This window comes from Pseudomonas lundensis (assembly GCF_015377145.2).
GTDB classification, from domain to species: domain Bacteria; phylum Pseudomonadota; class Gammaproteobacteria; order Pseudomonadales; family Pseudomonadaceae; genus Aquipseudomonas; species Aquipseudomonas lundensis.
This window is the reverse complement of sequence record NZ_CP062158.2, coordinates 4,002,659-4,060,329: the sequence shown is the minus strand read 5'-3', so window position 1 is coordinate 4,060,329 and position 57,671 is coordinate 4,002,659. Positions and strand designations below refer to the sequence as shown.

General features: G+C 57.2%; 44 protein-coding genes, 2 tRNA genes, 3 rRNA genes and 1 pseudogene (2 of these 50 running past the window's edge). 39 read left to right on the top strand and 11 right to left on the bottom strand.

What is annotated here, in order from left to right:
* From mrcB to IF654_RS19010, 28 genes are all read left to right on the top strand, one after another.
* On the top strand, window positions 1-1,257 hold the 3' portion of the coding sequence (mrcB, locus tag IF654_RS19145) for a penicillin-binding protein 1B (protein WP_047277470.1). It extends 1,071 nt beyond the left edge of the window; the window shows 1,257 of its 2,328 coding nt (coding positions 1,072-2,328); its start codon lies beyond the left edge, outside the window; the stop codon is at window positions 1,255-1,257.
* 16 nt (window positions 1,258-1,273) lie between these two features.
* Complete coding sequence (locus tag IF654_RS19140) at window positions 1,274-2,011, top strand: tetratricopeptide repeat protein (RefSeq protein ID WP_094988248.1); 738 nt, start codon at window positions 1,274-1,276, stop codon at window positions 2,009-2,011.
* Window positions 2,011-2,340 carry a YqcC family protein gene (locus tag IF654_RS19135; RefSeq protein ID WP_047277467.1) on the top strand — a complete coding sequence of 110 codons (330 nt, stop codon included), beginning with the start codon at window positions 2,011-2,013 and terminating at the stop codon, window positions 2,338-2,340. Before IF654_RS19140 ends, IF654_RS19135 begins: the two co-directional genes overlap by 1 nt.
* Window positions 2,341-2,771: 431 nt before the next feature.
* Window positions 2,772-4,496, top strand: coding sequence for an acetolactate synthase 3 large subunit (locus tag IF654_RS19130; RefSeq protein WP_047277676.1), 1,725 nt, complete (start codon window positions 2,772-2,774; stop codon window positions 4,494-4,496).
* 2 nt (window positions 4,497-4,498) lie between these two features.
* A complete protein-coding gene (gene ilvN, locus IF654_RS19125; RefSeq protein ID WP_018609360.1) occupies window positions 4,499-4,990 on the top strand; it encodes an acetolactate synthase small subunit in 492 nt (163 codons plus the stop codon).
* Between the two features lie 48 nt (window positions 4,991-5,038).
* Entirely contained in the window at window positions 5,039-6,055 is a 1,017-nt protein-coding gene (gene ilvC / locus IF654_RS19120) for a ketol-acid reductoisomerase (RefSeq protein WP_047277462.1), read from the top strand.
* A 143-nt stretch (window positions 6,056-6,198) separates the two neighbouring features.
* Entirely contained in the window at window positions 6,199-7,056 is an 858-nt protein-coding gene (pssA, locus tag IF654_RS19115) for a CDP-diacylglycerol--serine O-phosphatidyltransferase (RefSeq protein ID WP_047277460.1), read from the top strand.
* A 63-nt stretch (window positions 7,057-7,119) separates the two neighbouring features.
* A complete protein-coding gene (msrP, locus tag IF654_RS19110) occupies window positions 7,120-8,133 on the top strand; it encodes a protein-methionine-sulfoxide reductase catalytic subunit MsrP (protein WP_047277458.1) in 1,014 nt (337 codons plus the stop codon).
* Window positions 8,133-8,747 carry a protein-methionine-sulfoxide reductase heme-binding subunit MsrQ gene (gene msrQ, locus IF654_RS19105; protein WP_047281237.1) on the top strand — a complete coding sequence of 205 codons (615 nt, stop codon included), beginning with the start codon at window positions 8,133-8,135 and terminating at the stop codon, window positions 8,745-8,747. Before msrP ends, msrQ begins: the two co-directional genes overlap by 1 nt.
* Before the next feature lie 478 nt (window positions 8,748-9,225).
* Window positions 9,226-10,762 (top strand): 16S ribosomal RNA (locus IF654_RS19100).
* 122 nt (window positions 10,763-10,884) lie between these two features.
* Window positions 10,885-10,961, top strand: a tRNA-Ile gene (locus IF654_RS19095).
* Window positions 10,962-10,970: 9 nt separating this feature from the next.
* Window positions 10,971-11,046: transfer RNA gene (locus IF654_RS19090), tRNA-Ala, on the top strand.
* Between the two features lie 235 nt (window positions 11,047-11,281).
* Window positions 11,282-14,173 (top strand): 23S ribosomal RNA (locus IF654_RS19085).
* A 150-nt stretch (window positions 14,174-14,323) separates the two neighbouring features.
* A 5S ribosomal RNA gene (rrf, locus tag IF654_RS19080) occupies window positions 14,324-14,439 on the top strand.
* Together the 16S, 23S and 5S rRNA genes with 2 tRNA genes alongside form the textbook arrangement of a ribosomal RNA operon.
* A gap of 262 nt (window positions 14,440-14,701) precedes the next feature.
* Window positions 14,702-15,361 (top strand): paraquat-inducible protein A, encoded by a 660-nt coding sequence (locus tag IF654_RS19075; RefSeq protein ID WP_047273281.1) that lies wholly within the window; start codon window positions 14,702-14,704, stop codon window positions 15,359-15,361.
* Window positions 15,348-15,971, top strand: a complete 624-nt coding sequence (locus IF654_RS19070; RefSeq protein WP_047273282.1) for a paraquat-inducible protein A — start codon at window positions 15,348-15,350, stop codon at window positions 15,969-15,971. Before IF654_RS19075 ends, IF654_RS19070 begins: the two co-directional genes overlap by 14 nt.
* A complete protein-coding gene (locus IF654_RS19065) occupies window positions 15,964-18,267 on the top strand; it encodes a PqiB family protein (protein WP_048375521.1) in 2,304 nt (767 codons plus the stop codon). The genes IF654_RS19070 and IF654_RS19065 overlap by 8 nt, the downstream gene beginning before the upstream one ends.
* A 408-nt stretch (window positions 18,268-18,675) precedes the next feature.
* Entirely contained in the window at window positions 18,676-19,206 is a 531-nt protein-coding gene (locus IF654_RS19060; RefSeq protein ID WP_047273284.1) for a fimbrial protein, read from the top strand.
* 53 nt (window positions 19,207-19,259) lie between these two features.
* Window positions 19,260-19,823: a fimbrial protein gene (locus tag IF654_RS19055; protein ID WP_052892137.1), complete on the top strand. Its 564-nt coding sequence runs from the start codon at window positions 19,260-19,262 to the stop codon at window positions 19,821-19,823.
* Window positions 19,824-22,382, top strand: coding sequence for an outer membrane usher protein (locus IF654_RS19050; RefSeq protein ID WP_094988396.1), 2,559 nt, complete (start codon window positions 19,824-19,826; stop codon window positions 22,380-22,382).
* Between the two features lie 17 nt (window positions 22,383-22,399).
* Entirely contained in the window at window positions 22,400-23,140 is a 741-nt protein-coding gene (locus tag IF654_RS19045; protein ID WP_230683818.1) for a fimbria/pilus periplasmic chaperone, read from the top strand.
* Between the two features lie 21 nt (window positions 23,141-23,161).
* The gene (locus tag IF654_RS19040; RefSeq protein WP_047273286.1) at window positions 23,162-23,737 is read left to right on the top strand and encodes a fimbrial protein; all 576 of its coding nucleotides are present in this window, start codon (window positions 23,162-23,164) and stop codon (window positions 23,735-23,737) included.
* Window positions 23,730-24,242, top strand: coding sequence for a fimbrial protein (locus tag IF654_RS19035; protein ID WP_371057809.1), 513 nt, complete (start codon window positions 23,730-23,732; stop codon window positions 24,240-24,242). The genes IF654_RS19040 and IF654_RS19035 overlap by 8 nt, the downstream gene beginning before the upstream one ends.
* A 13-nt stretch (window positions 24,243-24,255) precedes the next feature.
* On the top strand, window positions 24,256-24,735 hold the full coding sequence (locus tag IF654_RS19030; RefSeq protein WP_047273288.1) for a fimbrial protein: 480 nt from the start codon (window positions 24,256-24,258) through the stop codon (window positions 24,733-24,735).
* An 11-nt stretch (window positions 24,736-24,746) separates the two neighbouring features.
* Window positions 24,747-25,301 (top strand): fimbrial protein, encoded by a 555-nt coding sequence (locus IF654_RS19025; protein WP_230683733.1) that lies wholly within the window; start codon window positions 24,747-24,749, stop codon window positions 25,299-25,301.
* 113 nt (window positions 25,302-25,414) lie between these two features.
* On the top strand, window positions 25,415-26,185 hold the full coding sequence (locus IF654_RS19020) for an MrpH family fimbial adhesin (RefSeq protein ID WP_143518679.1): 771 nt from the start codon (window positions 25,415-25,417) through the stop codon (window positions 26,183-26,185).
* A gap of 318 nt (window positions 26,186-26,503) precedes the next feature.
* Complete coding sequence (locus IF654_RS19015) at window positions 26,504-27,427, top strand: MrpH family fimbial adhesin (protein ID WP_095022840.1); 924 nt, start codon at window positions 26,504-26,506, stop codon at window positions 27,425-27,427.
* A 184-nt stretch (window positions 27,428-27,611) separates the two neighbouring features.
* Window positions 27,612-28,559, top strand: coding sequence for a fimbrial protein (locus IF654_RS19010; RefSeq protein ID WP_179291974.1), 948 nt, complete (start codon window positions 27,612-27,614; stop codon window positions 28,557-28,559).
* 8 nt (window positions 28,560-28,567) lie between these two features.
* On the opposite strand, the gene IF654_RS19005 is transcribed toward IF654_RS19010, so the two are convergent.
* From IF654_RS19005 to mksB, 5 genes are all read right to left on the bottom strand, one after another.
* Entirely contained in the window at window positions 28,568-32,104 is a 3,537-nt protein-coding gene (locus IF654_RS19005) for an ATP-binding protein (RefSeq protein ID WP_230683732.1), read from the bottom strand.
* A gap of 89 nt (window positions 32,105-32,193) precedes the next feature.
* Entirely contained in the window at window positions 32,194-32,823 is a 630-nt protein-coding gene (locus IF654_RS19000; protein ID WP_047273290.1) for a response regulator transcription factor, read from the bottom strand.
* Between the two features lie 425 nt (window positions 32,824-33,248).
* Entirely contained in the window at window positions 33,249-36,089 is a 2,841-nt protein-coding gene (gene mksF, locus IF654_RS18995) for an Mks condensin complex protein MksF (RefSeq protein WP_047273291.1), read from the bottom strand.
* Window positions 36,086-36,748 (bottom strand): Mks condensin complex protein MksE, encoded by a 663-nt coding sequence (mksE, locus tag IF654_RS18990; protein ID WP_047273292.1) that lies wholly within the window; start codon window positions 36,746-36,748, stop codon window positions 36,086-36,088. Before mksE ends, mksF begins: the two co-directional genes overlap by 4 nt.
* Complete coding sequence (gene mksB, locus IF654_RS18985; RefSeq protein ID WP_048375528.1) at window positions 36,738-38,018, bottom strand: Mks condensin complex protein MksB; 1,281 nt, start codon at window positions 38,016-38,018, stop codon at window positions 36,738-36,740. The genes mksE and mksB overlap by 11 nt, the downstream gene beginning before the upstream one ends.
* Window positions 38,019-38,186: 168 nt before the next feature.
* On the opposite strand from mksB, the gene IF654_RS18980 reads away from it, so the two are divergent.
* Window positions 38,187-38,963: an energy transducer TonB gene (locus IF654_RS18980; RefSeq protein WP_194862148.1), complete on the top strand. Its 777-nt coding sequence runs from the start codon at window positions 38,187-38,189 to the stop codon at window positions 38,961-38,963.
* On the top strand, window positions 38,956-39,408 hold the full coding sequence (gene rimI, locus IF654_RS18975) for a ribosomal protein S18-alanine N-acetyltransferase (RefSeq protein ID WP_047281800.1): 453 nt from the start codon (window positions 38,956-38,958) through the stop codon (window positions 39,406-39,408). Before IF654_RS18980 ends, rimI begins: the two co-directional genes overlap by 8 nt.
* 119 nt (window positions 39,409-39,527) lie before the next feature.
* On the opposite strand, the gene IF654_RS18970 is transcribed toward rimI, so the two are convergent.
* Window positions 39,528-39,941, bottom strand: coding sequence for a hypothetical protein (locus IF654_RS18970; RefSeq protein ID WP_048375531.1), 414 nt, complete (start codon window positions 39,939-39,941; stop codon window positions 39,528-39,530).
* Window positions 39,942-40,240: 299 nt separating this feature from the next.
* Between IF654_RS18970 and can the strand changes: the two genes are divergently transcribed.
* Window positions 40,241-40,885 (top strand): carbonate dehydratase, encoded by a 645-nt coding sequence (can, locus tag IF654_RS18965; protein WP_047273297.1) that lies wholly within the window; start codon window positions 40,241-40,243, stop codon window positions 40,883-40,885.
* A gap of 53 nt (window positions 40,886-40,938) precedes the next feature.
* Here can and IF654_RS18960 read toward each other — a convergent pair whose 3' ends face one another.
* Window positions 40,939-42,357 carry a short-chain fatty acid transporter gene (locus IF654_RS18960; RefSeq protein ID WP_047282063.1) on the bottom strand — a complete coding sequence of 473 codons (1,419 nt, stop codon included), beginning with the start codon at window positions 42,355-42,357 and terminating at the stop codon, window positions 40,939-40,941.
* Between the two features lie 212 nt (window positions 42,358-42,569).
* Here IF654_RS18960 and IF654_RS18955 point away from each other — a divergent pair, with 212 nt between their 5' ends.
* Window positions 42,570-42,734 carry a metallothionein gene (locus tag IF654_RS18955; RefSeq protein WP_080960279.1) on the top strand — a complete coding sequence of 55 codons (165 nt, stop codon included), beginning with the start codon at window positions 42,570-42,572 and terminating at the stop codon, window positions 42,732-42,734.
* A 55-nt stretch (window positions 42,735-42,789) separates the two neighbouring features.
* Here IF654_RS18955 and IF654_RS18950 read toward each other — a convergent pair whose 3' ends face one another.
* Window positions 42,790-43,020 (bottom strand): DUF6555 family protein, encoded by a 231-nt coding sequence (locus IF654_RS18950; RefSeq protein WP_047273299.1) that lies wholly within the window; start codon window positions 43,018-43,020, stop codon window positions 42,790-42,792.
* 221 nt (window positions 43,021-43,241) lie between these two features.
* Between IF654_RS18950 and IF654_RS23345 the strand changes: the two are divergent.
* The 7 genes and pseudogenes from IF654_RS23345 to IF654_RS18920 form a co-directional block, all read left to right on the top strand.
* Window positions 43,242-44,018, top strand: a pseudogene (locus IF654_RS23345) (PAS domain-containing protein); the annotation flags it as partial.
* A gap of 108 nt (window positions 44,019-44,126) precedes the next feature.
* The gene (locus tag IF654_RS23340; RefSeq protein WP_371057820.1) at window positions 44,127-44,558 is read left to right on the top strand and encodes a methyl-accepting chemotaxis protein; all 432 of its coding nucleotides are present in this window, start codon (window positions 44,127-44,129) and stop codon (window positions 44,556-44,558) included.
* A 97-nt stretch (window positions 44,559-44,655) separates the two neighbouring features.
* The gene (locus IF654_RS18940) at window positions 44,656-45,540 is read left to right on the top strand and encodes a Dyp-type peroxidase (RefSeq protein ID WP_047273301.1); all 885 of its coding nucleotides are present in this window, start codon (window positions 44,656-44,658) and stop codon (window positions 45,538-45,540) included.
* Between the two features lie 92 nt (window positions 45,541-45,632).
* Window positions 45,633-48,464, top strand: coding sequence for a response regulator (locus tag IF654_RS18935; RefSeq protein ID WP_047281802.1), 2,832 nt, complete (start codon window positions 45,633-45,635; stop codon window positions 48,462-48,464).
* Entirely contained in the window at window positions 48,454-49,644 is a 1,191-nt protein-coding gene (gene pvrR / locus IF654_RS18930; RefSeq protein ID WP_047281803.1) for a response regulator cyclic di-GMP phosphodiesterase PvrR, read from the top strand. Before IF654_RS18935 ends, pvrR begins: the two co-directional genes overlap by 11 nt.
* A gap of 120 nt (window positions 49,645-49,764) precedes the next feature.
* Complete coding sequence (locus tag IF654_RS18925) at window positions 49,765-52,980, top strand: hybrid sensor histidine kinase/response regulator (protein ID WP_194862149.1); 3,216 nt, start codon at window positions 49,765-49,767, stop codon at window positions 52,978-52,980.
* A 69-nt stretch (window positions 52,981-53,049) separates the two neighbouring features.
* Complete coding sequence (locus IF654_RS18920; RefSeq protein WP_047273305.1) at window positions 53,050-53,697, top strand: response regulator; 648 nt, start codon at window positions 53,050-53,052, stop codon at window positions 53,695-53,697.
* 12 nt (window positions 53,698-53,709) lie between these two features.
* Here the strand turns inward: IF654_RS18920 and IF654_RS18915 are convergent, their stop codons facing one another.
* The 3 genes in view from IF654_RS18915 to IF654_RS18905 are tightly spaced (at most 27 nt apart) and all read right to left on the bottom strand, a layout consistent with a single transcriptional unit that may run on beyond the window.
* Window positions 53,710-54,471, bottom strand: a complete 762-nt coding sequence (locus IF654_RS18915; protein WP_052892911.1) for a fimbrial biogenesis chaperone — start codon at window positions 54,469-54,471, stop codon at window positions 53,710-53,712.
* Window positions 54,472-54,473: 2 nt separating this feature from the next.
* Window positions 54,474-55,787, bottom strand: a complete 1,314-nt coding sequence (locus IF654_RS18910) for a fimbrial protein (protein WP_047273306.1) — start codon at window positions 55,785-55,787, stop codon at window positions 54,474-54,476.
* A 27-nt stretch (window positions 55,788-55,814) separates the two neighbouring features.
* A protein-coding gene (locus IF654_RS18905; protein WP_194862892.1) for a fimbria/pilus outer membrane usher protein crosses the window boundary here: on the bottom strand, window positions 55,815-57,671 show its 3' portion. 726 nt of this gene lie beyond the right edge of the window; the window shows 1,857 of its 2,583 coding nt (coding positions 727-2,583); its start codon lies beyond the right edge, outside the window; its stop codon occupies window positions 55,815-55,817.

The following is a 57,671-nucleotide window of genomic DNA, read 5'->3' as shown; positions in this document are numbered from 1 at the left end:
ACCAAACGCGGAAGCCTCGCAGACAGTTCGTTCCCGGGTTTCCTGGATTTGGTCAAACGTCAGTTGCGTGAAGACTATCGCGACGAAGACTTGACTGAAGAAGGTCTGCGGATTTTCACCAGTTTTGATCCGATCTTGCAGATGAAGTCCGAGGCCGCTGTCGGAGAAACCTTCAAACGGTTGGCCGGGCGCAAGGGTTCCGATGAGGTTGAGGCCGCGATGGTGGTGACCAACCCCGAAACAGGTGAAGTGCAGGCGCTGATTGGCAGCCGCCTGCCGGGTTATGCCGGCTTTAACCGGGCACTGGATGCGGTGCGGCCGATTGGCTCGCTGATCAAACCAGCGGTTTATCTGACCGCACTTGAACGTCCGAGCCAGTACACATTGACCAGTTGGTTGTCGGACGAGCCGTTATCGATCAAAGGCGCCGATGGTCAGATCTGGAAGCCTCAGAACTATGACCGCCGTTCCCACGGTACGGTGTTCCTGTATCAGTCGATGATGAATTCCTACAACTTGGGCACTGTGCGACTGGGGCAGGAAGTGGGCGTTCCCAATGTGCTCAAGACCCTGGCGCGGCTTGGGGTGGAGCGTGAGTTCCCGGCGTTCCCTTCCATGTTGCTGGGCGCCGGTGCCTTGAGCCCGATGGAAGTGGCGACGATGTACCAAACCTTGGCCAACGGTGGTTTCAATACCCCGATGCGCGGGATTCGCAGTGTGCTGACGGCCGAAGGTGAGCCGCTCAAGCGCTACCCGTTCCAGATCCAGCAGCGCTTTGATCCGGGGTCCATCTACCTGATTCAAAACGCCATGCAGCACGTCATGCGTGAGGGGACAGGGCGTTCGGTTTACAACGTATTGCCCAAGAGTCTGGCGTTGGCCGGCAAGACCGGTACCAGTAACGATTCACGTGACAGCTGGTTTGCCGGGTTCAGCCAGGATCTGCTGGCTGTCGTTTGGCTGGGGCGTGATGACAACGGTAAAACACCGTTCACCGGTGCAACGGGCGCCTTGCAGGTATGGACCAGCTTTATGAACAAAGCCGACCCTCTGCCGCTGGACATGCCGGAACCGGATAACATTGTGCAAGCCTGGATTGACCCCCATACCGGCCAGGGTTCCGATGCGAACTGCCCTGGGGCTGTGCAGATGCCGTATATTCGCGGCAGTGAGCCGCCCGCCGGAGCCAGTTGTGCAGCCGAAACGCCTGCAACCGGTGAAGCGGTGATGGATTGGGTCAAGGGCTGGTTGAATTAAGCAAAGAGGAATTGACGTGAATAAGTGGTGGGTTCCGGCTGTTACAGCCCTGGCTTTGCTCAATGGTTGCGCCAGTGTTCAACAGGGTTCTATCCCTGTGGTAGATGCGGGCGTTCCTGTATCCAATAACGAGCGTGTTTCTGCTCAGCGTACGGCGAGTCATTATCCGCAGGCGACTGCACCGCGTGCCGCGCAGATTCAGGCGATCCCTCAGGATTCCGGCGTCGTGGTGATGATTCCCGGTGGTGCGTCGGCGGTGTCCACGCCGATCAGCACCGAGCCGTTTACGCCGGGGCCAATCACACCGGGCCCGGCGGCGGCGCCTATCAGCACTGGCGACTACACACCTGGCGCTGCGTACCGTGCACCGACCCCGGTGACGCCCAGCGGTATTCCGTCCAGCAGTGGTGGGCTGGCAGCTGATGAGCAATTGGATGGCCCGGTGCTGGCTTTGCTGACCACCGCTCAGCAACAGCAAGCAACCGGTGATTTGAATGGCGCGTCGTCGAGCCTCGAACGCGCGCAGCGTGTAGCGCCCCGTGAGCCGCAAGTGCTTTATCGTCTGGCGCAGGTGCGGATGGCACAAGGGGATGCTGCGCAAGCGGAGCAGTTCGCACGTCGCGGCCTGACATTCGCTGGCGGCCGTCCGGATCTTCAAGCCAGCCTGTGGGGTTTGATCGCTCAGGCGCGTGAGAAACAGGGTGATGCAGCCGGCGCTGCATTGGCACGTCAAAAAGCCAAGGTGAGTCTGTAATGGATGTACGCTTCCCGGCCATTGCCGAACAGTTGTTGCTGATTGAGCGCGAATTGCGCGTACAGGGCTGGTGGGACGAGGTATCGCCCACCGCTGAGGCGTTGAGCAGTGTTGAGCCCTTTTCAGTGGATACGCTGGACTTCCATCAGTGGCTGCAATGGATCTTTCTGGTGAGAATGAAACAAATCCTCGAACAGGATCTGCCGCTGCCCAATGCTTCGGGCATTCTTGAAATGGCTGAAATGGTGTATGCCGACAAGCCGTCAGAGAGTCTTGGCCTGCGTAATGCGCTGAAAAAGTTCGACCAACTGATCGTCGACGCTCGTTAATTGCCTGGCTGCCGGTTTTTCCGGCAGTCGTGCGCATATTTCTACCGCTTTGCGCCATTCAGGCGAGTTTTATCCCTCATCAAGCCCGTTTCTTCTATGTTCAGATGCGCGTAGTTGGAAAAAAGCGCAATTATTGCTTGACTTGGGTGGGGTGAATGAGAAGAATCGAAAGTCCGCTGTAGAGGGACTGCCAGAAGCAGACTCTCTCAGCAGATCATGAGGCGCACACCCGCGCCGACCTGTTACACCCGCAACGCGTTACCTCGCGCTGGGTGGGAAAACCCCGCAATACTTGGGGAGCTCCCAATACTTGCTCAGTCAGTGCTGACGTAGTCGGCGACCACCGTCGCTCATGCTCTGCTGAAAAGTAAACCTATTAAGACCCGTTCGTTTTTTGCGATCGGTATTCTGGCGTTTTAGAGGTGAACAACGTGGAGCTTTTATCTGGCGGTGAGATGCTCGTCCGCTTTTTGCGCGACGAAGGTGTCAAACATATCTACGGGTACCCTGGTGGTGCTCTCCTGCATGTCTACGACGCACTGTTCAAAGAACCGGAAGTGTCCCACATCCTGGTTCGTCACGAACAAGCTGCTACCCATATGGCTGACGGCTATGCCCGTGCCACCGGTAAAGCCGGTGTCGTTCTGGTCACGTCCGGCCCGGGTGCTACCAATGCCATTACGGGTATTGCGACCGCCTACATGGACTCCATTCCGATGGTCATCATCTCCGGTCAGGTGCCTAGCACCATGGTCGGGACCGATGCTTTCCAGGAGACCGACATGATCGGTATCTCCCGGCCCATCGTGAAGCACAGTTTCATGATCAAGCATGCTTCGGAGATCCCGGAGGTCATGAAAAAGGCGTTTTACCTGGCACAGTCCGGTCGCCCGGGGCCTGTGGTGGTTGATGTTCCCAAGGACATGACCAATCCGGCTGAGAAGTTCGAATACGTTTTCCCGAAAAAAGCCAAGCTGCGTTCCTACAGCCCGGCGGTTCGCGGTCACTCCGGCCAGATCCGCAAAGCGGTGGAAATGCTGTTGGCGGCCAAGCGTCCGGTTATTTACGCAGGTGGCGGCGTTATTTTGGGCGGCGGTTCTGCTCCGTTGACCGAACTGGCGAAAATGCTCAACGTGCCGGTCACTAATACGTTGATGGGCTTGGGGGCCTACCCTGGCACAGATCGTCAGTTCATCGGCATGCTGGGTATGCATGGCAGCTTTACGGCCAACATGACCATGCATAACGCCGACGTGATTCTGGCAGTCGGTGCGCGTTTTGATGATCGCGTGATCAATGGTCCGTCCAAGTTCTGCCCCAATGCCAAGATCATTCATGTGGATATCGACCCTGCGTCTATTTCCAAGACCATCAAGGCGGATGTGCCGATCGTAGGTCCGGTCGAAAGCGTCATGACCGAAATGGTCTCGATCCTCAAGGATATTGGCGAAAAACCCGATGCTGAAGCGGTCGCTGCGTGGTGGAAGCAGATTGATGAGTGGCGCGGTGATCGCGGTTTGTTCCCGTACGACAAGGGCGATGGCAGCAAGATCAAGCCTCAAGCCGTCATTGAGATGCTTTGCGAAGTGACCAAGGGTGACGCCTATGTGACGTCCGATGTGGGTCAGCATCAGATGTTTGCGGCTCAGTACTACCGTTTTAACAAGCCTAATCGCTGGATCAACTCAGGCGGCCTGGGCACGATGGGCTTTGGCTTCCCGGCGGCCATGGGTGTGAAATTGAGCTTCCCGGATGCTGATGTCGCCTGTGTGACAGGCGAGGGCAGCATTCAGATGAACATTCAGGAATTGTCGACGTGTTTGCAGTACGACTTGCCCGTAAAAATCATCAGCCTCAATAACGGCGTACTGGGAATGGTGCGTCAATGGCAGGACATGAACTACGGCAGCCGTCATTCGCATTCCTACATGGAGTCGCTGCCTGACTTCGTGAAGCTGGCTGAGGCTTATGGTCATGTAGGCATTCGGATTACGGATCTGAAAGACCTGAAGCCAAAAATGGAAGAAGCGTTCGCCATGAAAGACCGCTTGGTGTTCCTGGATATCCAGGTCGATACCAGCGAGCACGTTTACCCGATGCAGATCAAAGATGGCTCCATGCGAGACATGTGGCTGAGCAAGACGGAGCGTACTTAATCATGCGGCACATTATTTCTTTGCTTCTTGAAAACGAACCGGGTGCATTGTCTCGTGTTGTAGGGCTTTTTTCGCAACGTAACTACAACATTGAAAGCCTGACGGTAGCGCCAACTGAAGACCCGACCTTGTCGCGTCTGACGCTGACGACCGTAGGGCACGATGAAATCATCGAGCAAATCACCAAGAACCTGAACAAGCTGATTGAAGTGGTCAAGCTGGTCGATCTGTCTGAAAGTGCTCACATTGAGCGCGAGCTGATGCTGGTCAAGGTCAAGGCAACGGGGGCCCAGCGCGCAGAGATCAAGCGAACCACGGACATTTTTCGTGGCCAGATCGTTGATGTCAGTGCCAGTGTGTATACCGTGCAGTTGACCGGTACCAGTGACAAACTCGACAGCTTCATTCAGTCAATTGGAACGGCCTCGATCCTGGAAACAGTTCGCAGTGGCGTCACCGGGATTGCCCGTGGCGACAAAGTACTCAGCATCTAAAACTAATAAGTGCTAATGGCCTCAATGGCCTGGATATAAGGGAAAATCATGAAAGTTTATTACGACAAAGACTGCGACCTTTCGATCATCCAGGGCAAAAAAGTAGCCATCATTGGTTACGGCTCCCAGGGTCACGCTCAAGCCTGCAACCTGAAAGATTCAGGTGTAGACGTGACTGTCGGTCTGCGTAAAGGTTCGGCCACTGTCGCCAAAGCTGAAGCACACGGCCTGAAAGTCACTGACGTTGCTAGCGCGGTGGCCGCGGCTGACGTGGTCATGATTCTGACCCCGGACGAGTTCCAGTCGTCGCTGTACAAAAACGAAATCGAGCCGAATATCAAGAAAGGCGCCACCCTGGCTTTCTCCCACGGTTTCGCGATTCACTACAATCAGGTTGTTCCGCGTGCCGACCTCGACGTGATCATGATTGCGCCGAAAGCACCAGGCCACACTGTGCGCTCCGAGTTCGTGAAAGGCGGCGGCATTCCTGATTTGATCGCTATCTACCAAGATGCTTCGGGCAACGCCAAAAACGTTGCGCTGTCTTACGCTTCGGGTGTTGGTGGCGGTCGTACCGGCATCATCGAAACCACGTTCAAGGACGAAACCGAAACCGATCTGTTCGGTGAGCAGGCTGTTCTGTGTGGCGGTACTGTCGAGCTGGTTAAAGCAGGCTTTGAAACACTGGTTGAAGCGGGCTACGCGCCAGAAATGGCTTACTTTGAGTGCTTGCACGAACTGAAGTTGATTGTTGACCTCATGTACGAAGGCGGTATCGCGAACATGAACTACTCGATCTCCAACAACGCTGAGTACGGCGAGTACGTGACAGGTCCGGAAGTCATCAACGCCGAATCCCGTCAGGCAATGCGTAATGCATTGAAGCGTATCCAGGACGGCGAATACGCCAAGATGTTCATCAGCGAAGGTGCCACCGGCTACCCATCGATGACCGCCAAGCGTCGCAACAACGCGGCACACGGTATCGAAGTGATTGGTGAGCAACTGCGCTCGATGATGCCTTGGATCGGTGCGAACAAGATTGTCGATAAAGCCAAGAACTAAGTTTGTAGCGTGAAGAAAAACGCGGCCTCGGCCGCGTTTTTTCGTTTAGAGGGTGGCTTCTGGTATAAAGCATCACTGTTTGCGTGTCCGTGTTGGCCGTGAACCTTTATCGAAACTTTCCATATCGTTGCAAGGTAATGTCCATGAGCGAACGTCCCGAAGAGCCAAAACAGGCCTCTGACGCCGATAGTCTGCTGCCTATCGATGAGCATGTCGAAGAAGGACATGACGCCGAAGGCCGTAAAGTCCGGCATCGTGGTATCTATCTGCTACCCAACCTTTTCACGACGGCGAACCTGTTCGCGGGTTTCTATTCGATTATTAACTCGATGAGCGCGCAAAGTGCCATGAGTGCAGGTGATGCGGCAGGTGCAAGCAAGTACTTTGCCTTTGCCGCGATCGCAATTTTTGTGGCCATGGTGCTCGACGGTCTTGATGGCCGGGTTGCCCGCATGACCAATACGCAAAGTGCTTTTGGCGCCGAATACGACTCTTTGTCTGACATGGTTGCCTTTGGGGTCGCCCCCGCACTGCTCGCGTTTGGCTGGGCGCTGGGGGATATGGGCAAAGTAGGCTGGATGGTCGCTTTCATTTACGTGGCTGGCGCGGCATTGCGTCTGGCGCGTTTTAATACTCAGGTGGGTACGGCTGATAAGCGGTACTTCATTGGGCTGGCGAGTCCGGCTGCTGCGGGTGTTGTGGCCGGGATCGTGTGGGCATTCAGCGATTACGGCATTCAGGGTTCCAAAATGTCGTTCCTGGTGGCCTTGCTTGTAGCTGCTGCAGGCATGTTGATGGTCAGCAATATCAAGTACAACAGCTTTAAAGAGCTGGACTTGAAGGGGCGTGTACCTTTTGTCGCCATTCTGGCAGTGGTACTGGTCTTTGCAGTGGTTTTCAGTGATCCGCCGCGCATTCTGCTGCTGGTCTTCCTTGCCTATGCGGCGTCCGGCCCCATTCAGTATTTATTGCATCTGCGCCGGAACAAAAGCGCCGAGTGATGTAATTTCTCCCATACTCCGTAGTCTATTGGGGCATCAGCCTTTCAATGCTACGGAGTTGCCATGCTCATCAAGCTCCCCTCCACGTCAGACAGTAAAGAGTCTGACGTCACGCCTGAATCCTTCTATTTATCGCGGCGAACATTGCTGGGAAGCTCGCTAGCCGGGCTTGCCGTGAGTGCATTTCCTCGTATTGGGCGTGCGCAAGACGCCGGGATGTACCCTGATGTGGAGGCGGGCACGCCACCCGCATGGTTTGCCGAAAAGCTGCCCAAAACCAAATGGCAGGCGGTGAATGTACAGGGAGAGTCAATCACGCCCTTCAACGATGCGACTCACTACAACAATTTTTATGAGTTCGGGACCGCTAAAGGTGATCCGGCGCAATATGCAGGTGCATTGAAGACTGAGCCATGGACGGTGGTTGTCGATGGTGAGGTCGGTAAACCGGGCCGATATGCGCTGGAAGACTTCATGAAGCCCTATCAATTAGAAGAGCGGATCTATCGGCTTCGCTGTGTGGAAGCATGGTCAATGGTCATTCCTTGGCTGGGCTTCCCGCTTTCAGCATTGCTTAAGCAGGTGGAGCCCACCTCGAAAGCAAAATTCATTCGCTTTGAGACGTTGCAGGATCCTAAGGTCATGCCCGGGCAGCGTTCCGGGTTCGCTTTGATTGAGTGGCCTTATGTGGAGGGGCTGCGGTTGGATGAGGCGATGAATCCATTGGCAATTCTGGCAGTAGGGATGTACGGGCGGGAATTACCGAATCAAAACGGTGCGCCATTGCGGCTAGTGGTGCCTTGGAAATATGGCTTTAAAAGCGTGAAGTCCATTGTGCGCATCAGCCTTGTTGAAGATCAGCCCAAGACAACCTGGCAGAGTATCGCGGCCGATGAATATGGCTTTTACGCCAATGTTAATCCGCAAGTGGACCATCCGCGCTGGAGTCAGGCGCGTGAGCGTCGTCTGCCAAGTGGCCTGTTCAGTCCGAATGTACGCGAGACGCAGATGTTCAACGGTTACGGCAACGAGGTGGCTTCTTTATATAGTGGGCTGGATCTGCGGAAAAACTATTGATGCGATTTCCTTATTGGCGCTCGTTTGTTTTTGTATGGGTGATTATTTGGCCGCTGCTGTGGGTATTCCAAGCGTGGAGTTCAGTGCTGGGACCTGATCCTGGCAAAGTGCTGGTTGATCGCTTGGGGTTAGGCACCCTGATCTTGTTGCTGATAACGCTTTGCATGACGCCTCTGCAAAAAATGACAGGATGGGCTGGCTGGGTTGCTGTGCGACGTCAAATCGGTCTGTGGTGTTTTGCTTACGTAATACTGCATCTGTTGGCTTACCTGGCTTTTGTGTTGGGTTTCGATTGGTCTCAGTTGGGGGTGGAGCTGCGCAAGCGTCCCTACATTATTGTGGGCAGCCTTGGTTTCTTGCTGTTGTTCGTACTTGCGGTGACATCCAACCGTTACAGCCAGCGTCGTCTGGGCGCACGATGGAAAAAATTGCATCGCCTTATCTATGTGATTTTGGGGTTAGGACTACTGCACATGCTCTGGATCGTTCGTGCAGACCTTAAAGAGTGGGCGGTTTACGCGGCGATTGGGGCGATGTTGATGGTGCTGCGTGTACCGGTTGTGATGCGGCGTATACCCCGTCTATATAAGAAGAAAACGGTTTCTGCCTCATGAGTCAAAATTAGGGCTTGACTCAGAATTTCAGCGGCCTATAATTCGCCCCACTTCCGGCGCAGTCGAAACGGAAAACTCCTTGAGTTTCAATGAGTTAGACGGCTTTGACGATGCCAGCTTCAAATCATCGAAGCAGGAAATGAGGCGTTGACAGCAGCGTGTAACGCTGTAGAATTCGCCTCCCGCTGACGAGAGATCGAAAGCGCAAGTGGTTGATGTTACAGAGGAAGCTTTGAAAACATCTTAAAATAACCGCTTGACAGCAACAGAGGCTGCTGTAGAATGCGCGCCTCGGTTGAGCGAAAGCTTAACCAACCGCTCTTTAACAACTGAATCAAGCAATTCGTGTGGGTGCTTGTGGAGTCAGACTGATAGTCAAAAAGATTATCAGCATCACAAGTTACTCCGCGAGAAATCAAAGATGTAACCAACGATTGCTGAGCCAAGTTTAGGGTTTTCTCAAAACCCAAAGATGTTTGAACTGAAGAGTTTGATCATGGCTCAGATTGAACGCTGGCGGCAGGCCTAACACATGCAAGTCGAGCGGTAGAGAGGTGCTTGCACCTCTTGAGAGCGGCGGACGGGTGAGTAATACCTAGGAATCTGCCTGGTAGTGGGGGATAACGTTCGGAAACGGACGCTAATACCGCATACGTCCTACGGGAGAAAGCAGGGGACCTTCGGGCCTTGCGCTATCAGATGAGCCTAGGTCGGATTAGCTAGTTGGTGAGGTAATGGCTCACCAAGGCTACGATCCGTAACTGGTCTGAGAGGATGATCAGTCACACTGGAACTGAGACACGGTCCAGACTCCTACGGGAGGCAGCAGTGGGGAATATTGGACAATGGGCGAAAGCCTGATCCAGCCATGCCGCGTGTGTGAAGAAGGTCTTCGGATTGTAAAGCACTTTAAGTTGGGAGGAAGGGCATTAACCTAATACGTTAGTGCTTTGACGTTACCGACAGAATAAGCACCGGCTAACTCTGTGCCAGCAGCCGCGGTAATACAGAGGGTGCAAGCGTTAATCGGAATTACTGGGCGTAAAGCGCGCGTAGGTGGTTTGTTAAGTTGAATGTGAAATCCCCGGGCTCAACCTGGGAACTGCATCCAAAACTGGCAAGCTAGAGTATGGTAGAGGGTAGTGGAATTTCCTGTGTAGCGGTGAAATGCGTAGATATAGGAAGGAACACCAGTGGCGAAGGCGACTACCTGGACTGATACTGACACTGAGGTGCGAAAGCGTGGGGAGCAAACAGGATTAGATACCCTGGTAGTCCACGCCGTAAACGATGTCAACTAGCCGTTGGGAACCTTGAGTTCTTAGTGGCGCAGCTAACGCATTAAGTTGACCGCCTGGGGAGTACGGCCGCAAGGTTAAAACTCAAATGAATTGACGGGGGCCCGCACAAGCGGTGGAGCATGTGGTTTAATTCGAAGCAACGCGAAGAACCTTACCAGGCCTTGACATCCAATGAACTTTCCAGAGATGGATTGGTGCCTTCGGGAACATTGAGACAGGTGCTGCATGGCTGTCGTCAGCTCGTGTCGTGAGATGTTGGGTTAAGTCCCGTAACGAGCGCAACCCTTGTCCTTAGTTACCAGCACGTAATGGTGGGCACTCTAAGGAGACTGCCGGTGACAAACCGGAGGAAGGTGGGGATGACGTCAAGTCATCATGGCCCTTACGGCCTGGGCTACACACGTGCTACAATGGTCGGTACAAAGGGTTGCCAAGCCGCGAGGTGGAGCTAATCCCATAAAACCGATCGTAGTCCGGATCGCAGTCTGCAACTCGACTGCGTGAAGTCGGAATCGCTAGTAATCGTGAATCAGAATGTCACGGTGAATACGTTCCCGGGCCTTGTACACACCGCCCGTCACACCATGGGAGTGGGTTGCACCAGAAGTAGCTAGTCTAACCTTCGGGAGGACGGTTACCACGGTGTGATTCATGACTGGGGTGAAGTCGTAACAAGGTAGCCGTAGGGGAACCTGCGGCTGGATCACCTCCTTAATCGACGACATCAGCTGCTCCATAAGTTCCCACACGAATTGCTTGATTCATTGAAGAAGACGATAGAAGCAGCTTTAAGCTCCAAGCTGATAGCTCACGCTAACAGTTACAAGCTCGAAATTGGGTCTGTAGCTCAGTTGGTTAGAGCGCACCCCTGATAAGGGTGAGGTCGGCAGTTCGAATCTGCCCAGACCCACCAATTTTGTATGGGGCCATAGCTCAGCTGGGAGAGCGCCTGCCTTGCACGCAGGAGGTCAGCGGTTCGATCCCGCTTGGCTCCACCATAAACTTGCTTCTGCATCGTAAAGCTTAGAAATGAGCATTCCATCAGATGATGGTGAATGTTGATTTCTGATCTTTTGATTAGATCGTTCTTTAAAAATTTGGGTATGTAATAGAAAGATAGACTGAATGACACTTTCACTGGTGTTTATTCAGGCTAAGGTAAAATTTGTGAGTAATTGCAAGTTTTCGGCGAATGTCGTCTTCATAGTATAACCAGATTGCTTGGGGTTATATGGTCAAGTGAAGAAGCGCATACGGTGGATGCCTTGGCAGTCAGAGGCGATGAAAGACGTGGTAGCCTGCGAAAAGCTTCGGGGAGTCGGCAAACAGACTTTGATCCGGAGATGTCTGAATGGGGGAACCCAACCATCATAAGATGGTTATCTTGTACTGAATACATAGGTACAAGAAGCGAACCAGGGGAACTGAAACATCTAAGTACCCTGAGGAAAAGAAATCAACCGAGATTCCCTTAGTAGTGGCGAGCGAACGGGGACCAGCCCTTAAGCTGTATTGATGTTAGCGGAACGCTCTGGAAAGTGCGGCCATAGTGGGTGATAGCCCTGTACGCGAAAACATCTTTGCAGTGAAATCGAGTAGGACGGAGCACGAGAAACTTTGTCTGAATATGGGGGGACCATCCTCCAAGGCTAAATACTACTGACTGACCGATAGTGAACTAGTACCGTGAGGGAAAGGCGAAAAGAACCCCGGAGAGGGGAGTGAAATAGATCCTGAAACCGTATGCGTACAAGCAGTGGGAGCCCACTTTGTTGGGTGACTGCGTACCTTTTGTATAATGGGTCAGCGACTTATTTTCAGTGGCAAGCTTAACCGAATAGGGGAGGCGTAGCGAAAGCGAGTCTTAATAGGGCGTCTAGTCGCTGGGAATAGACCCGAAACCGGGCGATCTATCCATGGGCAGGTTGAAGGTTGGGTAACACTAACTGGAGGACCGAACCGACTACCGTTGAAAAGTTAGCGGATGACCTGTGGATCGGAGTGAAAGGCTAATCAAGCTCGGAGATAGCTGGTTCTCCTCGAAAGCTATTTAGGTAGCGCCTCATGTATCACTGTAGGGGGTAGAGCACTGTTTCGGCTAGGGGGTCATCCCGACTTACCAAACCGATGCAAACTCCGAATACCTACAAGTGCCGAGCATGGGAGACACACGGCGGGTGCTAACGTCCGTCGTGAAAAGGGAAACAACCCAGACCGTCAGCTAAGGTCCCAAAGTTATGGTTAAGTGGGAAACGATGTGGGAAGGCTTAGACAGCTAGGAGGTTGGCTTAGAAGCAGCCACCCTTTAAAGAAAGCGTAATAGCTCACTAGTCGAGTCGGCCTGCGCGGAAGATTTAACGGGGCTCAAACCATACACCGAAGCTACGGGTATCACGTAAGTGATGCGGTAGAGGAGCGTTCTGTAAGCCTGTGAAGGCGAGTTGAGAAGCTTGCTGGAGGTATCAGAAGTGCGAATGCTGACATGAGTAACGATAATGGGTGTGAAAAACACCCACGCCGAAAGACCAAGGTTTCCTGCGCAACGTTAATCGACGCAGGGTTAGTCGGTCCCTAAGGCGAGGCTGAAAAGCGTAGTCGATGGAAAACAGGTTAATATTCCTGTACTTCTGGTTATTGCGATGGAGGGACGGAGAAGGCTAGGCCAGCTTGGCGTTGGTTGTCCAAGTTTAAGGTGGTAGGCTGGAATCTTAGGTAAATCCGGGATTCTAAGGCCGAGAGCTGATGACGAGTGTTCTTTTAGAACACGAAGTGGTTGATGCCATGCTTCCAAGAAAAGCTTCTAAGCTTCAGGTAACCAGGAACCGTACCCCAAACCGACACAGGTGGTTGGGTAGAGAATACCAAGGCGCTTGAGAGAACTCGGGTGAAGGAACTAGGCAAAATGGCACCGTAACTTCGGGAGAAGGTGCGCCGGTGAGGGTCAAGCATTTACTGCGTAAGCCCATGCCGGTCGAAGATACCAGGCCGCTGCGACTGTTTATTAAAAACACAGCACTCTGCAAACACGAAAGTGGACGTATAGGGTGTGACGCCTGCCCGGTGCCGGAAGGTTAATTGATGGGGTTAGCTAACGCGAAGCTCTTGATCGAAGCCCCGGTAAACGGCGGCCGTAACTATAACGGTCCTAAGGTAGCGAAATTCCTTGTCGGGTAAGTTCCGACCTGCACGAATGGCGTAACGATGGCGGCGCTGTCTCCACCCGAGACTCAGTGAAATTGAAATCGCTGTGAAGATGCAGTGTATCCGCGGCTAGACGGAAAGACCCCGTGAACCTTTACTATAGCTTTGCACTGGACTTTGAATTTGCTTGTGTAGGATAGGTGGGAGGCTTTGAAGCGTGGACGCCAGTTCGCGTGGAGCCATCCTTGAAATACCACCCTGGCAACTTTGAGGTTCTAACTCAGGTCCGTTATCCGGATCGAGGACAGTGTATGGTGGGTAGTTTGACTGGGGCGGTCTCCTCCTAAAGAGTAACGGAGGAGTACGAAGGTGCGCTCAGACCGGTCGGAAATCGGTCGTAGAGTATAAAGGCAAAAGCGCGCTTGACTGCGAGACAGACACGTCGAGCAGGTACGAAAGTAGGTCTTAGTGATCCGGTGGTTCTGTATGGAAGGGCCATCGCTCAACGGATAAAAGGTACTCCGGGGATAACAGGCTGATACCGCCCAAGAGTTCATATCGACGGCGGTGTTTGGCACCTCGATGTCGGCTCATCACATCCTGGGGCTGAAGCCGGTCCCAAGGGTATGGCTGTTCGCCATTTAAAGTGGTACGCGAGCTGGGTTTAGAACGTCGTGAGACAGTTCGGTCCCTATCTGCCGTGGACGTTTGAGATTTGAGAGGGGCTGCTCCTAGTACGAGAGGACCGGAGTGGACGAACCTCTGGTGTTCCGGTTGTCACGCCAGTGGCATTGCCGGGTAGCTATGTTCGGGAAAGATAACCGCTGAAAGCATCTAAGCGGGAAACTTGCCTCAAGATGAGATCTCACTGGAACCTTGAGTTCCCTAAAGGGCCGTCGAAGACTACGACGTTGATAGGTTGGGTGTGTAAGCGCTGTGAGGCGTTGAGCTAACCAATACTAATTGCCCGTGAGGCTTGACCATATAACACCCAAGCAATTTGCGTCGAAAGGCCAGATTGCGGTGTGTGAAGACGATACAAACCGAAAGTTTGCACCTCACAAAACACCACTCTATTACATACCCATTCGCTGGAACGTTGACCGTAAGGTAAACGCACCGGCTACAGAATTTCTTGACGACCATAGAGCATTGGAACCACCTGATCCCATCCCGAACTCAGCAGTGAAACGATGCATCGCCGATGGTAGTGTGGGGTTTCCCCATGTGAGAGTAGGTCATCGTCAAGATTAAATTCCAAAATCCCTGTCTGCTCACGCAGACGGGGATTTTGTTTTTGTGCCTGAAAAAGAGCCTTCAGGTTATCTCTGCTGTACTCCCTCATCCCCAATCCTGCACGCTTCCCGGCTTCCCGGCTTCCCGGCTTCCCGGCTTCCCGGCTTCCCGGCTAGTTTCGTCCCCCTCCACCTAAAGTCCTACAAATAGGCAGCGTCATTTCGTAGTTCGCACACTAGAATAGGCGCATTCATTTTCAAGCCAGAGACTCCTTATATGCCAGATCCGGTTGACGCCCGCAGGGTGTCAGATTTACCGCTGGACGAGTTAGTGGCCTGCCATGAGTGCGATCTGTTGATGCGTAAGCCGCATCTCGCCCTCGGTGAAAAAGCTCAATGCCCGCGCTGTGGTTATGAGCTCTACGCCCATCGCCATAACGTCGTAGAACGCAGCCTTGCACTCGTTATCGCCGCATTGCTGTTGTACGTCCCCGCGAACTTTTTGCCCATCATGCAACTCAATCTGTTGGGCCAAGCGACTCAAGACACTGTCTGGAGCGGTGTGGTCGGCCTGTTCGACACAGGCATGCAAGGCATCGCCGTGGTTGTGTTCTTATGCAGCATGGGGATTCCGTTGCTCAAGCTGCTGTGCCAACTGGCAGTCTTACTCAGCATTCGCTTGAATATCGGTCGCTCCTACGGATTGCTGATCTACAGGATTTATCACCACTTGAAAGACTGGGGCATGCTCGAGGTGTACCTGATGGGCGTGTTGGTGGCCATTGTGAAGTTGGCTGACATGGCAGAGTTAAGCCTGGGCCTGGGCTTGACGTGCTTTGTGAGTCTTTTGCTGGTACAGGTCTGGTTGGAGGTTGTCATGTCACCTCATCAGATCTGGCAGGCCCTTTCAGGGGAGGACACTCATGCGTGCGATTGATGCGGGCATTTTGATATGCGCCGAGTGCCACGAGTTGAATCGGCAAGACGCGCAAGCTGACGAGCAAACCTGTACCCGTTGCGGGGCATGGGTGCATGCACGTCGCCCAGACAGCCTGATGCGCACCTGGGCGTTACTGCTGACGTCCGCCATTCTGTACATCCCCGCCAACCTGTTGCCCATCATGACCGTCAGTTCGCTCGGTCAGGGATCTCCGAGCACCATCATGTCCGGCGTCATAGAGTTGGTGCAGCACGGCATGATCCCGATTGCCGCTGTGGTCTTTATCGCCAGTATTCTGGTGCCAACGTTCAAACTGGTGGGCATTGCCTTGCTGCTGTTCTCGGTGCAGCGCCGCCAGCCTTTATCGGCCCGCCAACGCATCATCATGTACCGGTTTATCGAATTCATTGGCCGTTGGTCGATGCTGGATATTTTCGTCATCGCCATCCTGGTGGCGGTGGTCAACTTTGGGCGAATAGCCAGCGTCGAGGCCAATCTCGGCGCTGTGGCCTTTGCCAGTGTGGTGATATTAACAATGCTTGCTGCTGTTACTTTTGATCCCCGACTGATTTGGGATAACACGGAGTCGGACGACGACCATGAGTGATTTACCTACCGCAAAAACCCGCCCGGCTTCTAACTGGTCGGCCATCTGGATTCTTCCCCTGATCGCGCTGGTTATCGGCGGCTGGTTGGGATGGCGTGCCTACAGTGAAACCGGCATCAACATCCAGGTGCGATTCGAAAGCGGGGAAGGGATCGTCGCCAATAAGACCGAAGTGGTCTACAAAGGCATGCCTGTGGGTAAGGTAAAAACCTTGGCGCTCGATGAGGATGGTCCTAGCAAAGGGGTGATTGCCACCGTTGAGATGGACAAGGATGTTGAGCGTTACCTGAGAACCAATACCCGTTTCTGGCTGGTCAAACCCAGCGTCACATTGGCTGGTATTACGGGCCTTGAAACCCTGGTATCGGGTAACTACATCGCTGTCAGCCCCGCCGATGGCGAGCCCACACGCAAGTTCAAGGCCCTGTCGCAAGAACCGCCTCTGTCGGATGCCAAGCCGGGTCTGCACTTGACCCTTAAAGCCGAACGACTCGGGTCGCTGAACCGGGGCAGCCCAGTGTTCTACAAGCAGATTCAGGTCGGCCAGGTCAAAAGCTACGTGCTGTCTGAAGACCAGAGCACCGTGGAGGTCAAGGTTTACATTGAACCGACCTACGCCAATCTGGTACGCAAACACACGCGTTTTTGGAACGCCAGTGGCATCAGCATTGACGCCAACTTGTCCGGGCTGAAGCTGCGCAGCGAATCGCTGGCCAGCATCGTCGCCGGCGGGATTGCCTTCGCCACCCCTGAAAACCGCCAGGACAGCCCGCCAACGGATCCCAACCTGCCGTTCCGTTTGTATGAAGACTTCGACGCCGCTCAGGCCGGTATCAAGGTCAAAGTTAAACTCAGTGACTTTGAAGGCCTGCAAGCTGGCCGCACGCCCGTTATGTACAAAGGTATCCAGGTGGGCAGCCTGAAAGGCCTGAAGGTCGACCCAGATCTCACTAGCGCAAGCGCAGAACTGGCCCTGGATCCGCTGGCCGAAGACTATTTGGTCGAAGGCACTCAGTTCTGGGTCGTCAAACCTTCGATTTCGCTGGCCGGTATCACCGGGCTTGAAGCCTTGGTCAAAGGTAACTACATCGCGATTCGGCCGGGCGACAAAGGCAGCAAGCCGGAGCGTGAGTTTGTTGCACGTCCCAAAGCGCCGCCCCTTGACCTGCGCTCACCGGGCCTGCACATGGTGCTGTTCACCGATAACCTCGGCTCACTCGATGTAGGCAGCCCGATCCTCTACAAGCAAGTCAAAGTCGGTTCGGTGCAAAGCTACCAGTTCTCGCGCACGAAAAAGCAGCTGATCATTGGCGTGCACATCGAGAAGGAATATGAAGGCCTGGTCAACGGCTCCACCCGTTTTTGGAACGCCAGCGGGGTCACCTTGACAGGGGGCTTTACCGGCGGCATTCAGGTTAAAAGTGAGTCCCTGCAAAGCTTGATGGCAGGTGGCATTGCCTTCGAAACCCCTAAAGCCGCGGCCCCCCTGCAGAAACGTATCCCGCGTTTCCGCCTGTTCAAAGATCGCGACGCGGCCATGGAGCAAGGTGTGCCGGTCACCATCAAAGTCGCGCGGGCAGACGGCTTGAGCAGCGGCTCGCCCATTCGTTTCAAAGGCCTCACCGTGGGTAAAATTGAAAGTGTCGACCTGAGTGATGACTTGCAGTCAGTCCTGCTTCAGGCCCGCATTACTGAAGTGCCCGAGCGCATTGCACGGGTGGGGACCCAATTCTGGGTGGTCAAACCCGAGTTGGGCCTCATGAAAACCGCCAACCTCGAAACCCTGGTGACAGGCCAATACCTTGAGGTGCAACCCGCGCCGAAAGACCGTGGCCCGCAAAGTCATTTCGTCGCCCTCGATCAGGCGCCTGACGCCACCGTGCCTGAAGCCGGGTTGCGCCTGGTGTTGAGTGCCGCACGTCGAGGCTCCCTCAAAGAAGGCGTGCCCGTCACCTACCGGGAAGTCACCGTGGGCAAAGTCACGGGCTATGAGCTGGGCAACACGGCAGACCGCGTGCTGGTTCATATCCTGATTGAGCCCCGTTATGCACCGTTGGTGCGCAGCGGCAGCCGGTTCTGGAACAGCAGTGGGTTCGGTGTCGACTTCGGGCTGTTCAAAGGGGCAACGATTCGTACGGAATCGCTCGAAACCCTCGTACAGGGTGGTATCGCGTTTGCCACACCGGACGGTGACAAAATGGGCAACCAGGCCCGCCCGCAACAGACTTTCCCGCTCTTCGACAAATTTGAAGAGGAATGGCTGCAGTGGGCCCCCAAAATACCGCTCGCAAAGTGACCTTATAAGCTCGCCGTTTAACTAGGCACCCTCCAAAAGGCCGCGATCATTCGATGATCGCGGCCTTTTTGCATTGTGCGTTTCCTGCTGTCTGCTGCTTCCTCTACCTATTTGAAATTGTTCAGAGAATTCCTACGTCAGATTTAAGTACGGTGCGGTAACTTCATATCAGTTTTCACCGACGGGGGTTTTAACTTGGGAATGTAAAGAAACGGAGTTCTTGTGTTTTTCCTTTGTTTTAGAAGTGCGGTAAAACTCGCAGGTCTGGGTGAGCAACTTCACGGTTGTTTAATCTGAAGTGCGTTATATTTTTGCCCGGTATTAATAAGTAAGGAGACTACGGGTAAAAGGCCGGCCTTTCAATAAGAGCTGTTTCGGTTCTTTTATTAATTAAATGGGAATACACGAATGAAGTACGTACTTAAATCTGCTTTGGCTTCTATGGTCTTGCTGGCGGGCTCGGCCTCCATTGCACAAGCAGCAGGCGCGGGGTCGGGCACTGTCACGTTCGAGGGGGCGATCATTGAAGCGGCGTGCTCTATCAAGCCAGAAAGCGTTGATCAGACCGTCAGCCTGGGTCAGGTCGCCAGATCGCAGTTGGCAGATGGCGGTTACGCTGATCCAGAACCCTTCTACATCAAGCTTGTAGGCTGTGACACCAGCACCCTTAAGACCGTGACCACCACCTTTACCGGTGCCGAGTCAGCTGCTGTTCCTGGCGCGCTGGGGATTGTCGGTACAGCCAGTGGCGCAGGCATCATGATGCGCGACGGTACCGGTACGCAAATCGTGCTCGGTACAGCGACCAAGCCACAAGCCCTGCAGGATGGAGACAACCAATTGTCCTTCGGCGCTTACTTGCAAGGCAGCACCGCAACGGATGCTGTCAAACCTGGCAAGTTCACAGCCGTTACTAACTTCTCATTGGCTTACCAATAAGTACTTGCCCTGCCACCGCAAGGTGGCAGGGCTAAGTTAATGGGATCAACAACGTGAAAGCACTTTCACCGGCAGCTCTTGCAACGTCACTTGTTCTTTTAACGCTGTCTGTTAATACGGTGCTCGCCGCAGGACAAGGCAGCGGTATTGTCAGGTTGGGTGGAGAAATCATTGATACGGCCTGCACCCTGGATACCGGCAGTGCCTTTCAAGTTATAGAAATGGACCCGGCACCTGTAGGGCGACTTATTCGTGAAGGTGAAGGCGATCCGCATCCGTTTACCTTGCGCTTGGTGGGCTGCTCGCTGACCCGCTACGACCCCGATCACATCGGTGAGCGGCTGCCCGACTGGCAGCATGTCAGGGTGACTTTTGAAGGCGAGCCCGATCGAGAAGGGCGTTCGTTTGCGGCGACAGGGACCTCGCAAGGGGTTGCGCTGCACATCATCGATGCGCAGGGCCGCGAAAGTTTGCCAGGCGTGCCGATGCCGCTGGTTCCATTCTCTGCCACCAAAGATCAGGTGCTTCATTACACCCTTCGCTTGGTCGGCAATGACCAACCCATGTCTGTGGGTAGCCACAGCGCGGCGGTGCGTTTCAGGCTGGAGTATTACTGAATGAATGGGTTGTATGCCCTGCTGAGTCCTTCAGCAGTCAAGGCATTGTTGCGCCCGGGTTTTGTGGGCGGCCTGATGTCGATAACAAGCGCAGCGTTGGCTGCGGAGATTCAATTCAATACCGATATTCTGGACTTGAACGATCGCACCAATATCGACTTGTCCCAGTTTTCCCGCAGTGGCTTCATCTTGCCGGGTGTGTACCCGATGACTGTGCAAGTGAACGCGCAACACCTGCCCGAGCAACGCGTGGAGTTTTTACCGCCCGACGATGACCTCAAAGGCAGCGCAGCATGCCTGACGCCCGAGTTGCTGGATCAGTTTGGCCTCAAAGAAGAAAAACTGGCCCAACTCACGTGGTGGAAAACGGCCAAGTGCCTGGACCTCAGCAGCTTGCCCGGCCTGGAAGTCAGTGGCGACCTGAGCACCTCAACCTTGCATGTCTCATTGCCTCAGGCGTATTTGCAATACACCGCCCAAAACTGGGATCCGCCCTCGCGCTGGGATGAAGGCGTGCCCGGTCTGTTGGTGGATTACAACCTCACCGCGCAGTCCATTCATCAGGACGACAGCGACTCGCGCATGGGGTTGAGCGGTAACGGCACCGTGGGAGCCAATGCGGGCCCATGGCGGCTGCGTGCCGACTGGCAGGGAAGGGTCGATAACGACAGCACCCGGCGCACTCAGAATCTGGAATGGAGCCGCTTTTATGCCTACCGGGCATTGCCTGCACTCCAGGCGCGCCTGACGGTGGGTGAAAACTACCTTTATTCGGATGTGTTCGACAGTTTCCGTTTTACCGGCGTGGCCTTGACGTCCGATGACAGTCAACTGCCTCCCAATTTGCGGGGGTACGCCCCGGAAGTGGTCGGTGTGGCTAAAACCAACGCCAAAGTCATCATCAGCCAGCAAGGCCGCGTGCTGTATGAAACGCTGGTAGCGGCCGGGCCGTTTCGCATTCAGGACTTGAACGATGCCGTCACGGGCACACTCGATGTGCGGGTCGAGGAGCAGGACGGGTCGGTGCACACCTTCAAGGTGGACTCTGCCAGCATTCCCTACCTGACGCGTCCCGGCACCGTGCGCTACAAGTTGGCCAGCGGGCGGCCGTCTGCGCTGCACGGCGGCAACGAAGGCGACTTCTTTGGCACAGGGGAGTTTTCATGGGGGATCAGTAACGGTTGGTCACTGTATGGCGGCGCACTGGGCGACAACAGCTACCGGGCTCTTTCACTGGGGCTCGGCCGTGATTTATTGGCGTTTGGGGCCGTGTCGCTGGATGCCACCCGTGCCAGCACCCAATTGCAGGATGAAACGCTGTCGGGTGCGTCCTATCGCCTGAGTTACTCCAAAAGCTTTGCCGAATACGACAGCCAGATCACGTTTGCCGGCTACCGCTTTTCCGAAAAGAACTACATGAGCATGAGCGAATACCTGGACGCGCGTCATTACGGTGGCCCGGTCGGTGGCAGCAAGTCGCTGTACACCGCGACGTTCAACAAGCAGTTCCGGGACGCGGGCGTATCGGTATTTCTCAACTACAGCAATCAGTCCTATTGGGACCGCCCTGACCAGAAACGCTGGAACCTGTCACTGGCGCGCTATTTCAATGTGGGCGCGATCAAAAATGTCAGTTTCTCGCTGAACATGTTTCGTACCCAAGAGCGCGATCAGCCCAGCAGTGACGGGGTTTACCTCTCACTCAGCCTGCCGTTGGGGCGCACGGGGTCGCTGTCCACAAGTGCCAACCGGTCACAAAACAAAAACAGTTATTCGGCGCGCTTCAGTGATCGCCTGAATGACCGTACCCACTATCAGCTCTCGGCCAGTAACACGTCGGTCGGTGGGTATTTGAGCCATACGGGTGATCTTTCCGATGTCGATCTCACCGTCGGTCTTGAGGAAGATAACTACACCAGCTTCAGCCTTTCCGCACGGGGCGGAGCGACAGTCACTGCCAACGGTGGAGCGCTGCATCGTAGCAGCAGCATGGGCGGCACACGCTTGATGGTGGACACCCAAGGCGTGCCAGGCGTACCGGTTCGCGGTTACGGCAGCCCGACGCGCACCAATGCCTACGGTAAAGCCGTGATAGCGGACATCAGCAGTTACTACCGAACCGGTGCCAGCGTTGACCTGGAAAACCTGCCCAAGAATGTCGAAGCCACGCAGTCCGTGACCCAACTCACCCTGACCGAAGGGGCGATCGGCTACCGCTCGCTGGATGTAATCGCCGGCGAGAAAGCCATGGCCGTACTGCGCATGCCCGATGGCAAGGCGCCGCCTTTCGGCGCCACGGTGAAGAACGCCCGCCAACAAGACACCGGCATTGTGAATGACGGCGGCAGCGTCTACCTGAGCGGCATTCAGCCGGGCGATCAGATGATCGTCAGTTGGGGAGCGGACGAGCAATGCACGCTCACGCTTCCGGCATCTCTTCCAACGGACGGCCTGAGTTCTGAACTGAAGTTGCTCTGCCAGACCGGCACCGCCAAGAACGCTGTTGCGCCTCCCCCTACCGTGGGCACCCCTGACGACATGGAGAAGAAAAACTCATGAGTAACCCAACACGCTGTATGCCGCTGGCTCTGGCCGTTCTGACCGGGTGTTTGACGCTCCCGGCGCAGGCCGCCATCGGCCTTGACCGAACCCGGGTGATTTTTGACGGGGCCAAAGATGCGGTGAGCATGAACATTGCCAATAACAACACCGAGCTGCCCTATCTGGCGCAGGGTTGGATCGAAGATGAACAGGGCAACAAGATCACGTCGCCCCTGACAGTACTGCCGCCTGTGCAGCGTCTGGAGCCGGGCAAGCACAGTCAGGTCAAAGTGCAGGCGTTGCCGGGGGCCAAGTTGCTCGCTCAGGACCGGGAAACGGTTTACTACTTCAACCTGCGAGAGATTCCACCGCGCAGCGATAAAGCCAATACGTTGCAAATAGCGTTACAGACGCGCATCAAACTGTTTTATCGCCCCGCGGCCATCATTCCGAGCCAGCAAGAACTGGCCAACCCCTGGCAGGAAAAACTGACCCTGACTCGCCAAGGCAACCAGTATCAGGTCAATAACCCGACGCCTTACTACGTCACCCTGGTGGATGCGCGCAGCAGTAAAGAGGGTAAAACCGCTGAAAACTTTGAACCGATCATGGTGCCGCCCAAGGGTTCATTGACGCTGGGGCCAAGTGCCACTGCGCTTGGCGCGACCCCCTATCTGACCTACATCAATGACTATGGCGGTCGCCCCACACTGGCGTTTTCCTGTAATGGCAATAATTGCGCGGTCGACCTCAAAGCGTCGCCGGGCAATGAATAACCGCAGCGACAGGAGACCCTCATGAGACCTTGTTCAATCATGGCCTGGGTGAGCCTGGCGCTGAGCGCACAGGTTCAGGCCGTCGATGAAGAACCCGCGATGACCTTCGACGGCATGTTGGACATTCGGGGGTCTTTGCACCATGCCCCCTGCATTCTGGAAATGTCATCGGCCTATCAAACCGTGGATTTGGGAAACGTCCCGCGCAGCTACCTGCAACGCCCTGGAGACATGGCGCCGCCCGTTGCGTTTCAGCTGCGTTTTATGGAGTGTCGCCGCATTGCCGGGGGGCTGCCCGATGCCCGCACCTCCACATTGGTCTGGAGCCCCTATGAGCCGGTGCTGTCCGTGGCATTTGTCGCGCCCGCCGACCCGGACAATCCAACACTCGTGCAGGTAAACGGCGTCACGGGCATGGGGTTACGCCTGACCGATGAACGCGGCCGCGACGTGCGCTTGGGCGCTTGGGGCGCGCCGTTGTTCCTGACCCATGGCAGCGATGTCGTGACCTGGCATGTACAACCCACTCGAACCTCCGCCCCCTTGACCAATGGCGCCTTCAAGGCTGTGGCCGATTTCAGGCTCAACTATGACTAATCGACCCCTGATGCCTAACGCCGCATCCGCCTGTGCATTGTTAATGTGCAGCGCACTGTTATTGACCTGTGGGCAAGCGGTGAGGGCGGACGTCAATGTGACCATTCGAGGCACCATCGTGGCCCCGCCGTCCTGTGTGATCAACGGCGGTAGCACGTTGACCGTGCCGTTTGGCGACAACTTGCTCACCACCCGGATCGACGGCATCGAGTATCGCCGCGCGGTGCCGTACACCGTGACCTGCACGGGCAGCCCTTCAAATGCCATGACGCTGACACTCACCGGTTCAGGCGCCGCATTTGATGCGCAGTCCTTGGCGTCCAACAACCCGGATCTGGCGATCAGGCTGTACATCAATGGCGCGTCCTGGCCGCTCAATACAAGTGTGAAATTTACCTACCCGACCCTGCCCGTGATGGAAGCAGTGCCTGTCAAAAAGACCAACAGCACGCTTAAGGGCGGGGCGTTTTCTGCGGTGGCAACCTTGGTGGTCGCGCAGCAATGAGAAGGAATGTGTGATGAGAATCTGCAAACAACTTTCACTCTTGGTGGTCTGCGCCGCCGGGTTTAACGCCGGTGCCTCAGCCAACCTCGCCTTCACCGGCACCTTGGTTGAGCCTCCGCTGTGCACCATCAATAACGGGAACACCCTGACCATCGACTTCAAGGATGTAGGCGTCAATAAAGTCGATGGCATCAATTATCGGCAACCGGTGAACTACACCATCACCTGTGCGGGCAGCACACTGCCCTGGGAAATGATTTTGACCGTCAAAGGGACCGCCACCTCATTTGAACCCTCAGCGGTGCAAACCAGCGTGACAGACCTTGGTGTGCAACTTCTGCAAAATGGCCAGCCCTTTACACTCAACACGCCCATGGTCATCAATCCTGCTTCACCGCCCGCACTGGAAGCCGTGCCGGTCAAACGCCCCGGCACGACATTGAGCGCAGGCGGCTTCAGCGCAGCGGCCACGTTGCTGGCTGAATACCAGTGAGGGGAAGAAGCATGATGTTTGTACGCCCGGCCAGCGGTTGGCGGCTGGTTGCTGCTGCATGGGTATGGGGGCTGTCTATGATGATGGCCGATAAAACGCCCGCGGCGGATAACCTGAACTTCGTTGGCAATCTGGTGGCACAAGCGTGTTCGATTCGGCCCGGAGACGAGGCGATTGAACTGTTGTTCGATGACCAGTCCAGCCACTACCTCTATATCAATACCCGTACCCAAAGCGTGCCGTTTTACATTCACCTTGTCGGCTGTGATACCAGCATTGCCAACACCGTCACCGCCCTTTTTAGCGGGGTTGAAAACACTGAATTACCCGGCCTGCTGGCGCTTGCAACAGGCAGCCGTGCGCGCGGCATTGCAATCGGGCTTGAAAGCGCTGCAGGCCAGTTGTTGCCGTTAAATGTGACCAGCGATCCGTTTGTGTTGGCCGATGGCGATAACGTCATGAGCTTTCAGGCGTATGTGCGCGGCGAGCCCAAAGCGATAGCCAACCACACGATCCGGGCAGGGCGCTACAGCGCTGTTTCAACCTTTATGCTGGTTTACCCTTAACTTTCTAATCACGCATGCTGTTGGTTCAAATGAAGATAAATAACGTCACGATCCGGTGTTTGGGGGCTGTGTGCTTGCTGGGCATAACACCGTTCTCGAATGCCTGGAACTTGGTGAGCAAAGCCAATTCCGATCCGCATCCTATTGCATGGGATTTCATCAGCATTTCAGGCTCCGCCAGCGTCTTTGATAATGGCGTGCCCAATCAATATGTGGGCAATGTGAACTGTGGCTCAGGTTATTCGCAGTGCAGGTTTGGGCCAATGATCCTCAGTTTGCCGGGTTCTTACTTTCCTTTAGGCTGTGAACCTGTGTCGGGGGGTGGGCCGGCTTGTTATAACAATGCTGACACCGGTGTCATCGTAAAAAATGGCATACCTTGGGACGAGGCAATCAGTGCGTGGAGCAAGCGTTTTGGTTCGACAGTGTCTCGACCAAATGCTTACGCCTACTACACGTTTTCAAAGTCGCTCTGCACGCTGTGGGGCAATTATTCAACGGCGTATATAAATGTCACGACCGGCTCAATGAGTTGTGGCGGTATCCCCTCACTTCCTAATCAGTGCACGGTCAGCGGTGGTGCCGTGGATTTGAATCATGGGCTTTTAAATACAGGCGAAATTACAGGTAAAAACGTAGAAGTTGCCCGACAAGTTAGCTGCACGCGGCGCACCTCGATTAAATACACGGTTTCGCTCGGTAATCCGGTTGATTTGGGGAATGGCATCAGCAGTTTAATTACCGTCAACGGGGTTGCGGCGGGGCAGTCCATTACGCTGCCTGGGGGATCATCTTCACTGCGGATTGCTTCAACACTGACGGATAAAGGGGCTATCCCCGGTGCGTTTTCCAAAACGGTCGTCTTGATTCAAAGTTTTTTGTAAAGCTGTCATGGCGGGGTTGTCGCACACTCTTTATTTGAAAGCGGGTTGATCTGTTTACTGACGTCAGCAACGTTTATGCCTTGCTCACTGCTTATGTATGAAGTTTCAGACAGATTTATCGGAAGTTTATGCGGCGGGTTGAAAGTGTAGTGCAGGGGTGAGTAAAAATACTTACCGTAATGGTTGGCGCGAGTATCGTGTGCTTCTATAGTCTAAAAAGTGCGCTGCGTGGCAATGGTTCGGCACCGACGAGCTATTGTATTCAGGCATTTTAAATACAGAAGCCTAAGCAGTTGTTTAGCTTATTAATAAGGTCGAGTGGTCTTCACTGCTTTAAAAGAAGCACTGTCTGGATCTTTGGCGCACGACAAACAGAGCGTGTTCAACCAGATGAAACTGAACATTTTTTTAGCGTTTTTGTTAGGCCTGAATGCGCCTTCAATCGGCGCGTGGAACCTTGTCAGCAAGGTCAACGCTGACGCTCGTGGCCTGCCAGGCGCCGAAACCCTTGTCTCGGTAGCATCCGGTACCGCGAGTGCCTATCCGACAGCAGGCAACCCGTATCCGGGAAACGTTATATGCCTGAATGCCACGACGTGTCAGTTCGGGCCAATTTCTGCCAGCAGGCTTTACAACAGTCAGCGAACAATGACGGTGATGGGCTGCACCTCGTATTACAACTGCGGCGGGCAGATTACCGACACCAATGTGACGGTAAACACAGGCATGACCTGGGAAGAGGCAATTAAAGCGTGGGTCGACAAGCATGGAACGAGTGTCACCCGAACTCACGCCTATGCCTACTCAACCGCGACGGGATGGACGACGCAAATTTGCGCCGCTTGGGGCACCTATGGCGCCGCCTATTTCATGATGCCCGGGACAGATTCTTGTGCCACGCCACCCATACCGCCCAATCAGTGCGATGTTCTGGGCGCCAGCGTGGATCTGAATCACGGCGTGTTGAAAGTTGGAGAAATCACCGGCTCTACAGCCCAGGCGACACGACAGGTGACGTGTACGCAATCAGCGAATGTGCGCTATCTCGTGTCTGAAGGCAATCCAGTTGCTGTAGGGCTGGGCGTCAGTACAACGTTGACGGTAAACGGCGTGAAAGCAGGTGACATGATAAAGCTGCCAGCGGGCACTTCGAGCCTGAGCATTGCCTCAACGCTGACGGACAACGGCGCACAAGCCGGTGAGTTTTCAAAAACAGTGGTGTTGATTCAAAGTTTTATGTGAGCGGGTTCCGTCGCTCCCTTAGGGCGCGTCACATAATCTGGCGCAATGCTGGATGCTTTCAAAGAAGGGCGCTTATCAAGGTCAGACGTATATCGCTGCTCATAATCTTGATGGGGTCTTTCACGCGGTATTTACGATTTATCTACAGCGGTTCACCTTGGGTGAGCGGCCAGCAGGAGCAACGATGAAATATATAATCGGCGTATGTTTGACGTTTTTCATGCAAACACTCTTGGCCTCGGATTGTCGAGTCGACGGCGGCCGGTGGATATGGATACCGACCCACAAAGTCGTCGACGTGCGCGTGCCCGTTAAAATCACTCCCGGTTCAAGGCGCATTCTGTTGGATGGTTATACTCTGGAGTGCATCTTTTCTTATGACAGTGGTCTTCCCGCTTCGGCCAGGGATTATTGGCATACCACCTTGAATGGCGTTGAGCCGGGCCCAAAACTAATGGGCCATACATTAGGACTTAATATTCATAACGTCGACTACGATGCCCCCGTCCGGCCGGGGATTCATATTGCGACCATGTATAACAATCATGTGCCCGCCAATATGCGCACGTATATGTACATTCTCAACCGGGGCGACCCCTCTAATCCCATTAATATTCGATATAACGATCTCATCGGAACCATACTCTTGAGACAAACCAATAATACGGGTAAGCCTCCGGTGCCGGTGGTGCGCATTAATTTGATTGCGAACAACAGCCTGATCATTGAGCCCTCAACGTGTACGATCAATGGCAATCGGGCAATTGATGTGAACTTCAATCAAGTGGACCCCGCCGCCATCGGTGAAAGTTCTGCCAGCACATCGGTCACCAGAGTCGTGCGTTTAAATTACTCTTGCCCCAACCCAGGCATAACAATGCCCATCACCATCACCTTCAAAGGGGCTTCATCGGCTTTCAATTCCGGGCTGCTGCACATGAGCAACCCGAATCTGGCGACGGGCTTGTTACGGGGCGGCGTGCAAATAGGGCCCAATCAAGCTTTCCGAACCAACCTCTACAACAGTTCAGGCGCGGACGATGTGACCTTCGCCCTGGTGCGTAAAAGTGCCACCACCCCGGCCAGCGGGAACTTCACCGGCAGCGCCACACTGGTGATGGGGTTGCCCTGACAGGCGCCTCAAACCCGATACACCTCGATCACTTCCAGCACCTGGGCCATGGCCTCGTATTGTTCATCCACCCGTTGGGCCAACTGGCTCCATTCAGGGCTGAGGCAGGCCTTTTCCAGCTGCTCGCAGCAGTGGGCCAGGTGGGTGGCCTTGATCATGCGGGCGCCACTTTTAACTTTGTGCGCAATTTCGCTCATGCCCGGCAGATCGTTTTTGGTGAACGCATTCAATAGCCCGCCCATGTCGTCTTCCAGGCTGTCGATCAAAGGCTCAAGCAAGTTTTTCAGGGCGTTGGCATCTCCGCCGGTCAAATGCTCCAGCGCTTCAAGATCAATGAGCGGTGTACCCCCCGCATCATCCTGCTCGTTCTGCACATTGATGGGCGCCCGCTCAGCGCTGGCCAGACGGGCCTCCAGGCTGTGCAAGCTGATGGGTTTGAACAGGCAGTCATTCATACCCGCCGCCAGACAACGTTCGGCTTCTCCAATCTGGGCGTTGGCGGTGAAGCCGACAATCAAGATGGGAGCGTTATTGGCTGCCGCTTCTTCGGCCCGGATGGAACGGGTCATCTCGTAACCATCCATGACGGGCATGGCGCAGTCGGTCATGATCATGTCGAAATGACGGCTGCGCCAGATTTTCAAGGCTTGCGCGCCGTCTTCGGCTTCTACCGCCGAGTGGCCTAAATACCCCAGTTGTTGGGTCAGTAACTTGCGGTTGGGCGGGTAGTCATCGACCACCAAGACGTTGAGCGGCCGCGCATTGCTTGACGGCAAGCGCGGGGCTGGCGCGACAGGTGTTTGCGACAGCAGCGTCACAATGTCGAACTGCATCGTGATGCACGTGCCTTTGCCCACGGTGCTGTTGAGCGACAAGGTGCCGCCCATCAAGTCGCAAAGTTGACGGCTGATCATCAGCCCGAGCCCCGACCCGCCCGGTTTTTGCGCGCGGGTGTTGACTTGGGAAAAGGGGCTGAACAGGCGTTTTTGATCGCTGATGGAAATGCCGATGCCGGTGTCTTCAACTTGCACATTGAGTCGCAGCCGCTCGCCGTCCTCCGATCCTCTGGCCCGTACGCTCAGGCGCACCTGACCGGCATCGGTGAACTTGATGGCGTTGCTCAGCAGGTTGGACAGAATCTGTCGGAAACGCAGCGGATCAATCAATACGTCGAGGTTGATTTTGGGGTCCAGCTCGGCACTCATCTGTATCCCTTTTTGTTGCGCCATGCCCTCAAACACGCGCACGGTGGATTGCACCAGCGTCATCAACTGCGTGCGTTGCTGGTTGAGCGACATTCGTCCGGATTCGATTTGAGCGATGTCCAGAATGTCTCCGATCAGCTCAAGCAAGCCGTGTGCGGCTTCGGAAGCCACATTGATGGACGCTTTGTCCGCCACGCCTTGTTCGGCTTTTTTCATGGCCAGCTCCAGCATGCCGATCACGGCGTTCATTGGTGTGCGGATCTCGTGGCTCATGGTGGTCAGAAAATCGCTTTTGGCCAGGTTCGCCTGGTCGGCATGGTTCTTCGCTTCTTTGAGTTGTTCGACCAATTGCTGGCGCTCACTGATGTCGATCCAACCGCCGATGATGCCCATGACCGCACCATCGCTGCCGCGGTAGGGCAACACCCAGTGATAAATGGTCAGCACCTTACCGTCGGGCAGGGTCAGCGAATGATCACGCAGCACCGGGCGCCCCTCTTGCATCACCTCCAGGTAGTCGGTGTGGTAAACCCGGCGCTGGTCTTCGGGGTTGAAGGTGGACTCCAGCAGGTTTTTGCCGATCACGGCTTCGCGGCTCACGCCGAAGGCTTGCAGATACACCTCATTGCAAATCAGCAAGCGTCCCTCGCGGTCGCGCACATAGATCGGGTGCGGGGTGCCGTCGATTAAGGTGCGCATGAACGCCAGTTGGTCATTGAGGGCACGCTCGGCCTGATCGCGTTTTTGCACCAACCCCCGCAAGTAGGCAATCCACACCACCCCCACAGTCAGCACGCCCAACAGCATCAGCGTCACTTTGATCACCGTCGAGCGATTGCGTACCCAGTAACGATTGTCCAGCACCACAGCGCTTTGCCAGCGGTTGGTCAGGGTGTCCATTTCCTCGGGGGAGATACTGGTCAGTGCTTTGCCCAGAATCGAGTACAGCTCCTGCGCGTCGGGGTGGATGGCCAATGCGAACTGGGCAGGGGCGACCCCGACGGTGCTGCGGATGCGCAGGCGTCCGCTGTACTGCTGCTTGATCAAATAACGGGCACTGATCAATGAGTTGATGGCACCGTCCACCTCACCTTTGGCGGCCATGGCCAGCGCGTGCGCCGAGTTGGGCGCGGACACCAGATTGACCTTGGGATAATTTTGCTCAAGGTAGGTCTGCATCAGGCTATCGGTCACCAGCGCCACGCGTTTGCCTTGCAGCTCATCGAGGGTGGCAGGGCTCCCGGGTTTCAATGGCGTGACCAATACAAACGGCGTGGTGAGATAGGGTTTGGTAAAGCGCAGCACATCTTGCCGGTTGCTACTGGGGGTAAATGCCGGTGTCAGATCGGCTTCACCCCGGCTGATCAGTTCGGTCAACTGGCTGACGGAAGGGCTGCGCACCAGATCAAACTTGAGCCCGGTGCGCACACTGATTTTGGCCAGCAAGTCCGCCGCCAGGCCGCTGAACATGCCATGTTCGTCATAAAAATTAAACGGCAGAAAATCCTCTGTAACGGCGACTTTCAGGCGCGGGTTTTGGTCAATCCAGCGTTGTTCGGCGGGGGAAAAGTGCAGCGGCCCGCGGCCCTCGAATTTCATGCCGCTGACGCCCCAGCGGCTCAGAATCGCGTACTGCTCATCGCTGGGGATGCGCGCCATGGCCGCATTGATCAGCCGCAGCAAACGCGGGTTGGGGTGATGCACGGCAAACGAAAAGGGATGGCCTTCAAGGCTGGAGAAATCCTTGAGGTACACGTTGTTCAAGTAGTTTTTGTTGATCAGGTAATTGGTACTGATCGCGTCCCCCAGATACAGGTCGGCCTGACCAAACGCCACGGCGCCGATGGCGCTGAGGGTTGAGGCGTATAACTGCACGTCGGCTTGCGGGTAAGCGGCTTTGACCTCCTCAACCGGCTGGTAGTGATACAGCATGGCCAGCCGCAGGCCATTGGGCAGCGCTTTGGTCCTCGGGTCATCGCCCATCCGGGTGACCAATACTGGCGTGTCCAGCGCATACGAGGAAGAAAAGACCAGTTGTGGATCAGCCATTTCATACCCGTTGGCGGTCCCCAGCAGGTCGATTTCACCCCGTTTCAACGCCGAGATCACGTCGCCCCGGGACGCGTAGCGACGCACCTTGAACGGGACTTGCAGCAAGTGGCTGAGCAGGCCGGCATAGTCCGCTGTCACCCCTTCAAAGTAATCACTGCCGGTGGAGATATCGAAGGGGGCGTAGTCCGGGGCGGAAGTGCCCAGCGTCAGTGCCGCTTTACCGGTTAACCATTGCCGGTCGCCTTCGCTCAGGTCCAGTGGCAGGACGTCGATGTGCGAGCGGGCCAATAACTGCAAATCAACAGGATCGGCCTGGCAGACAGACGTTATGCACAGCGACAAACAGAAGAAAGCATATCGCCGGGCTGACACGGTTTTCATTCGACCAAGTTATTGCGCTTGGCAAACTCGGCCAGGTACACCACCGATTTAATGTTGAGTTTGTTCAGGACGCGGGTCTTATACGTACTGACCGTTTTTTCGCTCAACAACATGGTTTCAGAGATTTTTTTATTCGAGTAACCCGACACTAAATATTGAAGTGTGCGCAGCTCACGGTCAGACAGTTTTTTTATAAGTTGTAGGTCGCTGGGTTTGTCATTGTCAGCAGTTGCGACATTGGCATCGGGGTCATTTAAATAAATACGGCCACTCATCACATGATTGATGGCCTGGGTCAGCGCATCGACATCTTCTGTTTTTTCAATGAAGCCGATGGCCCCCGCGCGTATACACCGATCTGCGAAAAACGCAGAGCCCTTGGACGTCAGAACCAATACTTTGATGGGCAAGCCGAGAATATTTAATCGCTTCAACACTTCGAGCCCATCGAGCTTGGGCATCGACAGATCAAGCACGATCAAGTGCGGTACATGAGAGCGCGCCAGGTCTAATGCTGTTGCACCATTGTCGGTTTCAGCAGCGATCTGGAAGTTGGCTTTTTCAAGTACCAATCTGACTATTCTTCGAATAAAGGGATGGTCGTCTACGATAAGGGCTTTACGCATGATTTCTCCTACAACTTCTCAAGAGTTCCTTGTAGGCTTTTGTCTTCAATGCTCACAAGTTGTGAAAGCAAAGCGCTTTTTAATGTTGCAAAGTTTAAACGTTATTTCAAATCATAAACATAGTTAATATTCGTGAGATGCCATTTTGAGCGTGCGCTGGCCTGTGGGTGAATGCGTTGGCACGCGAGTTTCCAGTTGTTGTTTTTCCTTTGTGTTTCAGAGAGTTCTTAATGATTTTTTAGAGTTTGCCGTTTGATTGCGCTGTAGTTGGTAGGAATTTTCTGAAATTTAAAATATATTTTTTATTTGCCTCAAGACTGATCTAAAAGACGGTTTAAGGGCGCTAGGTTTGCGCCCGATTACTACGGGCGGGCATAAAAAAACCGCGATCGGTGATCGCGGTTTTCAGGGGTTAACGCTTGGGGTCAGGCTTCGTCCAGCTCGGGCAATGCCGTGTCAATCGCCTTGGCAGGCTGTACTTCGTCATGGCGGCGAATGTACTTCCAGTCGTCCTCATCGATATAAATACCGTTAGGCCCGCTGCCGCCCTCAAGGTCGATGGCCACATGCGCACAGACCTGCGGTTTCACGCTCGCCAGAATCGGTACAAACCCCAACTGCAAGCTGGTTTCGAGCAGCGCGGTCTGGTTCTTTTCATCGATGTCCGCCGCCTCATCCAGGTAGTACGGCAAACGGATGCGCCCGGCCTGCTCGCGGTCCATCAAGTGCAGCAACAAATACATGTTGGTCAGCGCCTTGATGGTCATGGTGGTGCCGTTGGACGCAGCGCCGTCAATGTCGGTATGGATCACCGGCTGGCCGTTGACCTTGGTGATCTCGAACGCCAGTTCGAACAAGTCCTTGAGGCCCAACTGGTTATGGTTGGCGGCCACGAGGCGAGCCAGATACTCCTTGGCTTCCTCGTTTTTTGTGTCCTGTTCGGCGCTTTGGCTGAGGTCGAATACCGAAAGGGTTTCGCCTTCTTCGTACTGGCCAGCGCTGTGGATAATTTGATCGATGTGCTTGAGGGCTTCCTTGTTGGGGGCCAGCACGATGCGGAAACTTTGCAGGTTGGACACCTGACGCTTGTTGATCTCGCGGTTGAACAGCGCCAGTTGATGCTCAAGGCTGTCGTAGTCACTGCGAATGTTGCGCAACGTGCGGGCGATATCGGTCACCGCCGCACGACGCGCTTTGCCCAGGGTCAGGGCTTCTTCGGTACGGTGCGCGTAAGCGTTAATCAACAGTTGCAGGCGGCGCTCCATGTCGTCTTCGCTGTCGAACTTGGCCACGCCCTTCAAGCGCACTTGAGCATAAAGGGCTTCGATCTGGCCATCACAGCGCAGCAGGCCTTGCCACGTGTCCTGGTAGTCGTTGAGCAGCGGCAGCAGGTTGTCCATGGAGTCGTCGACCGGGTCCATGAACGGCGTACCGAACGGCAGGTCGGCGGGCAATAATTGACGGCGGCGCAGGCTGTCATCCAGCGTGCGCTGTTTGGCTTCCATGTCGCCCAGTTGACGGGCGACCAGTTGCAGCTTGGCCGACAGCTGTTGAACGCGCTCGGTGAACGCATCGCTGGAGCGCTTCAACTCGTCCTGGGCGGCTTCTGCCTGAGCCAGTTGTTCCAGTTTCTCGCCTTCCTCGGCACTCAGCGTCTGGCTGCGGCGGAAGTCTTCCAGCGCTTTTTGCGCGTCCAGTACCTGTTGGTAAAGCGACTCGGCTTCACTCTTGCTCGCCGCCCGATCAGACGTCACGGCTTGCTGGGTTTTGAGCTGCTTGAGTTCTTTGTCCAGACGCTCTTTTTGATCGCGTAACGCGGCCCGGTCTGCCAAGGCCTGCAAGGCAGGTGGCTCGATGTGGCTGAGGTCAATCGACAACCCCGGTGCTTCAAAGCGCTCGCCTTTGAAGCCGTCGAGGATCATCTCCAGTGATTTGACCCACGCGTCGCTGTCGTCCAGTGCAATCCCGTGTTCGCCCAGCGGCAGGCTGAACAGGGCGCTGTTGAACAGGCGCATCAGGCGCTCAACATCCTGTTGCGAAAACTCTTCGCGCAGGCGTGCGTAGCTGTTGTTGTCGGCGTGATCGAGTTGCTGCTTGACCGACTTCAGGCGTTTTTCCAGATCCCGGACCCGTTCGTCCAGGTCCTCGGCGCTGAACTGCCGCGATTGCGCCAGGGCACCGGCCAGTTCGTCGTGGGCGTCCTTGGCGGCGAGCAACTGCTGCTCCAGCACCTTCACATCGTCCACCAGGGCAAACCGGTGCTTGAGCACGGACAGCTCGCCCAACCAGCGCTGGATGCCGGAGATTTCACGCTCCAGGCGCATCAATTCCTGAGTGCTGCTGCGCTGATCGTTTTGCAGCGCGTCTTGCTCGTGACGGTAGTGCTCGGACTGGGCCAGCAGCTCTTCTTTGCGGGCCCCCGAATAGTCCTGCCACGTACCGAGCAATGAGTCGAGCAGGGGAGACAGGCGGTGCAACTTGCCGCGCAGCAGATCGCGCTGGCGCACCCCGGCCGCCAGCGACTCAACCAATGGCCCGGCACCGACCAGGGCGTTGTAGTCCTGCTCCATGCGGCGTACGTCGCGGAAGGCCTCTTCACAAGCGGCAATGTAATCCACACTGCCCGAGCGCAGGCTGTGCTCGAAGGCATCGAGGAACAGCTGCTTGAGTTTGGCGGCGGTGATTTCGCGCATGTGCAGCAGGTTGATAAACAGCGCGCGGAAGGTCTTCAGGCTTTGCTCGCTGGTGGAGCGCAGCGGGATCAGTGTGAGGTCGAGCGGGATGGACGTGTGGCCGCCCACCAGCAGGCGCCGCAGTTCATCGGGTTTGAGTTCGTAGGCTTTAAGGCCGTTGCGCTCAAGGTTGTTGAACAGCTCTTTTTGCCGCAGGCAGGTGTCGTCTTTTTGGTAATGCGCCAGGTCCAGTTGACCGGCGTAGGCAAAAAACTGGTGCCCGAAACCGCCGCCCGGGCCACGGCCGACCACGCCAATCACGTGCGGGCCATGGGGCAGCGACACTTCGACGAGGATGTAGCTGGTGTCGGAGGCAAAGTAAAAACGCCGCGATTGTTCGAGGCTGTACTTGCCGAAGCTCATGTCCGACATGCGCGCCAGAATCGGGAACTGCAAGGCGTTGATCGAGGCCGATTTGCCCAGGTTGTTGGCCCCGTACACCGACAGCGGGTGTTCCAGCGGGAACAGCCCGAGGCTGTAACCGGCAGTGTTCAACAAGGCAAAACGGCGTATTCCGTAGCGTTCCTGGCTCATGCATCCATCTCCTGTTGCTCGGCGGCAATGGCACGCGCCAGTGCGGCTTCTTCGTCTTCTTCCTCGACCTCGGGGTCGTCACCGGCCAGTACGGGCGTCGGCAGCGGCAAGATGCTGTGCAGGCTGGCGGCCAGATCGCGGTCTTGTTGCACCGACAGGCACACATCCAGAAAACGGTGCATCGGCGGCAGAAAGCGGTAAATGCCGTTTTCTTCACCGGCAAAGCCGAGCTGGGTCATGCGGCGCATGATCTTCTCTTCCAGCTCGTCCTGAGTGGTGACCTCGGCCTGTACGAACAGGTCGCGGTATTTTTCCAGCAGCGCGGGCAGTTCGTCGCGGCCCAGGCTGCCGCCATCGAGCACGGCAATCGGGTCGCGGCCCTGATCGGCCAGGTGCTCGACAATGATGAACGTGAACAGCGCCAGACGCTGTGCGGTCTTGTTCACCTGGGCGGTGGCCGTGTCGGGGACGAAGTAATAAAAACCGCGGGTGTCACACACCAACTCAAAGCCCAGCGCCTTGAACAGCGCGCGGTATTGATCCTGGAAATTCGACAACTGCGCGTACAGCTCGGGGTCGCGCCGGCTGACGTGATAGCCCTTGAACAGTTCGCGAAAAATCGGTGCCAGTTGGGACAGTTCAGACAGATCAAGATGCATGGAGAGGGCTCGCAGTAGGCTCGGTTGCGTCTTCGCTACGTGACAGCAGGGCGAAAGAGCGCAAGCTGACCACGTGTTCGTGGGTGTGATACTCGCGGCGTTCGAGACGCTCGCGCACGAAGCGTTTTTCCCGCGACAGGCGCGAGAACCAGTACAGCAATTCGTCGGTGTCGCCGTCGGGCTCTTGTGCCAGCAACCAGTTCATCAAGTCCGGCATGGGCAGTGCATCGCTGCAGCGGTCGAGCATTTCTTTGACCGTGCGCGGCGCCTTCGGGGCTTCGCCGCCTTTTTGGGTTTTGTGCGCCTTGGGGAACCGCGCAGGTTTTGGCTCGAAGCGCGCCAGCGCATACACGTACGCTTCCACTTGGCTGGCGCTGCCCAGAAAGGTGCTTTGCGGGCGGGTGAACATCGGCATCGCCGCTTGTGGCACGGCGTCCAGCCCTTTACGGCGGATCGCGGCCAGCGCCAGCGCCGCGCCGCGGGTCACGGCATTGTGGCGGCGGGCTTCTTCGCGCAACGGCAACAACAGCTCGCGCGCATGGCGCAGGGTGAGTTGAGCGCTGGTTTGCATTTCGAGGATCCGCGCGTGGGTACGCAGCAGCATGTCGTCGTCGACCAGGTGGCCGAGGCGCTGCTGTTCGCTGAGCATGCGCAGCAGCACGTTTTCAACCTTGCGCACACCTTGCTCGAAGGCGCCGTCGGCGTTGACCAATTGAATCATCGGCTCGACGTATTCATCCCACGTCGCCAGCACTTCGGCATACCGCTGGCGCAACGGGATTTGCCGGTCGCTGGTCTTGGCACGTTCTGCCACGGCCACCAGCGCCTGCTCATCGTTGGCCAGTTTTTTCAGCACATCGCGCACGCGCATGTCCAGCAGACGCAGTTGACGCGCCAGATCGTTGCCGTCGCGGATGTCGAACGCATCCTGGATATACCCCGCCAGACGCTCAAGGTGGCGCAGGTAGGCTTCGATTTCCAGGCACAGGCCGAGGCGGTGTTCGCGCCGCAAATAGGCCAGGAAGTCATGGATTTGCGCATTCAGCTCGAAGCGGTTCGGGCTTTTGGCGACCGGCACCAGAATGTCGAGCCGGATCCAGCTGTCGAGCACGTGGGTGATGTCTTGAGGGGTGCTGTCCAACTGATGCGCCGCCAATTGCAGGCGCAGTTCGCTGAGGCTCAACGTGCCTTGGTCGAAGTGTTCGCACAAGGGCTCAAGGAGTGCCCAGTGCTCGGCGAGGGCACGTAAAACGCGCTTGGGTTCGATCATGGGAAGGCCGGTCGATTGGCAATGAAAGGCGGCGATTGTACTGCGCACATCTTCCCTTGGCGATCTGCCGCCCGAGCGCCTGCCCACCGTTTAGCGATCAACTGCGGGCGGGAAGGGCAGAAGGGCGGTAGAATCCCCGTTCTTTTGTTATCCACAGATGGCCGACCCTTGTTGAACGAGTCCCGCCGCCGCGCTTATTTGACTGCCATGCAGGTGGTCACCTGGTTACCGCGCACCGAATTGCCGTTCGCCGCCCCGTCGCGGCCTGAACTGCTGGTGGTCCCCGAGCCGCCCGCAGCGCCGGTCATGGCGCCGCCTGTTGCCCAGGTGGCGGCGGTGCCGAGCAAGCCTGCCGAACGCCCGAAGATCGAAGTGCCACGCCCGTCCGTCACCCCGCGTGCAGCGAGCAAACCGGTCGCCGAAGCCGACACTGCGCCCGTGGTGGCCAAAGTAGTGCCCTTGCCGGCGCCGCGTTTTGCGTTGCAATTGCTGCGCGCCGGTCGCTGCCTGGTGCTGGTGGAGTTACCCACAGGCGGCGCGTTCCAGAGCCGCGATCCGGCTTACCTGTTGCTCAAAGACATGCTGCGCGCTGCCGGACTGCCGGACAGCCCGCAAATCATTGGCGAGCCGATTCGCTGGCCGTTGCTGCGCCGGGGCAATGTCGATCAGGGCCCGGAGGCCGCACGGGAATTTGTGCAGGGTTTTTTGATGGCGCGCCTTGAAGACATCGAGTGTGCGTGTTTATGGCTGATCGGGCTGCCTGCCGTGCGTTTTGCGGGCCAAGCCAATGCCGAAGCCTATCACCGCGATCTGGACATTGAAGGGCTGGGCTGCGTCTGGGCGCTGCCGGGTCTTGAATTATTAATGGATGAGCCACACCGCAAAGCGGATGTGTGGCAAGCCATGCGCCGGCTGATGGCGCGCTGGAAACCAATCAATGAGTGACGCTGTAACTTTTCGCCCGATGACCGAGGCGGACCTCGATGCCGTGTTGAAAATTGAATACGCCGCCTTCAGCCACCCCTGGACGCGCGGGATATTCCTCGACGGGCTGGGCAAGTACCACATCTGGTTGATGTTTGAAGGCGAGCAGCAAGTGGGGCACGGTGTGGTGCAAATCATTCTCGATGAAGCGCACCTGCTCAATATCACGGTCAAACCCGAAAGCCAGGGCCGCGGCCTTGGGCTTAAATTGCTGGAGCACTTGATGTCCATTGCTTACCAGCATGACGCCCGCGAGTGTTTCCTTGAGCTGCGCGACAGCAACACCGCCGCGTTCAAGTTGTACGAGCGTTATGGCTTTAACGAAATCGGCCGCCGCCGCGACTATTACCCGGCCGTGGGCGGGCGCGAAGATGCCGTGGTCATGGCGTGTACGCTGGTTGACTGACGGCATCCCCCTGGCAACAACCCGTTCCATAAAGGCACCCGTACAAGACCCGGCGTCAACCGCCTGTTCACGGGAGCAATGCCCCCTCTCCCTTGGGGAGAGGGTCAGCCGAGGGGCGTTTAATCCTTGCGGCCCACCGGATCAATATCCGCCAGCTCAGCTTCATCCAGGCCACGACCTGCGCCGATCTCGTCTTCATTGACGACGCTCAAATCCCAGTCTGCCGCGCCACCCTCTTCTTCAAGGGCTTCGTAGGCATCCCGGGCACCGTCTTCAGGTATTAGCATGTCGGCGTCCAGATCGTCCGGGCTGGAATCACGCCCCGGCAGCGCCGCGCCACTGATTTCGCGGTTGCGCGGTCGATGCTCGCCCACATGGCGCGTGTACTCTTCATCGGTCACCAGATCGTCCAGTGATTCATGTGTGTCCACAGGGTCGTCAAAGTCGAGCGGTTCCACCGAGCCCATGCGGTCTTCGGTGTCGTCGATGTCCAATGGTTCTTCTGCCCCGAACGGGCGACGTGAATCGGTCATGGTAAATCCTCATACTGTGGGGCCTTGCCAGGGGCTGTTCGCGTTGCATTGCATGCCGCGTTGCTGGGTCACAGATAGCCGGGCAAGGTTCAGAGCGGCGTTGCTAGACGCTGATTGGGAACACCCAAACCCCGTGGGTTTTCATCGCGGCTACTATGAAACGGCAACAGACCCTAGGGTGGACTGTAGTCAAGCGTGAAGATTCCACCCGATTGATCGCCGGATTTGGCATTTGCCCACGTGACGTCGACCGCCGGTCGGCTGTCAAAGCTGAGCATCAACTCTTGAGGCCTTACCGCATGAACGAACTACAAGACCTGATTGATAACAACGCGCGCTGGGCCGATGCGATCAAGCAGGAAGATCCCGAATTTTTCGCCAAGCTGGCCCGCCAGCAAACGCCGGAATACCTATGGATTGGTTGTTCGGATGCCCGTGTACCGGCCAATGAGATCGTCGGCATGTTGCCCGGCGATCTGTTTGTGCACCGCAACGTGGCCAATGTTGTGCTGCACACCGATTTGAACTGTTTGTCGGTGATTCAGTACGCCGTGGATGTATTGAAGGTCAAACACATTCTGGTCACTGGCCACTACGGCTGTGGCGGCGTGCGTGCTTCGATGAAGGACCAGCAATTGGGGCTGATCGACGGCTGGCTGCGCTCGATCCGCGACCTGTATTACGAAAATCGCGACGTGCTGGCGCTGTTGCCCACCGAAGAAGAACGCGTAGATCGTTTGTGCGAACTCAACGTCATCCAGCAGGTGGCCAACGTGGGTCACACCAACATTGTGCAAAATGCCTGGCACCGCGGGCAGAGCCTGTCGGTTCACGGGTGCATCTACGGGATCAAGGATGGTCGCTGGAAGAGCCTGAACACGACCATCAGTGGGCTTGACCAATTGCCGCCGCAGTACCGGTTGCGGCCGGTCAATCCCGTTTAACGATCGCGGTTCATCCTGCCCCTCTCCCACAGGGAGAAGGGCAGGGCGAGGGGTTAGGGCATCACCGGCGCCACATAAGTCAGCGTCGTGCCCAACGCCCACAGCAAAAACAGCACCAGTGGCGTGTGCACCAGCAATTGCACGAACGAGAAACCGATCAGGTCCCGTGCTTTCAAGCCCAGTACACCTAGCAGCGGCAGCATGTAAAACGGGTTGATCAGGTTCGGCAAGGCTTCAGCCGCGTTGTAAATCTGTACCGCCCACCCCAAGTGGTACTCCAGATCATTGGCGACTTGCATCACGTAAGGCGCTTCGATAATCCATTTGCCACCCCCCGACGGGATGAAGAACCCCAGCACCGCCGAGTACACGCCCATCAACACGGCGTAGGTATCGTGGGACGCAATCTGCACAAAGAACGTGGAGATGTGATGCGCCAGGGTTTCGCCGTTTGTGCCCTTGACCACGGTCATCAGGGCCGCAATCGAGCCGTACAGCGGAAACTGGATCAGCACCCCGGTCGTGGTCGGCACGGCGCTGGCCACGGCATTCAGAAAACTGCGCGGGCGCCAGTGCAGCAATGCACCGAGCATCAGAAACAAAAAGTTGTAGGTGTTGAGGCCTGAAATGGCGCTGATTGCCGGTTTGGTCGAGAACTCGTGGAACAACCAGCCCGCCGCCAGCAACACCAGCAAAAGGGTCAGCACCGGACTGTATTCCAGCCACTCGCCGGGTCGTGTGCGCGCCGGCAGTTTGGGGAGGCTGAAGGCCGGATCAACGCCGCAGGCCGCCGCATCCCGGGCCGATTCCGGCCCCGGCGCCGTGGCGTAGGCAACGATCAGCGACACCACCACCAGCGCTGCCAGCAACACACCGGATTGCCACAGAAAGATGGTTTCAGTGAACGGGATCACCCCGGTGATTGCCAGAATCGAAGGCGGCAGGCTGGCGGGGTTGGCCTGCAACTGCGCGGCCGAGGATGACAGCCCCAGCGCCCACACCGCCCCCAATCCCAGATAGGCGGCTGCACCGGCGGCGCGATAGTCCATGCGCAGGTTCGTGCGGCGGGCCAGCGCCCGCACCAGCAACCCGCCGAACACCAGCGACAACCCCCAGTTGAGCAACGACGCCACCATCGAAATCAGGGCGACCCAGCACACCGCCTGTCGGCCGTTTTTCGGGACGTGTGCCAGTTTGTCGATGAGTTTGACCGCAGGCGGTGAGCTGGCCACCACGTAGCCGCCAATCACCACGAAGCACATTTGCAGGGTGAAGGGGATCAGGCTCCAGAAGCCGTCACCGAACGCCTTCGCGGCATCCGTGGGTTTGGCACCCATCGCCAGGGTGGCCAGTGCCACGGTGATCACGGCGACGGCGGCAAACACCCATGAGTCAGGGAACCAGCGCTCCGCCCAATTGGAGCAGCGCAGGGCAAAGCGGGCATAACGGCTGGATTCAATCTCAGCGGCCATGGGAAATACCTCGTTGTTCTTATGATTATGGTGACGCCTGCGCGCAGCCTTGCAGAGCGTCAAGGCATCAGCGGCGGCGGGCCAATACAGTAAATCAATCGACGGGGATTTCCGATGGGCAGTCGCTTTGAACCAACTCGCGAGGTCTACAGTCACTGCCTGTAAGCGGCAATGGTGCCGTTGTGTAACGACCTGACTACAAGGAGTTCACGATGAAAGAGCAAACGTGTGATTGTCCGGACTGCAACTGCAAAGTGGGTGCCCAAGGCGTGGAGCGCGACGGGAAACAGTACTGCTGCAAGGCGTGCGCCGATCATCACCCCGACGGTCAGGGGTGTGCGTCATCCAGCGGTTGCCATTGCGGCGATAAACGCTAAATGAGCTGAGTGCAGACTCGCGCAGTCGTGGACTGCGCGTTTGTGCCACTGCCCTTCATGTTGAAGCCAGGCGCCATTTCACGTTGGCAATGCCTTTTCGTTCCATTTGCGCGCGATCGAGCTTTTTGGCGGCTTCGCGTTCATTGCGGGCAATGCGTTCAACCCCTGCGTCACAACCCGCCCAGTACCAGGCCGTGAGATTGTCCAGAGCGGCGTGGCGGATGATGAATGACTTGGGCTCGCCATGCAGCGTGTAGTCAATAATGAATAATTTTGCCGAGTTCATGATTCAGACATTTCTCCCTGTGTTGAGTAAGTGAGTCTCTGGCTTTCAAAAAATTCACTCCAATTGACGGTCGTCGACATCGGTTCAGGGCTATCTGCCAGTGGACTGATGTGGATCCATTAAAAGGTGAATTTTTTTGATGAGCGGTCGTCTCACCCTCTCTAGAAAATCGGCCTGACGCCGATGTCGTTGTATGCAGCCCCCATTCCCTCAGGTATCCCATGTTTAACAAACGCATGAAGCAAGAGCTAGCGGCTCTTCGTGAAGAATTGTCCAGCCTGCAGCAAGTCAGAGAGAGCCTGGACAGCGAAATGCTGGTGCTCTCGCTGGGAGCGGATGGGCGGATCGAGACGGCGAATCACAACTTCACGCAAGAAATGCACTACGCAAACAGTGCGCTGGTGGGGCGGCACATTGATGAACTGGTGCCTGCGCACCTGAAAAACGACGAACATTACCGTCGGTTCAAAACGGCGATGACCCGCAACGAGCATTTCAGCGGCACCGTGCGATTGCTGCGCGGCAATGGCCAGGAGGCATGGCTGCGCTCGATCATGCAGCCGATTCTGGATTCCAGCGGGCGTGTGCTGCGGATTTCGATTTTCTCCAGCGACCTGACGCGCACCATCGAAACCTCCCGCGACCACGAAAACCTGATGAGTGCCCTGTTGCGTTCCACGGCCGTGATCGAGTTCAACCTCGCTGGCGAAGTGCTGACGGCCAACGATCGCTTTTTGCACGGCATGGGGTACACCCTGGCGCAAATTCAGGGCAAGCATCACAGCCTGTTTTGCACGGCTCAGGAGCAGAACAGCGCTGAATACGAGGCGTTCTGGAAGCGGCTCATTGCCGGTGAATTTGTTGCCGGGCGTTTTCAGCGCGTTGACAGCCATGGCCGTGACGTCTGGCTTGAAGCCTCGTATAACCCGGTGCGTGACGCCAATAACACCCTGTACAAAGTGGTCAAGTTCGCGACGGTGATTACCGATCAGGTCCACCGGGAGCAGGCGGTTTCAGAGGCGGCGGGTATCGCTTACAGCACGTCTTTGCAAACCGATGAAAGCGCCCAGCGCGGCACCAAGGTGGTGACGCAAGCCGTTGAGGTCATGCGGGATCTGGCCAAACACATGCAACAGGCCGGCGATGGTATCGAAGCCCTCAACGATCAGTCGCAAGTGATTGGCAGCATCGTCAAAACCATCAGCGCGATTGCCGAGCAAACCAACCTGCTGGCGCTCAATGCCGCGATTGAAGCCGCCCGCGCCGGGGAGCAGGGGCGCGGTTTTGCGGTGGTGGCCGACGAAGTGCGGCAATTGGCCTCGCGCACCAGCAAAGCCACGGAAGAGATCATCAACGTGGTGCGTCAAAACCAGGACATGGCGCGTGACGCCGTGACCCTGATGGCCGACGGCAAATTGCAGGCCGAACAGGGGCTGGCATTGGCGGCGGAAGCGGGCACGGTGATTGTCGAAATTCAGGACGGCGCGCAAAAAGTGGTGGATGCGGTCGGGCAATTCGCCAACCAACTGTCGACCTGAGTCGTGATGCACGAGGGTTGCGCATAAGAAAAGTAACCCTCGAGTGACGGAAAAAGAACGTCTGGGAGTAAACTCTGCGCTTTCCAAAGGAGTTTCTATGAGTCTCTACCAGTCGAGCATTCTGGCTAAACCTATCCCTTCGCAAGCGCGTTACCTGTTTTTCGCTCTCAAGTCAGTAGAAGCATTGCCGGCTGCACTCGACGTTCTGTCGCAGTGGGTGGACGGCAAAAGCGTGGTGGCGGGGTTTGGCTCGCCGCTGGTAATGGCGTTGGGGGCTAAGGTTCCAGGCTTGCGCGTCTTTCCGGCACTCAATGCCATGGTTGAAAACCCGTCGACCCAGCACGCCCTGTGGTTGTGGCTGTTGGGTGATGACCGTGGCGAGCTGCTGCATCGCAGCCAAAAAATCGAGACGGCGCTGGCGTCAGCCTTCAACCTGCTGCAAGTGACGGAAGGCTTCCGCTACGGCACCGACCGCGACCTGACCGGCTACGAAGACGGCACGGAAAACCCGGTGGACGATGCAGCGGTCGAGGCCGCCATTGTTGCCCATGCAGGCCCGGGCCTGGACGGCGGCAGCTTTGTTGCGATCCAGCAGTGGCAGCATGATTTGAACGGTTTTGCGGCGCTGCCGTCCGAAGAGCAAGACAACATCATGGGCCGTCGCATGAGCGACAACGAGGAACTGGACGACGCGCCAGCGTCCGCCCACGTCAAGCGCACTGCGCAGGAAAGCTTCACACCTGAGGCCTTTATCGTGCGCCGCTCGATGCCGTGGACTGAAAACGGCAAGTCGGGCCTGATGTTTGTCGCCTTCGGTCGCACCCTCAACGCCTTTGAAGTGCAACTGCGCCGCATGAGCGGCATGGAAGACGGCATCATTGATGGTCTGTACCGCTACAGCCGACCGCTCAATGGCGGCTATTACTGGTGCCCACCGATGAAAGACGGCCGCCTGGACCTCGCAGCGGTGTGCGCGGGCTAACCCGTTTTGGTGTTCTCCCCCTGCCTTGGCTGAACCGTTTTTTTAAGGTTTGTCTGATGTTTCACATGCTGCTGGCTCCCTAGGCTGGCAGCATGAAGCTCAAACAGTTTTTCCGTCCGTTAGATGCCTCGTTCTCGACCTCAATCGCAGCGCGTACGTTGCTGCGTTCTTTTTTCGTGGCGTTGCTGCTTTCGTTGTTCGGCGGGCTCTATGTCTATGTGAATTCCAGCTTTGACCGGGAGATATCCAAGCGTCGCGGCTACATGAGCGGCGCCATTCTCGAAGCCCAGCGCTTTTTTACCGGCCATGAAATTCTCCTCAAGAACTTGAGCTTGTCGGCGGTGCGCAACACCAGACCCGCCCCCCCTGAAGCGCAAGCAGACAGCGACGAGTTCCAGCTGGTGTTGGGGCAGGGCGTCCATTCGTGGAGCCTGTGGCAAACGTCCCGCGAACTGGATTACCTGCGCAGCCAAAAAATAAACCTGCTGTACGTCAAGGCGGGCAACGCTTTGCAGGCCGAGCGCCTGACGCAGGCGGCACTCAACCCCGTGGCAGTGAACCAAGACGTATTGCGTCAGCTCAAGGCGCTTGAGCACTCGCAGGCGACGGTCACCGGTGAGCATTGGTTTAACGCCACGCCGAATCTGGTTATGACAGAAAGCTCGGCGCTGTACCTGTTTACCTTGCTCGACAAGCGTGACCCGGCGTCAGGCTGGCTCGGACTGGAGATCGAAGGCGCGGATATTTCCGCAGCCATGGACCGCAAGCACGCGGGTGACTTTGTCGTGCTCAATGCACGGGGGGAAGAAATCTTCGCCAGTGCCTTGAACCCTGGCCTGCGACAGGCCCTGCAACGGTTTCCCGGTGATCGGCATTTTGGTTTTACCGGCGACGGGCTGTTGCCCGATTACCTGATCATGCGCAACCAATTGGGGTATGCCGACCTGCACGTGGTGTACTCGATGGAGTTCAGCCACTTGCTGCTGGCCATGCGCGAGCCGTTGTTGATTGCCCTGCTGCTGGGGTTTGGCAGTGCGCTCGGGATGGGCTTGCTGGTGCGGCGCATTGAGCGGCAGTTAATCACCCCGGCGATTTACCGCAAACAGGCCCTGATCGAAAGCGAGGCGTTCAGCCGCGCGGTGATCCAGACCGCCCCTGTCGCGTTGTGTGTGCTGCGTCGCGCGAACGGTGCCGTGGTGCTGGAAAACACCCTCGCCCAGCATTGGCTGGGGCGCGGCCGTGAACGCGATGAGCTGTGCCATGAATGGATCGATCACGCGTACAACAACGACGGCATTCACCGCATCGATGAATTTTCGGTGGCGGGGCGTCATCTGCACATCAGTTTTGTCGCCACCCGTTACAAGGGTGAAGACGTGTTGCTGTGTGCATTCAGCGATATCAGTGCGCACAAGGAAGTCGAACTGGCGCTGGAGCAGGCCAAGCGGGAGGCTGACAAGGCCAATGAAGCCAAAACCCTGTTCCTCGCCACCATGAGCCATGAAATCCGCACACCTTTATATGGCGCGCTGGGCACCCTGGAATTGTTGGGTCGCACCCAGCTCAACCCGCGGCAACAGGAATACCTGCACGCCATTCAGAATTCGTCGTCGACCTTGTTGCAGCTGATTTGCGACGTGCTCGACGTGTCGAAAATCGAGGCCGGGCAATTGGCGCTGGAAGTCAATGAATTCGCACCGCTGGACCTGATTCAAGAGGTGGTCAACGGCTATTCGGCCGCCGCGCAAAGCAAGGGGTTACAGCTGTACGCACACATCGACCCGCACTTGCCCGATCAATTGATCGGGGACAGCCCGCGTATCCGGCAGATCCTCAACAACCTGTTGAGCAACGCGGTCAAATTCACCGAAAGCGGGCAGATCGTGGTGCGGGTCAACGTGCAAAGCCGGATCGACGAGCGCGTCACCGTGCTGTGGCAAGTCACAGACACCGGGCAGGGGATCGCGCAGCAAGACCAGCCGTTCCTGTTCGACCCGTTTTACCAGACCGGCAACCGCGCCAATGTGATTACCGGCACCGGGCTGGGCCTGTCGATTTGTCAGCGCCTGACGTACCTGATGAGCGGCAGCATGCGGGTGGTCAGCGAGCCGGGGCTCGGCAGCAGCTTTACCTTGACCTTGCCGCTTGAGCAGAGCAACGCGACGCCCGTGAGTGCGCTGGTCGAGTTGTTGCCAGAAACGGTGTTTGTGGTGTCGTCGATGCAGGAAATGGCCGAGAACATCTGTGGCTGGTTGCGCCGCTGGGGCGCGAGGGCGCAAGTGTTGCGGGCGGGCATGGACATCAGCGACAGCAGCGCCGTGCTGGTTGAACTGCACCCCGGCGAATACCAGCAGCACCTTGCGCCCGACTGGCCGGGGCCGGTGATCGTGGCCTGCGGCAACGTCTGCTTTGCCCCGCCCGAGCAAGAAACACCGCAATGGCACGTCAACTTGAGCTACTTGCAAGACCTGCGTCGCGCGGTCAGCCAGGCTCAGGGGTTGAGCCCCTATGCGCGGCCTGTCGGGCCGGGCACCCGTGTCTACAAACCGCTGGGCCTGCATGTACTGGTGGTCGAAGATAACGCCATCAGCCAGTTGATTCTCAAGGATCAGCTTGAAGAGCTGGGCTGCACGGTGGATCTGGCCTCGGACGGGCTGGAGGCGCTGGCGCTGTGGCAACAGTCGACCTTTGACCGGGTGCTGACCGACGTCAACATGCCCCGCATGAACGGCTATGAACTGGCCACGCAATTGCGCCAACGCGATAGCAGCGTGCCGATCATCGGCGCGACCGCCAACGCTCAGCACGAAGAGCGCGAGCGCTGTCTGGCGGTGGGCATGAATGAATGCCTGGTCAAACCCTTTGGCCTCAGTGCCCTATTTACCTGCCTTGAGCAAACCGGGAGAAAGTCTCATGCCGTATAGCGTTCTGATTGTGGAGGACCATCCTTTCCAGCATGAATACTTGCTCAACTTGTTCCGCGACCTGGGCAACATTCGTGTCGAAGCCGCCCGCGACGGCAATGAAGCGTTTGAGTGGCTGCAAAAACAACCGTTTGATCTGGTGCTCACCGACTTGCTGATGCCGGGCATGGACGGCGTGCAACTGATTCAGCGGCTGGCGTCTTTGCCACACAAACCTGCCCTGGCGATCATGAGCGCGGCCTCGCGGCGGATGATTGTCAGCGCCAGTCTGGTGGCGCAAAGCATGGGGTTGAGCGTGGTGGGGCAGTTGTCCAAGCCGGTCGTGCCGCTGGCGGTGCGTACGTTGATGACCACGCTGGATAAATTGATCACCACCGATCAACCCGTCGCCCGCGAGCCACTGGTGCTGGAGCGCGAAACCCTGCGTGACGCCATGCGCAGCGGGGCGTTACAGGCGTGGTTCCAGCCTAAAAAATCCCTGCACGACGGGCATATCGTGGCCGCCGAGGCGCTGGCGCGTTGGGTCCATCCGGAACTGGGGTTGCTGATGCCGGCTGATTTCCTGCCCTCGCTGGTGAGCCTGGGCCTGGAAAAAGAGCTGTTGCTGCTGTTCATCAAGCAAACGATTGCTGCCCAGGCGAGCTGGACCAGTCAGGGGTACGACATCCCGGTGTCGATCAATTTGCCCACCCATTTGCTCGACGACGATGACCTGGCGGATGCGCTTCATGATTACGTGCGCGCGCAAGGCGGGATCCCGGCGAAACTCGCTTTTGAGCTGATGGAGTGCTCGACCACGCAGGACATCAGCAAGTATTACGCGGGCGCCTGCCGGTTGCGCATGAAAGGGTTCGGGCTGGCGCAGGACGACTTTGGCCAGGGGTTCAGCTCGTACTTCAACTTGGTGTCCACGCCGTTCACCGAGTTGAAAATCGACCGGGCGCTGGTACACGGGTGTGTGGAAAACGAGAACCTTGCGTCGGCGCTGGCCAGTATCGTTGCGCTGGGGCGGCAATTGGGGCTCGAAGTGGTGGCCGAAGGGGTTGAAAGTCAGGAAGAGTTGGCCTTGTTACGCAAGCTCAACTGTGACCGGGTGCAGGGTTTTCTCATCTCGCGTGCCGTATCATCGGGCCACTTCGGCCACCTGCTGCACGAAGACGCACCGCCGCGTCTGCACTGACCTCACCCTCGGCATCCCGTTGTTTCTAAAAGGTGAAGACCGCACGCATCGGCCGGCGTGCGCTCGACTAAACTTCGAGCCAGCGCCGGTCAGACCCTCACGTAAATTACAGGACGTACCATGACCACCGACAGCACCTCACTGGGCAAACTCGCATTGAGCTCCATGCGCTTGAACCGTGGCGTCCTGATTTTGGTCGGGGTGGCGGTCGTGCTGGTCGGCACCTGTGCGTGGGCGTTGCAGCGCTTGCTGGACGTGGAAGTGAACAAGGTCGATTACCATTTTTCACGGCTGGTCGAGAGCCTGAATGAAAACCGTCTGTTTTTAAGCAACGTCAACAGTGCGGTGAATGACGCCCAGGATGTACTGACCAAGAACATCACCCCGCTGCAAAGCAGGTTGGTGTTTCATGGCGCCGGGGTGAACATTTACGAAGGCAAAGAGTTTTCGTTTTCGACCCCCTTCAACCTGGCACAAAGCGACGCGAGCGAGACGGTTAGCCAAACGGCCTTTTCACTGGGCATGCACTTGGCCAACTTCTATAGCGAGTTTTGGTCGGGCTCGGTGGTCCCTTCACCGCAATTGTTTCTGTTGCCGTCCGGGCATGAATTCACCCTTGCCGTGCCCGCCATCGGCGCCCGTCGCGGGCATGCGGCGATCCTGAGCCTTGAGTCGTATCTGGAAACCAGCAAAGGCCTGTTGCAACTGTTCAAGGAGCGCCAATCCGCGCTGCAAGAAGGGCAGGTGTATTGGGCCAATACGGGCAATGTCAGTGAAGGCAACGCCAAGGTGTTCGGGTTTATAAAAATCAATTTGCCGACCCGGTTTCTGCGGGTTGAAGGTGATGATCGCGAAGTACTGCTGGCCGCGTTGATCAATGTGCGGCGCCTGTCGGAAACCCCCACCAGTGTGGACACCCCGGCGTTTGATGATTTGACCCTGATTGCACCCTCGGGCGAGGTGTTGCTGGGGCGTCGTGATGAAAACAACACGCGGCCCGACGGCATGCGCTTCACCTCCAGCGGGCTGGAAATGAAAGTCGCCAGCGACGGTGACGAGCGTTGGACGGCGGTGTATCGGATCAGCTACGACAGTTTTTTTCATTACGCAAAATGGCAGTTGTTGAGCATTTTCGGCGTTGCCTTGCTCTGCGTTTACGTGGGCTGGCTGGTGAACCGCTGGTATCGGTTACGCGTGGTGCGCCCGGCCGAGCAGGCGCATCGGCGGGTGATTGAAAGCGAAATCTTCAGCCGCGCGGTGATCGACACCGCGCCCACCGGTTTGTGCGTGGTGCGTCAGTCCGATAACCGGATGTTGCTGGCCAACAAACGGGCGCAGACATGGCTGGGCAACTCTCAGTACATCTCACGCTTGATCCGCGAGCAGCAAGCCGATATGGGGGAAGCGTGCGTTGAGGTGGGCGGGCGCTACTTGCACGTCAGCTTTAGCAGCACGCGCTACCAGGGGCAGGACGTGATTGTGTGCGCCTTCAGCGATGTGACCGGGCACAAGGACGATGCCGCCGCGTTGACCCGCGCCCGGCAACAGGCCGAAGAGGCCAGCCAGGCCAAGACTACCTTTCTGGCTACCATGAGCCACGAGATCCGCACGCCGCTGTATGGCGTACTGGGCACCCTTGAATTGCTGGAACTGACACCACTGGACAAGCGCCAGCAGGTGTACCTGAACACCATTTCGCGTTCGTCCTCCACCTTGTTGCAGTTGATCAGCGACATCCTGGATGTGTCGAAGATTGAGGCGGGGCAAATGGCGCTGGAGCCGGGGCGGTTCTGCCCGCTCGACATGGTCGAGGACGTGGTGGATGCCTACGCGGCAGCGGCCGAAGGCAAGGGGCTGCAAATCTATGCCTGCATTGACCCCCAGGTGCCCGATCAACTGGATGGCGACCAGTCGCGCATCCGCCAGATCCTTAATAACCTGCTCAACAACGCGATCAAGTTCACCGACTATGGCCGCGTGGTGCTGCGCCTCAAAGTGGTGCAGCGCGACACCCAGCACGTGACCTTGCAATGGCAAGTCACCGACACCGGCGTGGGGATTTCCGAAATCCAGCAACAGCGCTTGTTCGAACCGTTTTATCAAGTGTTCAACGGCCACTCGGCAGGCGGCACAGGGCTTGGACTGTCGATCTGCATGCGCCTGTCCGAGTTGATGGGCGGGCAACTGCGCGTGGTCAGTGAGCCGGGCCTGGGCAGCAGTTTCAGTTTGCTGCTGAACCTGCCGATTCTGGAGGGGACGTTACCGGCCGTCAGTGACTTGCAGTTGCGTCCGTCGCCGGTGTATGTGCGCGCGCCAGTCACCGAGCTGGCCGAAACCACCTGCGGCTGGTTGAACCGCTGGGGCGCACAGGCACTGGTGGCGTCTGCCGGGCCGATCAACCTGTCGCCGGGCGCGGTGTTAGTGGATTTGCTGCCGGGCCGTCATGGGTCGCTGGAATGGGACGGCCCGCGGGTGATTGGCGTGCCGGGTGCCGGACAGCCCGAGCACACGCCCCAGGGCTGGCAAGTGGGTGTGCACATGATCCGTGGGCTGGCACGGGCGGTGATGCTGGCCCAACTCGGGCGGGTCGCTGCCGACACCGGGCGGGTGCCTTTGATCCGCGAGAAGCTGGCGCTGCGCGTGCTGGTGGCCGAAGACAACCCGATCAACCAGACCATCCTCAAAGAGCAGCTTGAAGAGCTGGGCTGTCGCGTGGTGCTGGCGTCCCACGGGCAGGAAGCACTCAGCCTGTGGTCACCGGACGCCTTCGACGTGGTGCTGACTGACGTCAACATGCCGATCATGAACGGTTACGAACTGGCCGGTGCCATTCGCCAGCAAGATGCCCACATCCCCATCATCGGGGTGACTGCCAACGCCATGCGCGAGGAAGGCGAGCGGTGTATCGCCGTCGGCATGAACGCGCGCATGGTCAAACCCATGACCTTGCAAACGTTATGGACCGAGCTGAACCGCGCGTGCGACATCGGCACGCCAGACGCGTTGCCGGAGGCCAAAACCGTTGCAATGGGGCATGATCACGCGCCCGCCGACGCCCCGATTGTGGTCAGTGCGCGCATGCGTGACTTGTTTATCAACACCATGGGCGCGGACATCACCACCGCGCAGCAAGCGTTGACGGGGCGTGACAGTGACGCACTCAAAGCGCGGCTGCATTGCATCCGTGGTGCGCTGGCCGTGGTTCAGGCCCATGCGCTGGCCGAAGGTTGCGGCGAACTTGAGCGCCGCCTCGAAGGTCATGTACTGGATGAGTCTTTGCACAATCAGATCGAGGTGTTGTTGGCGCGTATCAAACGCGCCGTCGCCGCTGTCTGATATTTTCGTTTTCCCACGCCACCGATTGAGCCGTTCACCGTGTGATGGCTCTTTTGACAGGATGTACCTGTGCCAAAAATAAAAGTCGTATTAGCAGATGACCATCCGATTGTGCTGATGGGCGTTAGCGAGCTGATCGAGCGCGACGAGCGTTATGAGATCGTGGGCCAGGCTCAGACCTCCACAGAGCTGATCGAGCAGTTGCAGCGCTTGCGGCCCGACATTGTGGTCACCGACTACAGCATGCCGGGGGATGAAACCTACGGTGACGGGGTCAAGCTCATCGAATACCTGATCCGGCACTTCCCCGAGGTCAAGATTCTGGTGCTGACCATGCTCACCAACAACCTGATCCTGTCGCGACTCTATGACTTGGGGGTGGGCGGGATTATTTTGAAAAACGGCGACTTGAACCAGATCCCGCTGGCGCTCGGTGCGTTGGCCAAAGGCGATAAATGGCACAGCAAAGCCGGTCAGGGGGCGGCCAGCGTGGTCGAGCGCTCAGATGCGGTGCAGGCACGGATTGCCAGTCTGTCAGTCAAGGAGTTTGAGGTGCTGCGCCGGTTTGCCTCGGGCATGAATGTGCGTGATATCGCTCACTCGCTTAACCGCAGCGTGAAGACCGTGAGTTCGCAGAAGGTCTCCGCCATGCGCAAGCTGGATGTGGAAAACGACCACGCCTTGCTGACCTTCTGCATCAGTATGAATCTGATTTGAACCGTGGCGGTTTCAGGGGTGGAGCACCGGGGCGGTGCCGGTGTGGAAGTGGCCGCCGTCATCGACCCAGGTAAAACTGACGTTGAGCCCTTGAGGGTTAATCTGGCTGCCGGAGGCCATGGGGTAACGCTTTTCACCAAAGGGCGGCGCCATCATGTCGAGGGTTTGCGGCACCGCCATTTCTTGGTGGCGGTCGACCAGGCGCAGTGACGCCATCGATGCGTGATAAGGGGTCGGATTGCGCAGCACCAGCACCCAGTGTTCGCCCTGCTGCTCCAGCGTGAAGGTCAGCTTGGCGGGCATTTCATCCGGGGTGGAGGGCAAGTTTTTCGGGCGATAAAAAATCTTCATCTGGGTGTTCATGGCCAGCGCTACAGCCGCTTCAGGGGCGGGCGTGGCACCGGATTTCGGGGCGATTTCGTAGAGGTTGAGCCAAAACACCGATTCGCGGTCCTTGGGTAACGCATCGCCGTTATAAAGAATGCGCAACCCCTGAACCGCCCCTGGTTGCATGCGAAAGACCGAGGGCAAGGCAATCATCGGTGACGTGCTTTTCTCGGGGGCTTGCTGATCTTCGCCATCATTGACCCAGGTTTGCACCACCACCGGATAGGGGTTGATGTTGGCCAGCATCAGCGAACGTTCGGTTTGCCCTTGTTCGTAAATCACCCGCGTGCGGGACGCCATGACGCCCGCCTGCGCCGGGAGAATGAACACAAACAGCAGGCCGATCAGCATCAGGCGCGTGAGGATGAGGGTTATTTTTTGAGTCATGATTACTGCACCTTAACGAGAACATAGGCGGTGGCATTCACCTTGCCCGGTGTGGCTTTGCGGCCCGGCAGGGTTTTGAGTACCGCGGTCAGTGTCTGTGTGTACGTGGTGTAACCCGAGGCTGCGCTGCCGTTGGCGCTGGCTCCGTCCTTGACCGGGTACCAGCCGCTGGCATTTCCGCCTCCGGCGATCCCGGTGCCCAGAAAATTCATCGCTTTGCCGTCCTTGTTCAGGGCAATGCCTACCCCGGTGGCGATGGTGGGGTCGGTGCCGTAGCCGTTGGAAACCAGATGCGTCACCCCTTGTGTCCCGGTCAGCAACCCCAGCTCCACGGCCTTGGCATATGCAGCTGAAGAGACTTGCACGCCCAGCGCGGTCTGATTGGTGTTGACCCCCGACACCGCCTGATCGCTGCATTCAATCTCGATGCTGAAATCGCTTTCGCGGGTCATGTTGTCGTTCAGTTCCTGGGCCGTGACCGGCGGGAACACCACCAGCGGCGTGACATTGCGCGCGACGCAGGTGGCGGTGTAGCTGATGGAGGCCGCGCTGCGCATGCCAAAGCCGATGCCGTTGTACTGGCCCCAGAAGGAATAATGGGTATTGGAGTCGGTGCCCACGGTGTCGGACTTATAGCCAGGCCCCTGAAATTGCACATAACCATTGGGCTGGGTGCAGGTGTAGCTGTAGGTGCCGCTGCCACTGGCAGCCGCCATGCCGCCGCAATAGTTACTGCCGCTGCCGGATGTGGGCGGCAGGCTGGAGACGCGGGCCAGATCCGCTTGCACCATGCTCAGGTGCTTGGGTTTGATTTGCAGCTTGGTGCCGACCACGTCGTATTGAGTGATTTTGCTTTGCTGCCAGTAGCGGGTGAACACTTTGCCGGAGTTGAGGTGCGTCAGCTTGAGCCCGACATAGGGGAAGTAGGTGGCGTAGTAGCCGGGCAACCCGTCATTGGTCGCGGTACCGGCGCCGTTGCCGATTTCCCAGTAGCCACCGACCCGGTCATCGCCGTTGGTGGCAAACACTTCATACAGCTCGTCCTTGTCTGCCAGGTCGCATTCCCACAGCACCGTCTCGCTGTTGAGGCCCGTGGCGGTGGCGCTGTCCACAATCGTCGTGCCCAGCGGCGTCCCCACCGGTTGCAGGTAGGTGCTGGTGAGGTTGACCCGGCCAAAGTTGATTTGCGCCGAGTAAGGGTCAAGCACGGTGATGCCGTTGTAGACCCGTCGGCACGTGGCCTCAGCCGTGGGAAGCAAGCCGAGTGTCAGCGCCAGCAGCAGTAACTGATTCAATCGTGGGCGTAAGGTGAACATAAGAAAGCCTCGATTTTCGGGGGTGAATTAACGCGATGAATCCACTGGGCGGCAGTCGCTGGTCACACGCAGCAAGGGCTGGTCCAGATCGCGTCCGGAGACGTCGTAGTGCAGGGCGCATTGCTCTTCAGGGCGATCGCCCCAGCGCAAGGTCAAGGCGCCTGCTGGCTTCTCGCTGCGCAAGTAGGCCTGGCTGCCCTGACCCACCATGCCGATCACGCTGCCGGTTTCATCGAGTACATCCGCGCCCATCGGTACGGCCTGGTTGTCGGGCAGCAGGGCCTTGACCAGCAGGGCGTTGCCGCTGCGGGTCTTGAACGTGATCTTGACCGCGGCACCGGCGTACGGCGCCACCCGGCGCTGGCCATCGTCGAGTTCGGTTTTCTGGTTCATGCCTTCCGGGGTGATGGCCACGGTGTTGTAGCGGTAAGGCGTGAGGGCTGGCACCAGGGCATAACCCGAATCATCAATGGTCGTGCCTTGGCTGTTCATGACTTTTGCACCGCTGGCGCCTTTGGCTTCAATCAGCGCAAAGGTATCGCCCAGATAAGGGCCGAAGGTCACGCCGCCGCTGTGCAGTGCCACCGCGCCGCGGGCGCTGCCGGACGCCTGCCAGTAGTCTTCACCCTTGGACGCGCTGAGGGCGAGGCTGGTCTTGGGCAGGCGTTTTTGCAGGTTGCCGCTCCAGGTGTTCTGTTTTTGTTCGGCGTCGCGGGACACATCCACGCCGTAGCTCAGGGTCTGCTCGGCCCCGGCGGTGCCGGACATTGAGGTCTGGTACACGTTGCCGTACGTCGAGCTGTGGCTGACGGAACTGCTCAACGTCGGTGTGTTGCTTTTCGACGGGCTGCCCAGCGGGAACGAGACCGAGAGCAACGTGACTGTTTCAGTCGTGCCGGGGGAGGCCGGGTTCCAGCGGCCGCCGTTGACGTTATTGCCCGCGTTGTGGCCGTCATAGCCGCCGTTACGGGTGTTCTCGACACTGCCGGTGGACTGGCGCGAGACCGACAAGTTGAAGCTCACCGAGTTTTGCAGGGTGTTGGCATAACCCAATTGCAGTTGCGTGTCGCGCTCGCGGCCGTTGCGGTAATCCTGAGTCGAGCCCGACACATAAATCGAACCGTAGGATTCCAGGCTCTGGTTCACGGATACTTCGAAGCGCGAGCGTTGCAGGTAGCTGGCCGAGTCCCAGGTCTCACCTTTGTTCAGGGATTCGCGCACACCGAGCACGTCGCCCAGGTCGCGATACCCGGCGGTTGAGTAGCGGTAACCGGCAATCGACAGCGTGGTGTTGGTCGGTGCGAAGGTGCGGCTGTACGACAGGCGTGCCATCCAGCCATCGACCAGCCCTTCTTGCGGCATGTCGGCGCGCGAGTAGGTGGCATCAAGGCCGAACGCCCCCAGCCAGTTGGCATAGACGCCACCGAACACCAGCGCCTGGTAGCCGTCCGCGACCCGCAAGCCGGTGTTGGCCGTGAGGGTGTTGGTCAGGCCGCGTTGATAGGTGAATTCGCTGAACAGGTCGTTATCGCCCACGTCGCTGGTCTTGCCCACGGCCGCGCTGTAGCGCGAGGTGCCCGGACGCAGGGATTCCGGCACTGCCGAGAATGGCACGCTGAAGCGGCTGATGCTGCCGTCGGCTTCCTGCACCGTGACGTCAAGGTCGCCGTTGTAGTTGGTGGCGTACAGGTCGCTGATTTCAAACGGCCCCGGCGCGACGGTAGCTTCGTAAATGTCATTGCCATTCTGGCGCACAGTGACCTTGGCGTTGGTCTTGGCAATGCCGCGCACCGTCGGCGCATAGCCGCGTACCGATTCGGGCAACATGCGTTCGTCGGAGGTGAGTTGTACCCCACGAAACCCCAGCCCGGAGAAGAAACGCCC

What these genes read in the sequence shown, in the direction of transcription:
- ilvC (WP_047277462.1), top strand. Translation starts at nt 5,039, where the DNA reads ATGAAAGTTTATTACGACAAAGACTGCGACCTTTCGATCATCCAGGGC.
- mksB (WP_048375528.1), bottom strand. Translation starts at nt 38,018, where the DNA reads ATGATCGAACCCAAGCGCGTTTTACGTGCCCTCGCCGAGCACTGGGCA.
- IF654_RS19035 (WP_371057809.1), top strand. Translation starts at nt 23,730, where the DNA reads ATGACTAATCGACCCCTGATGCCTAACGCCGCATCCGCCTGTGCATTG.
- IF654_RS18955 (WP_080960279.1), top strand. Translation starts at nt 42,570, where the DNA reads ATGAAAGAGCAAACGTGTGATTGTCCGGACTGCAACTGCAAAGTGGGT.
- IF654_RS18935 (WP_047281802.1), top strand. Translation starts at nt 45,633, where the DNA reads ATGAAGCTCAAACAGTTTTTCCGTCCGTTAGATGCCTCGTTCTCGACC.
- pssA (WP_047277460.1), top strand. Translation starts at nt 6,199, where the DNA reads ATGAGCGAACGTCCCGAAGAGCCAAAACAGGCCTCTGACGCCGATAGT.
- mksF (WP_047273291.1), bottom strand. Translation starts at nt 36,089, where the DNA reads ATGAGCCAGGAACGCTACGGAATACGCCGTTTTGCCTTGTTGAACACT.
- IF654_RS19000 (WP_047273290.1), bottom strand. Translation starts at nt 32,823, where the DNA reads ATGCGTAAAGCCCTTATCGTAGACGACCATCCCTTTATTCGAAGAATA.
- can (WP_047273297.1), top strand. Translation starts at nt 40,241, where the DNA reads ATGAACGAACTACAAGACCTGATTGATAACAACGCGCGCTGGGCCGAT.
- IF654_RS19065 (WP_048375521.1), top strand. Translation starts at nt 15,964, where the DNA reads ATGAGTGATTTACCTACCGCAAAAACCCGCCCGGCTTCTAACTGGTCG.
- IF654_RS19070 (WP_047273282.1), top strand. Translation starts at nt 15,348, where the DNA reads ATGCGTGCGATTGATGCGGGCATTTTGATATGCGCCGAGTGCCACGAG.
- rimI (WP_047281800.1), top strand. Translation starts at nt 38,956, where the DNA reads ATGAGTGACGCTGTAACTTTTCGCCCGATGACCGAGGCGGACCTCGAT.
- IF654_RS18960 (WP_047282063.1), bottom strand. Translation starts at nt 42,357, where the DNA reads ATGGCCGCTGAGATTGAATCCAGCCGTTATGCCCGCTTTGCCCTGCGC.
- IF654_RS18925 (WP_194862149.1), top strand. Translation starts at nt 49,765, where the DNA reads ATGACCACCGACAGCACCTCACTGGGCAAACTCGCATTGAGCTCCATG.
- IF654_RS19075 (WP_047273281.1), top strand. Translation starts at nt 14,702, where the DNA reads ATGCCAGATCCGGTTGACGCCCGCAGGGTGTCAGATTTACCGCTGGAC.
- msrP (WP_047277458.1), top strand. Translation starts at nt 7,120, where the DNA reads ATGCTCATCAAGCTCCCCTCCACGTCAGACAGTAAAGAGTCTGACGTC.
- ilvN (WP_018609360.1), top strand. Translation starts at nt 4,499, where the DNA reads ATGCGGCACATTATTTCTTTGCTTCTTGAAAACGAACCGGGTGCATTG.
- mksE (WP_047273292.1), bottom strand. Translation starts at nt 36,748, where the DNA reads ATGCATCTTGATCTGTCTGAACTGTCCCAACTGGCACCGATTTTTCGC.
- msrQ (WP_047281237.1), top strand. Translation starts at nt 8,133, where the DNA reads ATGCGATTTCCTTATTGGCGCTCGTTTGTTTTTGTATGGGTGATTATT.
- IF654_RS19045 (WP_230683818.1), top strand. Translation starts at nt 22,400, where the DNA reads ATGCCGCTGGCTCTGGCCGTTCTGACCGGGTGTTTGACGCTCCCGGCG.
- IF654_RS18950 (WP_047273299.1), bottom strand. Translation starts at nt 43,020, where the DNA reads ATGAACTCGGCAAAATTATTCATTATTGACTACACGCTGCATGGCGAG.
- IF654_RS18915 (WP_052892911.1), bottom strand. Translation starts at nt 54,471, where the DNA reads ATGACTCAAAAAATAACCCTCATCCTCACGCGCCTGATGCTGATCGGC.
- IF654_RS18940 (WP_047273301.1), top strand. Translation starts at nt 44,656, where the DNA reads ATGAGTCTCTACCAGTCGAGCATTCTGGCTAAACCTATCCCTTCGCAA.
- IF654_RS18970 (WP_048375531.1), bottom strand. Translation starts at nt 39,941, where the DNA reads ATGACCGATTCACGTCGCCCGTTCGGGGCAGAAGAACCATTGGACATC.
- IF654_RS18910 (WP_047273306.1), bottom strand. Translation starts at nt 55,787, where the DNA reads ATGTTCACCTTACGCCCACGATTGAATCAGTTACTGCTGCTGGCGCTG.
- IF654_RS19010 (WP_179291974.1), top strand. Translation starts at nt 27,612, where the DNA reads ATGAAATATATAATCGGCGTATGTTTGACGTTTTTCATGCAAACACTC.
- IF654_RS19025 (WP_230683733.1), top strand. Translation starts at nt 24,747, where the DNA reads ATGATGTTTGTACGCCCGGCCAGCGGTTGGCGGCTGGTTGCTGCTGCA.
- IF654_RS19030 (WP_047273288.1), top strand. Translation starts at nt 24,256, where the DNA reads ATGAGAATCTGCAAACAACTTTCACTCTTGGTGGTCTGCGCCGCCGGG.
- pvrR (WP_047281803.1), top strand. Translation starts at nt 48,454, where the DNA reads ATGCCGTATAGCGTTCTGATTGTGGAGGACCATCCTTTCCAGCATGAA.
- IF654_RS19050 (WP_094988396.1), top strand. Translation starts at nt 19,824, where the DNA reads ATGAATGGGTTGTATGCCCTGCTGAGTCCTTCAGCAGTCAAGGCATTG.
- IF654_RS23340 (WP_371057820.1), top strand. Translation starts at nt 44,127, where the DNA reads ATGCGGGATCTGGCCAAACACATGCAACAGGCCGGCGATGGTATCGAA.
- IF654_RS19040 (WP_047273286.1), top strand. Translation starts at nt 23,162, where the DNA reads ATGAGACCTTGTTCAATCATGGCCTGGGTGAGCCTGGCGCTGAGCGCA.
- IF654_RS19135 (WP_047277467.1), top strand. Translation starts at nt 2,011, where the DNA reads ATGGATGTACGCTTCCCGGCCATTGCCGAACAGTTGTTGCTGATTGAG.
- IF654_RS19060 (WP_047273284.1), top strand. Translation starts at nt 18,676, where the DNA reads ATGAAGTACGTACTTAAATCTGCTTTGGCTTCTATGGTCTTGCTGGCG.